Origin of the sequence: Pseudomonas sp. MWU347, assembly GCF_017947305.1 — a bacterium.
Taxonomy (GTDB): domain Bacteria; phylum Pseudomonadota; class Gammaproteobacteria; order Pseudomonadales; family Pseudomonadaceae; genus Aquipseudomonas; species Aquipseudomonas putida_A.
Map to the genome: position 1 here is coordinate 1 of NZ_JAFGZB010000014.1, position 55,944 is coordinate 55,944.

The 55,944-nt window shown below is 58.1% G+C and carries 57 protein-coding genes and 1 pseudogene (1 of these 58 only partly in view); 19 read left to right on the plus strand and 39 right to left on the minus strand.

The window, feature by feature from the left end; all coding sequences use genetic code 11:
- The 4 genes from KCG87_RS24695 to KCG87_RS24710 all read left to right on the plus strand — a co-directional run.
- Positions 1-886, plus strand: an 886-nt coding sequence (locus KCG87_RS24695; RefSeq protein ID WP_210559044.1) for an RHS repeat-associated core domain-containing protein, incomplete at its 5' end; no start/stop codon positions are given.
- 4 nt (positions 887-890) lie between these two features.
- Complete coding sequence (locus tag KCG87_RS24700; RefSeq protein ID WP_096797032.1) at positions 891-1,301, plus strand: hypothetical protein; 411 nt, start codon at positions 891-893, stop codon at positions 1,299-1,301.
- Positions 1,302-1,459: 158 nt separating this feature from the next.
- Positions 1,460-1,630, plus strand: a complete 171-nt coding sequence (locus KCG87_RS24705; RefSeq protein ID WP_238547078.1) for a hypothetical protein — start codon at positions 1,460-1,462, stop codon at positions 1,628-1,630.
- Entirely contained in the window at positions 1,630-2,046 is a 417-nt protein-coding gene (locus KCG87_RS24710) for a hypothetical protein (protein ID WP_027613364.1), read from the plus strand. Before KCG87_RS24705 ends, KCG87_RS24710 begins: the two co-directional genes overlap by 1 nt.
- An 87-nt stretch (positions 2,047-2,133) precedes the next feature.
- Here the strand turns inward: KCG87_RS24710 and KCG87_RS24715 are convergent, their stop codons facing one another.
- Together KCG87_RS24715 and KCG87_RS24720 are read right to left on the minus strand one after the other, a co-directional pair.
- On the minus strand, positions 2,134-3,924 hold the full coding sequence (locus tag KCG87_RS24715; RefSeq protein ID WP_210559045.1) for a bifunctional diguanylate cyclase/phosphodiesterase: 1,791 nt from the start codon (positions 3,922-3,924) through the stop codon (positions 2,134-2,136).
- Between the two features lie 133 nt (positions 3,925-4,057).
- Positions 4,058-6,142: a carboxy terminal-processing peptidase gene (locus tag KCG87_RS24720; RefSeq protein ID WP_167734107.1), complete on the minus strand. Its 2,085-nt coding sequence runs from the start codon at positions 6,140-6,142 to the stop codon at positions 4,058-4,060.
- A 138-nt stretch (positions 6,143-6,280) separates the two neighbouring features.
- Between KCG87_RS24720 and KCG87_RS24725 the strand changes: the two genes are divergently transcribed.
- On the plus strand, positions 6,281-7,243 hold the full coding sequence (locus KCG87_RS24725; protein WP_098967907.1) for a zinc-binding dehydrogenase: 963 nt from the start codon (positions 6,281-6,283) through the stop codon (positions 7,241-7,243).
- A 178-nt stretch (positions 7,244-7,421) separates the two neighbouring features.
- Here KCG87_RS24725 and KCG87_RS24730 read toward each other — a convergent pair whose 3' ends face one another.
- The 6 genes from KCG87_RS24730 to KCG87_RS24755 all read right to left on the minus strand — a co-directional run bounded on the left by KCG87_RS24730 (position 7,422) and on the right by KCG87_RS24755 (position 12,780).
- Positions 7,422-8,075 carry an HAD family hydrolase gene (locus KCG87_RS24730; RefSeq protein WP_134785810.1) on the minus strand — a complete coding sequence of 218 codons (654 nt, stop codon included), beginning with the start codon at positions 8,073-8,075 and terminating at the stop codon, positions 7,422-7,424.
- A 34-nt stretch (positions 8,076-8,109) separates the two neighbouring features.
- Positions 8,110-9,099 carry an ABC transporter ATP-binding protein gene (locus KCG87_RS24735; protein ID WP_096797027.1) on the minus strand — a complete coding sequence of 330 codons (990 nt, stop codon included), beginning with the start codon at positions 9,097-9,099 and terminating at the stop codon, positions 8,110-8,112.
- The gene (locus KCG87_RS24740) at positions 9,096-9,896 is read right to left on the minus strand and encodes an ABC transporter permease (RefSeq protein WP_007965346.1); all 801 of its coding nucleotides are present in this window, start codon (positions 9,894-9,896) and stop codon (positions 9,096-9,098) included. Before KCG87_RS24740 ends, KCG87_RS24735 begins: the two co-directional genes overlap by 4 nt.
- The gene (locus KCG87_RS24745) at positions 9,883-10,719 is read right to left on the minus strand and encodes an ABC transporter permease subunit (RefSeq protein WP_163005303.1); all 837 of its coding nucleotides are present in this window, start codon (positions 10,717-10,719) and stop codon (positions 9,883-9,885) included. Before KCG87_RS24745 ends, KCG87_RS24740 begins: the two co-directional genes overlap by 14 nt.
- 5 nt (positions 10,720-10,724) lie before the next feature.
- Positions 10,725-11,531: an alkaline phosphatase family protein gene (locus KCG87_RS24750; protein ID WP_210559046.1), complete on the minus strand. Its 807-nt coding sequence runs from the start codon at positions 11,529-11,531 to the stop codon at positions 10,725-10,727.
- Between the two features lie 181 nt (positions 11,532-11,712).
- Positions 11,713-12,780: an ABC transporter substrate-binding protein gene (locus KCG87_RS24755; RefSeq protein ID WP_027613356.1), complete on the minus strand. Its 1,068-nt coding sequence runs from the start codon at positions 12,778-12,780 to the stop codon at positions 11,713-11,715.
- A gap of 352 nt (positions 12,781-13,132) precedes the next feature.
- Here KCG87_RS24755 and KCG87_RS24760 point away from each other — a divergent pair, with 352 nt between their 5' ends.
- Positions 13,133-13,846: a UTRA domain-containing protein gene (locus KCG87_RS24760; RefSeq protein ID WP_025113378.1), complete on the plus strand. Its 714-nt coding sequence runs from the start codon at positions 13,133-13,135 to the stop codon at positions 13,844-13,846.
- A gap of 868 nt (positions 13,847-14,714) precedes the next feature.
- Here the strand turns inward: KCG87_RS24760 and KCG87_RS24765 are convergent.
- From KCG87_RS24765 to minC, 9 genes are all read right to left on the minus strand, one after another.
- The gene (locus tag KCG87_RS24765; protein ID WP_210559047.1) at positions 14,715-16,049 is read right to left on the minus strand and encodes an amidohydrolase; all 1,335 of its coding nucleotides are present in this window, start codon (positions 16,047-16,049) and stop codon (positions 14,715-14,717) included.
- A 66-nt stretch (positions 16,050-16,115) separates the two neighbouring features.
- Positions 16,116-18,269, minus strand: a complete 2,154-nt coding sequence (locus KCG87_RS24770; protein WP_098967912.1) for a mechanosensitive ion channel family protein — start codon at positions 18,267-18,269, stop codon at positions 16,116-16,118.
- A gap of 77 nt (positions 18,270-18,346) precedes the next feature.
- Positions 18,347-18,523 (minus strand): hypothetical protein, encoded by a 177-nt coding sequence (locus KCG87_RS24775; protein ID WP_007965354.1) that lies wholly within the window; start codon positions 18,521-18,523, stop codon positions 18,347-18,349.
- Between the two features lie 195 nt (positions 18,524-18,718).
- The gene (locus KCG87_RS24780) at positions 18,719-20,008 is read right to left on the minus strand and encodes a M18 family aminopeptidase (RefSeq protein WP_041068806.1); all 1,290 of its coding nucleotides are present in this window, start codon (positions 20,006-20,008) and stop codon (positions 18,719-18,721) included.
- Positions 20,009-20,180: 172 nt separating this feature from the next.
- Entirely contained in the window at positions 20,181-21,278 is a 1,098-nt protein-coding gene (locus KCG87_RS24785) for a hypothetical protein (protein ID WP_210559048.1), read from the minus strand.
- A gap of 53 nt (positions 21,279-21,331) precedes the next feature.
- Positions 21,332-21,967, minus strand: a complete 636-nt coding sequence (locus KCG87_RS24790; protein ID WP_027613350.1) for an RluA family pseudouridine synthase — start codon at positions 21,965-21,967, stop codon at positions 21,332-21,334.
- A gap of 91 nt (positions 21,968-22,058) precedes the next feature.
- The gene (gene minE, locus KCG87_RS24795) at positions 22,059-22,313 is read right to left on the minus strand and encodes a cell division topological specificity factor MinE (RefSeq protein WP_003223146.1); all 255 of its coding nucleotides are present in this window, start codon (positions 22,311-22,313) and stop codon (positions 22,059-22,061) included.
- Positions 22,313-23,125 (minus strand): septum site-determining protein MinD, encoded by an 813-nt coding sequence (gene minD, locus KCG87_RS24800; protein WP_098967914.1) that lies wholly within the window; start codon positions 23,123-23,125, stop codon positions 22,313-22,315. The genes minE and minD overlap by 1 nt, the downstream gene beginning before the upstream one ends.
- A gap of 199 nt (positions 23,126-23,324) precedes the next feature.
- Positions 23,325-24,062 (minus strand): septum site-determining protein MinC, encoded by a 738-nt coding sequence (minC, locus tag KCG87_RS24805; protein WP_098967915.1) that lies wholly within the window; start codon positions 24,060-24,062, stop codon positions 23,325-23,327.
- 117 nt (positions 24,063-24,179) lie between these two features.
- Here minC and KCG87_RS24810 point away from each other — a divergent pair, with 117 nt between their 5' ends.
- Together KCG87_RS24810 and KCG87_RS24815 are read left to right on the plus strand one after the other, a co-directional pair.
- Positions 24,180-25,115: a lipid A biosynthesis lauroyl acyltransferase gene (locus KCG87_RS24810; RefSeq protein ID WP_210559049.1), complete on the plus strand. Its 936-nt coding sequence runs from the start codon at positions 24,180-24,182 to the stop codon at positions 25,113-25,115.
- Between the two features lie 35 nt (positions 25,116-25,150).
- Positions 25,151-26,323, plus strand: coding sequence for a patatin-like phospholipase family protein (locus KCG87_RS24815; protein ID WP_210559050.1), 1,173 nt, complete (start codon positions 25,151-25,153; stop codon positions 26,321-26,323).
- A gap of 123 nt (positions 26,324-26,446) precedes the next feature.
- On the opposite strand, the gene KCG87_RS24820 is transcribed toward KCG87_RS24815, so the two are convergent.
- The 8 genes from KCG87_RS24820 to puuE form a co-directional block, all read right to left on the minus strand.
- Complete coding sequence (locus tag KCG87_RS24820; RefSeq protein ID WP_027613346.1) at positions 26,447-27,232, minus strand: outer membrane protein OmpK; 786 nt, start codon at positions 27,230-27,232, stop codon at positions 26,447-26,449.
- Positions 27,233-27,606: 374 nt separating this feature from the next.
- A complete protein-coding gene (locus KCG87_RS24825; protein WP_027613345.1) occupies positions 27,607-28,392 on the minus strand; it encodes an outer membrane protein OmpK in 786 nt (261 codons plus the stop codon).
- A 157-nt stretch (positions 28,393-28,549) separates the two neighbouring features.
- Positions 28,550-29,908, minus strand: a complete 1,359-nt coding sequence (locus KCG87_RS24830) for a nucleobase:cation symporter-2 family protein (RefSeq protein ID WP_047292943.1) — start codon at positions 29,906-29,908, stop codon at positions 28,550-28,552.
- 337 nt (positions 29,909-30,245) lie between these two features.
- Positions 30,246-31,559, minus strand: a complete 1,314-nt coding sequence (locus KCG87_RS24835; protein WP_134785817.1) for a urate hydroxylase PuuD — start codon at positions 31,557-31,559, stop codon at positions 30,246-30,248.
- 51 nt (positions 31,560-31,610) lie between these two features.
- A complete protein-coding gene (locus KCG87_RS24840; RefSeq protein ID WP_027613342.1) occupies positions 31,611-32,114 on the minus strand; it encodes an ureidoglycolate lyase in 504 nt (167 codons plus the stop codon).
- Between the two features lie 117 nt (positions 32,115-32,231).
- Positions 32,232-33,227 (minus strand): allantoicase, encoded by a 996-nt coding sequence (gene alc, locus KCG87_RS24845; protein ID WP_003223166.1) that lies wholly within the window; start codon positions 33,225-33,227, stop codon positions 32,232-32,234.
- An 88-nt stretch (positions 33,228-33,315) separates the two neighbouring features.
- Positions 33,316-33,831, minus strand: coding sequence for a 2-oxo-4-hydroxy-4-carboxy-5-ureidoimidazoline decarboxylase (gene uraD, locus KCG87_RS24850; RefSeq protein WP_135295277.1), 516 nt, complete (start codon positions 33,829-33,831; stop codon positions 33,316-33,318).
- Positions 33,828-34,754 (minus strand): allantoinase PuuE, encoded by a 927-nt coding sequence (gene puuE, locus KCG87_RS24855; protein ID WP_096797017.1) that lies wholly within the window; start codon positions 34,752-34,754, stop codon positions 33,828-33,830. Before puuE ends, uraD begins: the two co-directional genes overlap by 4 nt.
- 421 nt (positions 34,755-35,175) lie before the next feature.
- Between puuE and uraH the strand changes: the two genes are divergently transcribed.
- Positions 35,176-35,529, plus strand: coding sequence for a hydroxyisourate hydrolase (uraH, locus tag KCG87_RS24860; RefSeq protein ID WP_003223171.1), 354 nt, complete (start codon positions 35,176-35,178; stop codon positions 35,527-35,529).
- Positions 35,530-35,721: 192 nt separating this feature from the next.
- Here uraH and KCG87_RS24865 read toward each other — a convergent pair whose 3' ends face one another.
- The 3 genes from KCG87_RS24865 to KCG87_RS24875 form a co-directional block, all read right to left on the minus strand.
- Positions 35,722-36,348: a LysE family translocator gene (locus tag KCG87_RS24865; RefSeq protein WP_003223174.1), complete on the minus strand. Its 627-nt coding sequence runs from the start codon at positions 36,346-36,348 to the stop codon at positions 35,722-35,724.
- Positions 36,349-36,438: 90 nt separating this feature from the next.
- Positions 36,439-37,788 (minus strand): NCS2 family permease, encoded by a 1,350-nt coding sequence (locus KCG87_RS24870; RefSeq protein ID WP_027613339.1) that lies wholly within the window; start codon positions 37,786-37,788, stop codon positions 36,439-36,441.
- Between the two features lie 316 nt (positions 37,789-38,104).
- Complete coding sequence (locus tag KCG87_RS24875) at positions 38,105-38,551, minus strand: MarR family transcriptional regulator (protein WP_134785821.1); 447 nt, start codon at positions 38,549-38,551, stop codon at positions 38,105-38,107.
- A gap of 82 nt (positions 38,552-38,633) precedes the next feature.
- Here KCG87_RS24875 and KCG87_RS24880 point away from each other — a divergent pair, with 82 nt between their 5' ends.
- The gene (locus KCG87_RS24880; RefSeq protein ID WP_210559051.1) at positions 38,634-39,800 is read left to right on the plus strand and encodes a PLP-dependent aminotransferase family protein; all 1,167 of its coding nucleotides are present in this window, start codon (positions 38,634-38,636) and stop codon (positions 39,798-39,800) included.
- 167 nt (positions 39,801-39,967) lie between these two features.
- Here KCG87_RS24880 and KCG87_RS24885 read toward each other — a convergent pair whose 3' ends face one another.
- The 3 genes and pseudogenes from KCG87_RS24885 to KCG87_RS27530 all read right to left on the minus strand — a co-directional run.
- On the minus strand, positions 39,968-40,339 hold the full coding sequence (locus KCG87_RS24885) for a glutathione S-transferase N-terminal domain-containing protein (protein WP_007960660.1): 372 nt from the start codon (positions 40,337-40,339) through the stop codon (positions 39,968-39,970).
- A 103-nt stretch (positions 40,340-40,442) separates the two neighbouring features.
- The gene (gene folE / locus KCG87_RS24890) at positions 40,443-40,988 is read right to left on the minus strand and encodes a GTP cyclohydrolase I FolE (protein WP_019826593.1); all 546 of its coding nucleotides are present in this window, start codon (positions 40,986-40,988) and stop codon (positions 40,443-40,445) included.
- 22 nt (positions 40,989-41,010) lie between these two features.
- Positions 41,011-41,241, minus strand: a pseudogene (locus tag KCG87_RS27530) (site-specific integrase); the annotation flags it as partial.
- A gap of 293 nt (positions 41,242-41,534) precedes the next feature.
- On the opposite strand from KCG87_RS27530, the gene KCG87_RS24895 reads away from it, so the two are divergent.
- On the plus strand, positions 41,535-43,355 hold the full coding sequence (locus tag KCG87_RS24895) for an NACHT domain-containing protein (protein WP_210559052.1): 1,821 nt from the start codon (positions 41,535-41,537) through the stop codon (positions 43,353-43,355).
- A gap of 130 nt (positions 43,356-43,485) precedes the next feature.
- Here the strand turns inward: KCG87_RS24895 and KCG87_RS24900 are convergent, their stop codons facing one another.
- From KCG87_RS24900 to KCG87_RS24930, 8 genes are all read right to left on the minus strand, one after another.
- On the minus strand, positions 43,486-44,619 hold the full coding sequence (locus tag KCG87_RS24900) for a tyrosine-type recombinase/integrase (RefSeq protein WP_348983761.1): 1,134 nt from the start codon (positions 44,617-44,619) through the stop codon (positions 43,486-43,488).
- Positions 44,520-45,005: a hypothetical protein gene (locus KCG87_RS27635; protein WP_348983760.1), complete on the minus strand. Its 486-nt coding sequence runs from the start codon at positions 45,003-45,005 to the stop codon at positions 44,520-44,522. Before KCG87_RS27635 ends, KCG87_RS24900 begins: the two co-directional genes overlap by 100 nt.
- On the minus strand, positions 45,002-45,409 hold the full coding sequence (locus KCG87_RS24905; protein WP_210559054.1) for a hypothetical protein: 408 nt from the start codon (positions 45,407-45,409) through the stop codon (positions 45,002-45,004). The genes KCG87_RS27635 and KCG87_RS24905 overlap by 4 nt, the downstream gene beginning before the upstream one ends.
- 82 nt (positions 45,410-45,491) lie before the next feature.
- Positions 45,492-45,734, minus strand: coding sequence for a pyocin activator PrtN family protein (locus KCG87_RS24910; protein ID WP_210559055.1), 243 nt, complete (start codon positions 45,732-45,734; stop codon positions 45,492-45,494).
- Positions 45,731-46,114 carry a hypothetical protein gene (locus tag KCG87_RS24915; RefSeq protein WP_210559056.1) on the minus strand — a complete coding sequence of 128 codons (384 nt, stop codon included), beginning with the start codon at positions 46,112-46,114 and terminating at the stop codon, positions 45,731-45,733. Before KCG87_RS24915 ends, KCG87_RS24910 begins: the two co-directional genes overlap by 4 nt.
- The gene (locus tag KCG87_RS24920) at positions 46,111-46,386 is read right to left on the minus strand and encodes a hypothetical protein (protein WP_210559057.1); all 276 of its coding nucleotides are present in this window, start codon (positions 46,384-46,386) and stop codon (positions 46,111-46,113) included. Before KCG87_RS24920 ends, KCG87_RS24915 begins: the two co-directional genes overlap by 4 nt.
- 10 nt (positions 46,387-46,396) lie before the next feature.
- The gene (locus KCG87_RS24925) at positions 46,397-46,768 is read right to left on the minus strand and encodes a hypothetical protein (protein WP_210559058.1); all 372 of its coding nucleotides are present in this window, start codon (positions 46,766-46,768) and stop codon (positions 46,397-46,399) included.
- 356 nt (positions 46,769-47,124) lie between these two features.
- Positions 47,125-47,922: a helix-turn-helix transcriptional regulator gene (locus KCG87_RS24930; protein ID WP_246881837.1), complete on the minus strand. Its 798-nt coding sequence runs from the start codon at positions 47,920-47,922 to the stop codon at positions 47,125-47,127.
- Between the two features lie 465 nt (positions 47,923-48,387).
- Between KCG87_RS24930 and KCG87_RS24940 the strand changes: the two genes are divergently transcribed.
- The 8 genes from KCG87_RS24940 to KCG87_RS24975 form a co-directional block, all read left to right on the plus strand.
- Positions 48,388-48,876: a phage regulatory CII family protein gene (locus KCG87_RS24940; protein WP_210559060.1), complete on the plus strand. Its 489-nt coding sequence runs from the start codon at positions 48,388-48,390 to the stop codon at positions 48,874-48,876.
- Entirely contained in the window at positions 48,869-49,075 is a 207-nt protein-coding gene (locus KCG87_RS24945) for a TraR/DksA C4-type zinc finger protein (RefSeq protein ID WP_134785633.1), read from the plus strand. Before KCG87_RS24940 ends, KCG87_RS24945 begins: the two co-directional genes overlap by 8 nt.
- The gene (locus tag KCG87_RS24950) at positions 49,072-51,771 is read left to right on the plus strand and encodes a DUF5906 domain-containing protein (RefSeq protein ID WP_210559061.1); all 2,700 of its coding nucleotides are present in this window, start codon (positions 49,072-49,074) and stop codon (positions 51,769-51,771) included. Before KCG87_RS24945 ends, KCG87_RS24950 begins: the two co-directional genes overlap by 4 nt.
- A gap of 328 nt (positions 51,772-52,099) precedes the next feature.
- Positions 52,100-52,582: a hypothetical protein gene (locus KCG87_RS24955; RefSeq protein WP_210559062.1), complete on the plus strand. Its 483-nt coding sequence runs from the start codon at positions 52,100-52,102 to the stop codon at positions 52,580-52,582.
- Between the two features lie 191 nt (positions 52,583-52,773).
- Positions 52,774-53,118 carry a phage holin family protein gene (locus tag KCG87_RS24960; protein WP_210559095.1) on the plus strand — a complete coding sequence of 115 codons (345 nt, stop codon included), beginning with the start codon at positions 52,774-52,776 and terminating at the stop codon, positions 53,116-53,118.
- 168 nt (positions 53,119-53,286) lie between these two features.
- Positions 53,287-53,919, plus strand: coding sequence for a terminase small subunit (locus KCG87_RS24965; RefSeq protein ID WP_095139909.1), 633 nt, complete (start codon positions 53,287-53,289; stop codon positions 53,917-53,919).
- Entirely contained in the window at positions 53,900-55,936 is a 2,037-nt protein-coding gene (locus KCG87_RS24970; protein ID WP_210559063.1) for a phage terminase large subunit family protein, read from the plus strand. Before KCG87_RS24965 ends, KCG87_RS24970 begins: the two co-directional genes overlap by 20 nt.
- Before the next feature lies 1 nt (position 55,937).
- Positions 55,938-55,944: the start of a hypothetical protein gene (locus KCG87_RS24975; RefSeq protein WP_096796982.1), read on the plus strand. 200 nt of this gene lie beyond the right edge of the window; the window shows 7 of its 207 coding nt (coding positions 1-7); the start codon lies at positions 55,938-55,940; its stop codon lies off the right edge, out of view.

A 55,944-nucleotide genomic window follows, 5' to 3' on the forward strand; every position in this document is an offset into this window, starting at 1 on the left:
GCCGAAAAAGGCCTGCCCGTTCTACTACCAACTCGACCACCTCGGCACCCCGCAGGAACTGACCGACTACAGCGGCGAAATCGTCTGGTCGGCGCAATACGACGCCTACGGCAAAGTCGCGGCGATCACCCTGGCCGGCGAGGACTACCTGGACCAGCCGCTGCGCTTTCAGGGGCAGTATTTCGATGCGGAAAGCGGGCTGCATTACAACCGGCATCGGTATTACGACCCGAGGTTGGGACGGTATTTGACGCCGGATCCCATCAAGTTGGCGGGTGGGTTGAATCAGTACCAGTACGTGCCGAATCCGACGGGGTGGGTGGATCCGTTGGGGTTGAACTCTAACTGCCCGCCGCCGAATAGGCCGGGCTGTACGGTACCTGGTGCGAGTGATGGAGCTAAGGTTGATGAAGAAGAGCCTGAACTTCCGAAGCCGAAATTAAGCGCAAGAGAGGCCGCGAAGAAAGAGGTTGAGAGGTTAAATGACAGTCAGGGGATGCACATGGTTGGTAAGCATGGCCCTGAGCTGCCAAATGAAAAATTTAAAAAAAGGGCTATTGATGGGACGGACCCGATTACGGGTCAACCAAGAAGAGGTCGAAATGCTGGTGTAGGTAATCCGAGCTCCAGATTTTACAGTTGGGAAATAATGCTTGAAGCCTATGTTCTCGCGACCACCAGGGTTGAACGCGGACTCCCTCGTTTCACCGGACAGGATAGTCAGGGAGCTAACGTTGTAAAAATGAGGCTTCCTAACGCTGGGGAAGGTTATAAGCCAAATAGAAGGGATAAAGAAAACCCTCGATTAATTACCAATATGGGAGGGTTCGAAATGAAGTTCGACCCCATAACAAACCTACCATTTACTCTTTATCCAACGGAGTGATTTTATGTACATTGATCCTGAAACGTCGAAGCCTTATCTACCGACCCCAGCATATTTTTTGTGTTGTTTTGATGTGTATGATCGCGAAGAAACCTTGGGGGTGGAGCTTGAAAGATATAATCCGAACACAGTCGTAGATAGGGAGGAACTTATTTTAAAGTATTGCATACCTATGAATAGGTCGTATCGTCAAAAATTTTTGCTTGTGGAGTGTCTCAAGTTTGCGTTGCAAGACGAGAGGTACGATTTTAGATCCTTATTCCAGTATGATCCTGAGGCTTATTGTTCATTTCCGGATGGTTGGGATGAAATGGTCGATTCAAGGGTTTTTTTTGAAGATATATATCGGATAGCTATGGTTGAATGGGGTGCCGAGTTGAAGAAGGCTGGTTTGGAAGATCAAGCTACTTGGTAAATGCGTTAGCTGATGATGCTGGTGTGGAGTGGTAATAGAAGATGTTCAGAGGTGTTTACAGTTCGCGGTTTTTAACCCATCGAGCGCAGTTGAATGCTTTAAATGAAGCGATGACAAGAGAGGCACGGAAGATGTCGCGATTCACGGGAGAAGACAGCATGGGTAATTTGGTTGTGAGAATGGCTGCCGAAGATGTGGGGGAAGGGTACGAACCTAACCCATCAGATCCATCAGAACCCCGCTACATTCAAAAAATGAATGGGTTTGAAATGAAATTTGACTTTGAAACATTGCAACCTTTCGCTCTATATCCGGTGGAGCACGTTTGATGTTGATGCATCCCTATCTTGATGTTCCATACAGTCCTAAGTTGAAGCACTTTCTTGGTGGGTTTGATATATACGATCGCGAAGAGACGCTGGGCGCAGAGTTGGCAGAGTACGATCCTGAGTGTCCTTCAGATAGAGCGGAATTAATTTATAAATTTATTGTGAGAAGATTTTCGGGTTTGACTCATCGGCACAAGTTTGTCTTGTTTTTTGTATTGGGTGAGGCTCTGGATGGCGAAGCGAGTAAGCTCTCTGAGGTTTTTAAACATGATCCTTTTTCTCATTCATTGCTTCCACTTGGCTGGAATGAAATAAAAGATCCCAGGAGTTTTTTTGAGCATGTGTACTCTATTCTCTCCGAAGTTTGGATTGATGAGTTGTATCTCGCCAGTCAGGAAGACTGCTCCACGTGGTAGCCGGCATTAGAAGCGGAATCTTGAGTGATGCTACTGACCCCTTCGCGAGCAAGCCCGCTCCCACAGGGATTTGTGTCTACTGGGGAATCAGCGTTGGCCGATCAGTTGCGGTTGATGAAGGTCGGCAGCAGCAAGACTATCAATCACATGCACGCTATATCCCGGAACATTCTTCGCATGATGCTTCGCCTGCGAAGCCATTTCCGCGAGTTGGCTGGCATCCAGTTCTGCGCAGGCCTCGGGGTGCAGGTGGACTACGCCGATCGATAACGATAGAAGTGGAAACTCCTGCCGCACACCCTGGCGATTCGGCGCGATGAAGCATCCCGCTTCAAGATGCTCAGGGCGATAGAAGCGCCGGCATTGGCTCTGGAAGTCGTCGAGCAGTTGGTTGAGGCGTTTGCGCCAGTCTTCCGGGCCGAGTACCAGCAGGAAGTCGTCGCCGCCGATGTGGCCGACGAAGTCGCGGGACGGGTCGACGCGTTCGTTGAGGCATTGCGCCAGGCACAGCAGGACTTCGTCGCCACGGCCGTAGCCGTAGATGTCGTTGAAGGGTTTGAAGCTGTCGATGTCGACATAGCAGATGATCGATTCGCGGCCCTGTTGCAGCAGGCGGGTCAGGCATTGCTGGATCGGCACGTTGCCGGGTAGCAGGGTCAGCGGGTTGGCGTAGCGGGCCTGCTGGATTTTCAGTTCGGTGATCAGTTTGAGCACGTCGATCACCCGGCCAAGGCCCAGATAACTGCCGTTGAGGGTGATGATGAAATCTTCTTCGATGCGCTGCCGGGCGCGGCTGGTGATCAGGCGGCTGACCTGTTGCAGCGACTGGCTCATTTCCACAGCGAGGAAGTCGTCGTTCATCAGGCGGCTGATCGGCTTGCGGGCGAACAGGTCGGTGGCAAACGGCTTGAGCAAGGCGTCGGACAGCGAATGGCGATGGACGATGCCGCACGGCTGGCCCTGTTCGTCGAGCACCGCCAGTGAGTTCAGATTGGCCTGGCGGCGGAAGGCTTCCAGCACCGTGGCGGTCGGTGTGTCACGATGCACCGCCGGTTGCTCGTTGAGCAGGGCGCTGAGGTCGCTGCCTTCGTCGTTCAACGCCACGGTGCTGCTGTCGTGTTTCGGCATCAGGGCCCGGGCATCGCGGGGTGGATGCTCCTGCGGGCGAGCGAGCAGGTAACCCTGCACCAGATCGACGCCCATCTCGGTCAGCACCGCCAGTTCCTCTGGCAACTCGATCCCCTCGGCAATCACCTGTGCCCGTGACGCCTTGGCGATTTGCAGGATCGAGCCGACGAACTCGCGTTTCAACGCATCCTGATGGATGCCGTCGATGAAGTGGCGGTCGATCTTCACGTAATCCGGGCGCAACTCCGACCATAGACGCAAGCTCGAATAGCCGGCACCCAAGTCATCCAGTGCGATGGAAAAGCCCATCGCCCGATAGTGATGCAGGGCAGTTTGCAGCAACTGGAAATCGTCGATTGGCGTCTGTTCGGTGAGTTCGATCACTACTTGGCTGGGTGGAATGCCGAAGTCCTGCAGCAGTTGCAGGGTCCGCCCCGGTTGGTGCGCGGCTTCAAGCAGGGATTCCGGTGAAACGTTGAGGAACAGCTTGCCCGGCAGTTGCTGCTCGTTGAAACGACGGCAGGCAGACTGGCGGCAGGCAATTTCCAGTTCGCTCAAGCGGCCGGCTTGACGCGCCACCGCGAACAGCGCGATAGGCGAATGCAGAGGGCTGTTGGACGGGCCGCGGGTGAGGGCTTCGTAGCCGAGAATGCGACGCTCGGAGAGACAGATGATCGGCTGGAACAGGCTGTGCAAACCGCTTTGAGTCAGGATCGAGCTCAAGGCACTCAGCTGTTCGGTCGTGGTCATGGCAATCTCTGGCGATAAAAAAAGGACTGGGAGCGCTCTTGCTTGAAGAGGCGCTCCCAGTCCTTTATTTCACGACAGAATGATGACTGTTTGATGACGCTCCGGGGAGCGTCACCACTAAATTGCCATCATCTTACTTCTTGGCCACCTGATTGCTCAGCTTCAGGTAATCCAGCAGCACGCGCCCGGTTTCGCTCAGGTAGGCGTCGTCTTCCGGTTTGACCTTGTCCGGCTCAGCTGCAGCCAGCGCGTCTTCATCTTCTTTCTTCAGTTCTTTGAGCGGTTCTTCGCCTTTGGCTTTGCGACGGATGTTTTCCATGGCCAGTTGCTTGGCATCGATGTCCGCGTGCTGGGCACGGCGGTCGGCTTCGTTGAGGCTGACGGTTTTCTCTTCCATCAGCTTCTGCGCCAGGGCCAGCTTGTCACGGATGAACACGAACTCGGCATCTTTGGCGCTGCGTGCGTCATGCTCGGACTTGAGCTGCGCCAGGTACGGCTTGAACGGATCGGAGGCCGGCTTGATCGCTGCCTTGATGGTGTCCCACGGCATGGCTTCCGGCAGGGCACTTTCGCCGATTTCCTTGGTGTCGATGATCGACGGGTAGTCGATGTCCGGCAGTACGCCCTGATGCTGGGTGCTCTGCCCGGAAACCCGGTAAAACTTGGCCAGGGTCAGTTTCAGTTCGCCATGGTTCAGCGGCTGAATGGTCTGCACGGTGCCTTTGCCGAAGGTCTGGCCACCGATGATCAATGCGCGATGGTAGTCCTGCATGGCGCCGGCGAAAATCTCCGAAGCCGAGGCGGACAGGCGGTTGACCAACAGTGCCATCGGGCCTTTGTAGAACGCGCCCGGGTTTTCATCTTCCAGTACATCGACGCGGCCATCGGCGTTACGCACGAGGACGGTCGGGCCCTTGTCGATGAACAGGCTGGTCAGCTCGGTGGCTTCCTGCAGAGAACCGCCGCCGTTGTTGCGCAGGTCGATGACCACGCCGTCGACTTTCTCTTTCTGCAGTTCGGTCAGCAGTTTCTTGACGTCACGGGTGGTGCTCTTGTAGTCCGGATCACCGGCACGGAACGCCTTGAAGTCGAGGTAGAAGGCCGGGATCTCGATGATGCCGAGCTTGTAGTCCTTGCCGTCCTGTTTCAGGTTCAGCACGGATTTTTTCACCGCCTGGTCTTCAAGCTTCACCGCTTCACGAGTGATCGGCACGATCTTGCTGGTCTGGTCGTTCGGCGCATTGCTGGCCGGAATCACTTCCAGGCGTACCACGGTGCCTTTCGGGCCGCGGATCAGCTTGACCACTTCGTCCAGGCGCCAGCCCACCACGTCAACCATCTCTTTGTTGCCCTGGGCAACGCCGATGATCTTGTCGGCCGGTGCAACCTGCTTGGTCTTGTCGGCCGGGCCTGCCGGCACCAGGCGCACGACTTTCACTTGATCGTTGTCGCTCTGCAACACGGCGCCGATGCCCTCGAGGGACAGGCTCATGTTGATGTCGAAGTTCTCCGCGTTATCCGGCGACAGATAGTTGGTGTGCGGGTCGTAGGACATGGCGAAGGTGTTGATGTACGCCTGGAAGATGTCTTCCGCGCGAGTCTGGTCCAGGCGCGCCAACTGGTTCTTGTAGCGCTTGGTCAGGGTTTCCTGGATCTGCTTGGAATCCTTGCCGGCGATCTTCTGCCGCAGCACTTCGTCCTTGACGCGTTTGCGCCACAGGTCGTCGAGTTCAGCGGTGGATTTGAGCCAAGGGGCGTCCTTGCGATCGATCAGCAAGGTTTCCTTGGTGGTGAAGTCCATCTTGTCGACGCCCTTGTTCAGCTCCGCAATGGCGAAGTCCAAGCGCGCCTTGACGCGGTCCAGATAGCGCTTGTAGATGGTGAACCCGGCGTTGAGGTCGCCGCTTTTGAGGAAGTCGTCGAACTGGGTCTTCCACTTGTCGAATTCGGCGATGTCGCTGGCCATGAAGTAGCTGCGCGACGGGTCCAGCAGCTTGATGTAGCTGTCGTAGATGATCACCGAGCGCGCATCGTCGAGCGGCGGCTTGCTGTAGTGGTGACGCTTGAGCAACTCGACGACGTTGAGGCTGGCGATCACTTCGTCGCGATCCGGCTGCAACTTGTCCCAGCTGTTGGCTGCGAATGTAGTGCCCGACACCGGCAACAAGCCGATACCGATGAAAAGAGCGAGGGCGGTGCTGGGGAGCAAATGCTTCATGCTGATTCGACGCGGGGACAATTGATAACGCATATTAGGCCGTCTTTGAAGTCGCCGGTTCTACGAGAGCCGGTCGCATAATGCAAAAAGCCCGGCGCTACAGCTTCGGGCTCAGTCCAGACTCACTATGGAGGCACTGTGAAGGCATTGCAAGGCGTTGAAGGTCAAGTGGCATGGCTTGAAGAGCCGAGTCCGGCATGTGATGTAGGACAAGTGCGCATTCGCGTGGCGGCTGCGGGCCTCAATCGCGCCGATTTATTACAGAAAGCCGGGCTTTATCCACCGCCGCCGGGCGCCAGTCAGGTGCTCGGTCTGGAGTGTTCCGGGGTGATCAGCGAAGTCGGCGCCGGCTCGTCCTGGCAGGTCGGCGACCGGGTCTGCGCCTTGCTGGCCGGGGGCGGAATGGCCGAGGAGGTGGTGGTCGACGGACGGCACGTGCTGCCGGTGCCCGAGGGCGTTTCGTTGATCGAGGCCGCGGCATTACCCGAGGTTTATGCAACGGTCTGGCTCAACGTGTTTCAACTGGCGGCGCTGAAACCCGGGGAGAAGGTTCTCCTGCACGCCGGGGCCAGTGGAATTGGTTCAGCCGCCATTCAGCTATGCAAGGCGTTCGGCAATCCCTGTTGGGTCAGCGTCGGGTCGGCTGAGCGATTGGCCTACTGTGAGGCGCTGGGAGCCCAGGGCGGCGTGGTGCGCACCGATGATCTGGAAAGCCTGCGCGACTTCGGGCCGTTTGACGTGATCCTTGATCCGGTCGGCGGCAACTATGCGGCACTGAACCTCAAGCTGACGGCGCTGGACGGACGCTGGGTACTGATCGGCCTGATGGGCGGACGTGAGGCCAAACTGGACCTGGCACAGGTACTGGCCAAGCGCGTGCAGTTGCTCGGTTCGACGTTGCGCAGTCGCGACGATCAGTTCAAGGCCGACCTGTTCAGCGATTTGAGCCAGCATGTGTGGCCGCTGTTTGCCGAAGGGCGGTTGAGTCCGCAACTGGCAAAAGCCTTCCCGGTGAAAGACGCCGAAGCGGCGTTTGCCGAGCTGGCGAGCAACAAAGTTGCCGGCAAACTGGTGCTGGTGGTCGACGAAAGCCTGACCTGAAAACACCGAAAAACCTGTGGGAGCGGGCTTGTTCGCGAAGGCGGTGAATCAGACAAGAATTTATCGACTGACACTCCGCCTTCGCGAGCAAGCCCGCTCCCACATTTGGATCTATGTTTAGCCGGATTTTTCGGCAAGCTCCCTTGCCACAGTTAAGCGTCCATATTTGGATCTTTGGTTATTTCCAGAGATGGATCGGCCAGCCTGCTTTTTCGGCGTGCTCCAGCAGGACCGGATCCGGATTCACCACATGCGGGAAATCCACCTTCAGCAGCAACGGCAAATCGTTGCGTGAGTCGGAGTAGAAACTCGCGCCTTCCAGATTCTCTTCCTCGGCGTCCAGCCATTCCAGCAGGCGGGTGATCTTGCCTTCGCGGTAGGTCAGCGTGCCGACGGTCTGGCCAGTGTAAACGCCGTGCGCAACGTCCAGTTCGATGCCGAGAATTTCGTCGATGCCCAGGCGCTCGGCGATCGGTTTGACCAGGTGCGTGCCGGAAGCCGAGATCACCAGAATCCGGTCGCCGGCCTTGCGGTGGGCGGCGATGGTTTTGGTCGCGTCGCTGAAGATGATCGGTTCGATGAAGTCTTCCACCCATGGGCCGACCAGGTGTTCGACCTCTTCCGGGGTGCGCCCGATCATCGGTTCGAGGCTGAATTCCATGTACTCTTCCATGCGCAATTTGCCATGGCTGTAGGCGTCCATCAGCTCGTTGTTCTTGCGCATGAACGACTCGGGATCGACCCAGCCCAGGCGCCCCATCTGCTCGCTCCAGAGGGTGGCGCAGTCGCCGTGGATCAGGGTTTCGTCCAGATCAAAAATTGCCAGGGCCATCAGTGCAGTTCTCTCTTCAACGTCAGCAAAGTCATCAGGCTACCTCACACAGGGCCGTCGGATCGATGGAAAGCGCCAGACGCTGACCGTCGGGATGCAGATCCGCCGCCGAGCGGTTGAGCACGTCCACCACCAGTTCCACGCCACGCGCCTCGACTCGATAGCGGATCACGTTACCGAGCAGGCTGTGGCTGCGGATCTGTGCATCGAGTTCGCCATTGAGGCTCAGCTCGATGGCTTCCGGGCGAATCGCGATGCGGTGGTTGATCGGCCGTTGCAGCAGTTTCGAGGCGCTCTCGGCGTCGAGCAGGTTGTAGTTGCCGATGAAGCCTGCGGCGAATATGTCCACTGGTGCGGTGTAGAGGGTTTCGGCATCGCCGCTCTGCACGATCTTCCCTTGGTTCATCAGGAAAATCCGGTCGGACATGGTCAGCGCTTCTTCCTGATCGTGGGTGACGAAAATCGTGGTCAGGCCGAGTTCGCGCTGGATCTGCCGGATCTGCTCGCGCAGGTGTTTGCGGATACGCGCATCCAGCGCCGACAGCGGTTCATCCAGCAGTAACAGGCGTGGACGGGTCACCAGCGAGCGGGCGAGGGCCACGCGTTGACACTGGCCGCCGGAGAGCTGATGCGGATAGCGGCTGGCGAAGTCGTTGAGCTCAACCAGTTTCAGCACCTCGGCGACACGCTTGTGGCTGTCGTCCGAGTTGACTTTTTGCATGCGCAGGCCGAAGGCGACGTTCTGTTCGACGGTCATGTTGGGGAACAGCGCGTAGCTCTGGAAGACCATGCCGATCCCGCGTTTCTGCGGACTCAGCGGCACGATGTCGACGCCATCAAGCAGGATCTTGCCGCCATCCACCGGCGTCAGCCCGGCTATGCAGCGCAGCAGCGTGGACTTGCCGCAACCGGAAGGGCCGAGCAGGGTGACGAATTCACCCTTGTTGATCTCGCAGTTGATGTCGCTGAACACGGTCGTGCCCGCGTAGTTTTTCTGCAGGTGTTGGACGCTGACATAGCTCATTCGCTTTTGTCCTTGTTCAAGATGTTGGCGATCCAGGTCAGGACCAGCACGAAAAAGAAGTACGAGATCACCAGCGCACTGGTGAAGTGGCCGCTGCTGTTGCGCATGTTGTTCAGGTACACCTGCAGGGTTTCGTAGCGCGTGCCAACGAGGATGTTGGCGAACACGAACTCACCGAACAGGAACGAGAACGACAGCAGCAACGCGACCATCAGGCCCTTGCGCAGGTTCGGCAGCACCACCAGAAATGCCGCCTGAAAGGTGCTGGCGCCGAGCAGTTGCGCGGCGTCCATCAGGTCGCGCAGGTTGATCGCCTGCAGGTTGTTGGTGATCGCCCGGTACATGAACGGCAGCGCCACGGTGAAGTAGCAACCGATCAGAATCCACGGTGTGCCTACCATCGCCAGCGGCCCGGAACCGTACAGTTGCAACAGACCCACCGACGACACCACCGGCGGCACCGCGAAGGGCAGCAGGATCAGGATGTTCATCAGCGCATCGAGTTTCGGGAAGTGGTAATGCACCACGAACAGCAGCGGCAGGATCAGCACCACCGACAGCACCAGCGCGCCGACGCACACCAGCAGCGACTGGCCGAAGGCATGCAGGAAGCGCGGGTCGCTCCACAACTGGAGGTACCACTTGAAGGTGAAACCGCTGGGCAGGATGGTCGCCGACCAACTGCTGGCAATCGAGTAGATCAGCGTGCCCACCAGCGGCAGCAGCAGAATCGCGAACAGCAGATAAACCACGACGCGGTGGTAGACGCCGGCCGGGCCGGATTCAGCGCGAGACATGGTAGCTCCTCTTCAACAGCAGTTGATGCACGACGGTGACGATGGTCATCAACGCCACCAGCACCACAGCCAGGGCGCTGGCCAGATTCGGATCGAGGGAAATATCCCCGGAAACCATTGCCGCGATGCGGATCGGCAGCACGTTGAAGTTGCCGGTGGTCAAGGCGTACACCGTGGCGTAGGCGCCGAGGGCGTTGGCCAGCAGGATCACGAACGTGCCGAGCAGTGCCGGGGTCAGCACCGGCAGACCGATGTGGCGCCAGAACTGCCAGCCGTTGGCGCCGAGCAGCGCGGCGGATTCGCGCCAGTCTTCACGCAAGGCGTCGAACGCCGGGTACAGCAGCAGCACGCCGAGGGGAATCTGGAAGTAGGTGTAGAGGATGATCAGACCAGTTTTCGAGTACAGGTTGAAGTCCTGAATGATCCCGGCCTGCTTGAGCATGATCGTGATGCTGCCGTTGAAACCGAGCAGGATGATGAACGCGAACGCCAGCGGCACCCCCGCGAAGTTGCTGGTCATGTTGGCGAAGGCATTCACGAAGTTGCGCAGTTTCGAGTCGACCCGGCGCAACGAATACGCACCGAGCACGGCGATGATGATGCCGAATACGCTCGACCAGAAACTGATCTCGAGGCTGTACTGAATCGCCTGCAGATAGAACTTCGAACTGAAGATCTTGCTGAAATTGGCGAAGCCCCAGCCGAACTCCTCCGATTGCAGGCTGTTGATCATCACCCAGACCAGCGGGGCGATTTCGAACACGATAAAAAACAGCGCGAACGGCACCAGACACAGGGCCGCGAGCCATTTGCCGCGAGTCATGGCATTCACTTGAGCAACTCCCGGCACACAGGCTTGTCGTGGGGTACGCCGAGCAGTTCGCAGACGGTGCCGCAGATCTCGGTCTGCTTCGGCGCGGCGTCAGCATTCAGGCTGAAGGCGTTGCCGAGGACGAACAGCGGCACCTGGCGTTCTTCCGGCAGCAGGCCGTTGTGCGAGCGGTCGTTGTTCATGCCGTGATCGGCAGTCACCAGCACCTGATAACCCGCGTCGAGCCAGCCTTGCAGGTAGTCGGCGAGGATGATGTCTGCCGAGCGTGCGCTGTTGCGGTATTGCGCGGAATCGAGGCCGTGCTTGTGCCCGGCGTCGTCGATGTTCATCGGGTGGATCAGCAGGAAGTTCGGCGCATGGCGCAGGCGCAGGTGTTCCGCGTCGGCGAACAGGTGCGAATCCGGGTAGTGATCGTTCCAGTAGAAATGCCCGTGCTGGATCGGTAACGCTGGATCGTCGGTATGACGGTCGCGGGCCGCTACGAACGGTGAGCGGTTGTACAGCTCGCTGACCCAGTGATAGGCCGCTGCGGCGGTTTTCAGGCCGGCGTCGCGGGCGTAGTGATAGATGCTGCGCTGGTTGGACAGGCGCGCAACGTTGTTGTGGACGATGCCGCTGTCGATCGGCGGCACGCCGGTAAGGATGCATTCGTAAAGCGGTCGGGACAGGGCTGGCAACTCGCACTCCAACTGATAGAGCGCGGCGCGTCCTGCGCCAACGTAAGCCTGCAGATGCCCCATGGCGTGCCGCGCGACCTCGTAATTGAGACCGTCGAGCACGACAAGGATGACGTTGTGCTTCATAGGGGCAAAAACTCCGCGAAAACAGGAAATTTCAGATTCAACCTGGATCCCCTGTGGGAGCGGGCTTGCTCGCGAAGGCGGAGTGTCAGTCAATAGATGCTTGACTGATCCACCGCATTCGCGAGCAAGCCCGCTCCCACATTTGGATCTCCAATGGATCCAGCAGTGGGGATTTACAGGATTACTTCATCTCTACGATGACTTCTTCGTTCCACTTCTGCGGCAGGGCCTTGGAGGTTTTTTCCCAGGCGTCGGCGTCCTTGATCGGCGTGACCTTCTTGTACTGCTCGTTCGGCAGCAGCTTGGCCTTCACGTCTTCCGGCAGTTGCAGGTGCTCGGCACGGATCGGACGAGCATTGCCGCGAGCGAGGTTGGTCTGGCCGGCGTCGCTGAAGATGTATTCGCGGGTCAGCTTGGCGGCGTTCGGGTTTTTCGCGTACTTGTTGATGATGGTGGTGTAGCCGGAAATCACCGAGCCATCCGACGGGATCAGCACCACGTAGTCATCCGGGTTGGCCATCTTGGCCTTGTAGCTCAGGCCGTTGAAGTCCCAGACCACGCCGACTTCGATCTCGCCTTTTTCCATGGTGGCGATGGTCGGGTTGGCCATCGACAGGCGACCTTGCTTGGCGATGTCTGCAAACAGCAGCAGGGCCGGCTGGATGTTCTTCTCGTCGCCACCGTTGGCCAGGGCAGCGGCCAGTACGCCGTTGGCGGCTTGCGCGGCGGTGCTCACGTCACCAATGGAAACCTTGTATTTGCCGCCCTTGAGGTCAGCCCATTTGGTCGGGACTTCGGAACCGTGCAGCAGCTTCTTGTTGACGATGAAGGCGATGGTGCCGGTGTAGGCCAGTGCCCAGTTGCCGTCCTTGTCCTTGGCCCAGTCCGGGACTTGATCCCAGGTGCTTGGTTTGTACGGTTGCACCACGCCCTGCTTGACCGCGATCGGGCCGAAGGCGGCACCGACGTCGCCGATGTCGGCAGTGGCATTGTCTTTTTCGGCGGCGAACTTGGCGATTTCCTGGGCCGAGCTCATGTCGGTGTCGATGTGTTTCAGGCCATAGGTCTTGGCCAGGTCTTCCCAGGTGCCTTTCCAGTTGGCCCAATCATCGGGCATGCCGACGCTGTTGACGGCGCCTTCCGCTTTCGCAGCGGCTTCGAGGGTTTTCAGGTCGGTACCCGCCGCCATGGCGGAGGTGCACATTGCAATGGTCGAGCCTAACAGTGTTGCCAGGAAAAGCTGTTTCATTCCGAAGCTCCTTGGTCGTGTTCAACGCTGCGATTGCGGTTTGTGTTGGTCTAGGTCAGCAATACCTGAGCCAATTTAAGGGGGCTGGATGACACTTTGATGTCGGCGGTCGCCCGGCAGGCCCTTTATTGGCCCGGTTTCGGCGCTTGCCCGGTAAGCGTAGACCAAGGTCAAAGCCCCGGCGGACAAGGCACTTGGCCGATGTATTGCAAGTCATGAGGGCGACCGTCGGGCGGGTTTGTCATCTCTCGGTCATCTGCACTGCCTAGGCTTGCAATACAAGGAAACGGCTTGCAGGCCGTACGGTTTTTGCCCCGAAACAGTGCTGGTCTAGTCCAGATAGGTAACGTTGATGCGCGATGAGGCAACAAAAGCGGTGACAGCGATTGGTCAGGTGCTGCAGGAGCAACTTGATCACGGCCTGCTCGCGCCCGGGAGCAAGTTGCCGGCCGAGCGCAAGCTCAGTGAGTTGTTCGGCACCACGCGCATTACGGTGCGTGAGGCGCTGTTGCAACTGGAGGCGCAGGGGCAGATCTATCGCGAGGAGCGCCGTGGCTGGTTCGTTTCGCCGCCACGTCTGGCGTACAACCTGATGCAGCGCAGTCACTTTCACGCGATGGTCAGTGCGCAGGGGCGGGTGCCGTCGACCGAGGTGATTTCGGCGCGGTTGCAGCCGGCGTCGGTGGCGGTTTGTGCGTTGTTGCAGTTGCCTGCTTTGTCGAGCGTGATTCAGATTTGCCGGTCGCGGCGGATTGACGGGCGGCTGGTTTTGTATGTGGAGCACTATCTGAATCCGCAGTATTTTCCGGGGATTCTGGGATTTGATTTGAATCAGTCGATGACCGAGTTGTATGCGCGGCATTACGATTTGCACTATGGGCGGGTGCGGTTCGAGATTGTGCCGACGTCGTTGTCGGTGGATGCGGCGGCGGCTTTGCGGGTTTCTGTCGGGAGTCCGGGGTTACGGATTGCTCGGGTCAATTATGATCAGCATGAGCGGTTGATTGATTGTGATCTGGAGTTTTGGCGGCATGATGCGATTCACGTTGGTGTAGATGTTGTTTGACCTTGGCGGCCTTTGGGCCGACCAGGTTCTTGGGGTTTTGGGTGTATATCCGTTGCTTCGGGTGTTGCCACTGGCGGTTTCGCTTTTACAGCGAGTCCCTTTGGCAAACGCCCCAAAGGAACCAAAGGTCTGTGCCCTGACGTTCGGCCCGCTCGCTAAAGCTCGGGGTTCCTTCGCTCCGGGATCGATCCGGGCGCATCGCCTCCGGTTTGCTTCGCTGCACCTCCTCTCGATGTGTTCGACTTCGTCGAACGGTCGCTTCGCTCCCACCCCCGGATCAATCCCTCCGCTCAGCCTGCCGACGGGCCGGTGAGTCAAGATCAAGAGCTTTCGGCGAGCTGACACTCGGCCATTGAGTGGTGAAGAGCCTGCGGTCGGCTTTTGCTTTTCTGTAGGAGTGAGCCTGCTCGCGATGGCGGCCTGAAAGCCGACCAATCACCAACTGCCTGCACTCAATCCAACTGTGGGAGCTGGCCTGCCAGTGGTGGTGACCTCCCAGCCGACCAACTCCAACAGCCCCCACCCAATCCCACTGTGGGAGCTGGCTTGCCAGCGATGGCGGCCTGACAGCCGACCAATCTCCAACTGCCTGCACCCAATCCCACTGTGGGAGTGAGCCTGCTCGCGAAGGCGGCCTGACAGCCGACCAATCTCTAACTGCCTGCACCCAATCTCTCTGTGGGAGCTGGCCTGCCAGTGATGGTGACCTCCCAGCCGATCAATCTCCAACTGCCTGCACCCAATCCCACTGTGGGAGCTGGCTTGCCAGCGAAGGCGGCCTGACAGCCGACCAATCTCCAACAGCCCACACCCAATCCACTGTGGGAGCGGGCTTGCTCGCGAAGTCGCCCGCACAATCACCCCATCTCTATCTGGCCAGCTGAGCATTCCCATACAAATAATCCGTCGCCAACGACGCCATCGTCCTCACCCCAACCACCAGCGCCGACTCATCCACAAAGAATCCCGGATTGTGATTCGGCGCCGCCTTACTCATGTCCTGATCCCGTGGCGTCACCCCGAGAAACACAAATAACCCGGGCACTTCCTTGGCAAAGAACGAGAAGTCTTCCGCGCCGCCCACCAGCGGCGCATTGACCACGTCATCCTTGGCTGCCCACTTCAACGTCGGCAGCATTTTTTCCGTCAGTGCCGGGTTGTTGATCGTGGGGTCGTATTTTTCGATGATGGTCACGTCGGCTTTCGCGCCGCCGCTTTCGGCGATTTTTTCGATGGTCTGGCGTACGTCGGCGTGGAGTTTCTGGCGGATGCCGTAGTCGTAGGAGCGGATGGTGCCGCTCATGTCCACGGACTCGGGAATGATGTTGTAGCGGGTGCCGCCGTTGATGGTGCCGATGCTGACCACGGACGGGTAGGACGAAATGTCGGTGCGGCGGCTGACCACGGTTTGCAGGCCGACGATGGTTTGTGCGCCGACGGTGATCGGGTCGATGCCGTCCCACGGGCGGCCGGCGTGGGTCTGTTTGCCGAGGATTTTGATGCGCAGGTCGTCGGAGCTGGCCAGAGTGGCGCCGGGGCGGTAGGCGATCTGGCCGGCGGGGACGCCGGCCCAGACGTGGAGGCCGAAGACTGCGTCGGGTTTGGGGGATTTCATCACGCCTTCCTCGACCATCATTTTCGCGCCCCAGGTGTTTTTGCCGTCGGGGATGAAGTCGCTCGGGCCTTCTTCGGCGGGCTGGAAATAGAACACCACGGTGCCGGGCAGGGTGTCGCGCATGCCCGTAAGAATTTTCGCCGTGCTCAGCAGGATCGCGGTGTGGGCGTCGTGGCCGCAGGCATGCATCACGTCGACTTCTTTGTCCAGATAAGTGCCTTTGGCTTTCGAGGCGAAGGGCAGGTCGGCGACTTCCTTGACCGGCAGCGCGTCCATGTCGGCGCGCAGGGCCACGGTCGGGCCGGGCAGGGCGCCCTTGAGGATGGCAACCACGCCGGTGCGGGCGACGTTGGTTTTGACTTCCAGACCCATGGCCTTCAGTTGTCTGGCGACCAGTTCCGCGGTGCGTTTCTCGGTGTTGCCCAGTTCCGGGTGCGCGTGGATGTCGCGGCGGGTTTCCAGCAGTTGCGGTTCAAGTGCCTTGGCTTGCGTGGCGATCTGTTCGCGGGTGCTGTCCAGGGTGGCGGCGCTGGCGGTGCCGGCCAGCAGGGTGAGCAGAACGGACTGGGCGATACGTGTCAGCTGCATCGGGTGTCTCCATGGTTATTGTTTTTCTGGCTTCCCTGCCTGTGACCCGAGTGTCTGCGCGAAGTGCTATTCCTTCGGCTGGCCACCGCCGGCAGTGATGACCTGCACGCTCATGCGTGGCGTCGCCAGATCGAGTCCGGCTTCGTCCAGATGGCGTTTGAGCGACAGGTTGAACGCTCGGGAAACTTCCCATTGTTTGATCGGTGCAGTCTTGAACCGCGCGCGCAGGATCGCGCTGCCGGATTCGAAACTTTCCACGCCCTGAATCTCCAGCGGCGACCAGATGTTCCGCCGTTGCAGTGGGTCGGTACGCATTTTCTGGCCGACTTCGCGCATCAGTTTGATCGCGTCGTCGATTTCCATGTTGTACGGCACCGCCACGCGGAAGATCGCGTAGCCGAATTCCCGCGAGTAGTTCTTGATGCTTTTGATTTCGCTGAACGGGATGGTGTGGACGATGCCGTCGATGTCACGCAGGCGCACGGTGCGGATGGTCAGGCCTTCGACGGTGCCGAGGTGGCCGCCGACGTCGACGTAGTCATCAATGGCCAGCGAGTCTTCGATGATGATGAACAGACCGGTGATCAGGTCCGCCACCAGCGACTGCGCACCGAAACCGATGGCCAGACCGATCACACCGGCACCGGCCAGCAGTGGCGTGACGTTCATGCCCATGTTCGCCAGGGCGACGATCAGCGCGATGATGAAAATCGCCACGAACAGCACGTTGCGGATCAGCGGCATCATCGTCTGCGCGCGGGCATTCGCCAGGCCTTTGCGCGAGCGGGTGAGGGCGTGGTGCACGGCGGTGTCGGCGAGGATCCAGATCAGCCAGGAGAAAATCAGCGTGCCGATCAGGCTGAACAGTTTGACGCTGACGTCATGCCCTTCGCCCTCGGCAAAGCCGATCAGCGACTTGCCCCACACGCGCAGGCCGAGCTCGATGAAGATCAGCCACACCAGCAGGTGGGCGAGGGTGTAGAAGAAGCTTTTCAGGCGCTCCGAGTACAATGCATGGCGCTTCGGCCCGCGTTGCGGTTTGAGTGAATGACGGCGCACGAGGCCGTTGATCACCATGCACATCACCAGCAGCACCGTGCAGATCAGCGACTGACGCAGGGCGGTGCTGGTGTCGCCGGCGGAGACGAAGGTGGCGAACAGCGAGATCCCGACCAGCACCAGCGCCGGCACGTACCAGAAGGTGCCGAGGATATCGATGGTGTCGCTGAGGGCGCGGCGGGTCAGGCGGCGGGACAACGGCTGGTTGCGGATCAGGTGCGCGATCGGCCGGCGGAAACGCAGGATGAACAGCCCGGTGAACAGCGCCGCGAGCACGTTGGTGATGGTCGCGGTGGTGTGCGCCAGGTGCACGCCGAGGCCTTCGACCAGGCGCGGGTCACTCAGCGCTTCACCGAATGCGGCGAAGCTGCCGATCAGCCACAACGGACGGAAGGCCTGATGCCGCAGGATGTAAAGCGCCCGGTGCCGGTGCGGGCCGTCGAGCAGCGAGAAGGCGATCACGCAGATCGCCGAGAAACAGGTGCCGACCACCAGCGCATAAGCCAGCACCATCGCCAGGCTTTTACCCAATGACGACGGCAGCGCGTAGCTCATGTAAACGGTGATGACCAACGCAATCAACCACGGTCCGAGCTTGCGCAGGGCGAAGCGCAGCATGTCGAGGGCCTTGGGGTGTTGCGGCAGTTCTTCGGTCAGGCCGAAGCGCATGCGCACCCGGTGACCGAGCCAGATCAGCGCGGCGGCGAGCAGGCTCCAGACCATCAGGATCACCGCGAAGCCGAAGATGATCGGCAGCCATTCGCTGGCCGGCAACATCAGGTTGTCGAGTTCGTCCCTGGCCAGATCGAACTCGTCGGACCAGCGGGTCAGCGGGCTGTCGTCACCGGAGAACTGTTTCTCGAAGCTGGCCAGGGTGCCGCCGATCAGGCCCAGCACGCCTTCTTCCGGTGAAGCCTGGGCTTTCTTGGTGGCGTCGCGCAGCTTTTTCAGATCGCTCAGCAATTGTGCGCGTTGCTTGTCGTTTTCCAGCGACTTGATGACTTCATCCAGCGACTGGCCCAGCGGCTCTTGCGCCTCCGGCTGCGTCTTGGTGGTGTTGAGCAGGCCCGGCAACCCGACCGCCTGGGCAGGGGCCAGCGGCAGCAGCGTCATCAGGCAGACAAGGAACAGGCAGGGCAGAGCAAACAGACGAGCGAACACTAGGCGGTCAACCTCGCAAAGGGGCGAATTGAGCGAGTGTACGAGGCAGCCAGAATCAATGCGAGCCGGGCGCGGATTTATTCGTTGAGTTTGGCGAGGATCTTGTAGACCACGGTCGCCAGGATCATCAGCATGCCGACCCACATGGCAAACACACCGGCGTTCTTGTCGCGGAAGTTGAAACCGATCGCCAGCAGGATCATCCCGGACAGTATCGGAATGAGCATGGCGTGGAAGGAGGACATCGAAATCATGGTGACTGCCTTGTCGAAGGGAATGATTTAAGTCTAGGTCGCTTTCTGCAGCGAGGAGTGATGTGTATCAGGAATGATTCGGTTCTACGATGAATCTTTGTTGTCTGCACGAGCGCTTTCGCGAGCAAGCCCGCTCCCACAGGTTGAAATGCATTCCAATGTGGGAGCGGGCTTGCTCGCGAAGCTTTTCAGCTTTTAAGGCAACTCGCGGCTGGCGTAGAACGCGCTCAGCACTTTGACCAGGTGCGCCAGATCGTGGCTGCCGCACAGTTCGCGGATCGAGTGCATGGCGAAGGTCGGCAGGCCGATGTCGACGGTGCGCACGCCCAGGTGGCTGGCGGTGATCGGGCCGATGGTCGAGCCGCAGCCCATGTCGCTGCGCACCACGAAGCTCTGCACCGGTACTTCTTCGGCCATGCACAGGTGGCGGAAGAACCCGGCGGTTTCGCTGTTGGTGGCGTAGCGCTGGTTGCTGTTGACCTTGATCACCGGGCCGGCGTTGAGTTTCGGACCGTGGTTGGCGTCGTGCTTCTCGGCGTAATTGGGGTGCACGCCGTGGGCGTTGTCGGCCGAGACCAGCAGCGATTTCTGGATGGTGCGGACGAACTCGTCACCTTCCGGCAGCAGGCGGCGCAGGGTCTGTTCGAGCATCGGGCCATCGGCACCGCAGGCAGAGCAGGAGCCGACTTCTTCGTGGTCGTTGCACACCAGCACGCAGGTTTCTTCGGTGTCGGCGCTGAGCAGGGCTTGCAGGCCGGCGTAGCATGACAGCAGGTTGTCCAGGCGCGCACCGGCGATGAAGTCGCCATGCAGGCCGATGACCGCCGCGCTCTGGGTGTCGTAGAAACTCAGCTCGTAATCCAGCACCACATCGGCGTTCAGGCCATGTTCACGGGCCAGTTGATCAGTCAGTACGGCGCGGAAGTCGACGCGTTCGTCACCGGCGAACTGCGCGAGGATCGGCGGCAGCTCCGTCTGTGCGTTGATCGCCCAGCCCTGATTGGCTTCACGGTTCAGGTGAATCGCCAGGTTGGGAATGATCGCGATCGGCGCCTTGAAGTCGATCAACTGGCTTTCGACCTTGCCGTCGCGACGGAAGGTGACGCGCCCGGCCAGCGACAGGTCGCGGTCGAACCACGGCGCCAGCAGCGCGCCGCCGTAGACTTCAACGCCCAGTTGCCAGAAGCCCTGACGTTGCAGTTCCGGTTGCGGCTTGACCCGCAGACACGGGCTGTCGGTGTGGGCGCCGACCAGACGAATCCCGTCGTGCAGTGGCGAGTTGCGGCCCATTTTGATCGCGACGATCGAGGAGTCGTTACGGGTGACGTAGTAGCGGCCGTTGGCCTCGGTGGTCCACGGCTCGCGCTCGTCGAGGCGCACGTAACCGGCGGCCTCCAGACGCTGAACAAGGCTGGCGGTGGCGTGGAACGGGGTAGGGGAGGCCTTGAGGAAGTCGATCAGGCCTTGGTTCAACTCTTCGCGCATAAGAAGCTCCAGACAGCAATGGGCGCGAGTTTAACGCATCGGCCCGGGAATTGAATCCGGGCAGGATCGGGGTGGGAGCGGGCTTGCTCGCGAAAGCGGTGGGTCAGATGCAGATTTTTGGATGACACACCGCTTTCGCGAGCAAGCCCGCTCCCACAGGGAGTAATGTGGATCAGCGGGCGGCTACGCGTTTTTTCAAATAGTTCATGATGACTTTTTCATCTTCCGGTTTATCCGGACGCGGCAGCTGTTGCGGCCAGGACTTCTGGCTCAGCAGTTTTTTCTGCTGGCTCTCGTCCCAACGCAGAATTTCCCGCGAGGCGCATTCCCACCATTCGTGTCGGCAAACGCTGTAGTACGGATCTTCCGGCGCAGCGCTGCCGTACAGCAGATCACGACCGACCTTGCGCAGGGCACCTTTCTGGTGGCGCAGCTTCCATTTGATTTTCAATCGGCGCCAGGCCGAGGGGAACGGCTTGACCCGTGGCACATCGCTGCACAGATCCACCAGGCGCTGGCTGAACTGCTCGCCGTGCTGGGAGAAGAAGTACGTCTGCATCGCGTGGAAGAAACGTTTTTCCGCGAAGTAGTGGTAGACGTGTTTGCGCGCTTCCACCACCTGACGCTCGCGCATGGCATACGACAGGGCGATCTGTTCGATGGTGTGGATTTCGAAGCCGCCGAGTGTCCACTCATCAATCAGGCGGATTGACTCTTCGAACAGCGCCGAGTCGCTGTCGGTCACGCCGCACAAGCCGCTGTTGTAGAGCTTGAAACCGTTATCCGGCGTCACGCCGTGGCTGCGCAGGTCGCGACCGAGTTTTTGATAGTCGGGACGCTGGTGCACATCTTTCCAGTCGTACTCGAAGCGATCCATCACCGAGCGATTCGGCTCGATGAATTTGAACAGTTGGCTCGGGTGGCGGGTGAACAGGGTGTCGGTGTCGACGAACAGGGTTTTTTCCGCCCACTGCATGCCCGCGGCGATGGCGCAGGCCTTGCGGCGGTGGTGATAGCCGTGGGTGCCTTGCCAGCGGGTCAGGGTCGCTTCGTCCAGCAACACCGTGTCGACCGGCCAGCCCGCATAGTCGTCGGGGCGATCAGTGAGAATGCGGATCGCCGGTCGCTCGCCGTTTTTAGCCTGGGACAGCGCGGTCAGGATGCTGAACTTGGCTTCGCGCCGGTACACATCCTGATTGCCGTAAATCAGGTAAAGCAGTTGATGACGAACTTTCGTGAGGGGGGTTACCAGGGAATCAATACAACTCATCCGAAAACAAAATCCTTGTCCAAAAGAAAACAGCGCCGCCACTCAGGCAGCGCTTAAAACGGTGCCGGGCATTCGAAGCGCAACCGCTCGCCGGTTTGCGGGTGGGTGAAGCTCAGCATGCTGGCGTGCAGGCACAGACGCGGCCAGGCCGCCAAGGCCTGCTCATGGGCGTACAGCCCGTCGCCCAGCAGCGGGTGACCGATGGACAGCATGTGCACACGCAACTGGTGCGAGCGACCGGTGATCGGCGTCAGTTCGACGCGGCACCAGTCGCCGCAACGTTCCAGTACGCGCCAGAAGGTCAGCGCATGCTTGCCGAATTCGTGGTCGACCACGTGCCGCGGTTTGGTCGGCGGATCGTAGCGCAACGGCAGGTCGATGCTGCCGCTGTCCAGTTCCGGCTGACCCCAGCAGAGCGCAGTGTAGGCTTTCTCTGTTTCACGATCGTGAAACTGCCGCGACAGTTCGCGGTGAGTATCCGCGTCACGAGCGAGCAGAATGATGCCGGAGGTTTCCCAGTCCAGGCGATGGACGATGCGCGCTTCCGGGTAGCCGTTTTCCTGCAGGCGGGTGATCAGGCAGTCCTTGTTGTCGTCGGCGCGACCGGGCACCGAGAGCAGCAACGTCGGTTTGTCGACCACCAGTACGGCGGCGTCCTGATGGATGATGCGGATGTTGGACAACGGCATTAAAACAGCCTCGTAACAAATGCCAACGGCGGCTCAGGGCCATTCCGCGATGGGAATGGCCCTGAGCCGCCGTCGTTCCTGCCGGATCGACTCAGCGATCGGGCAGGGTGATGTTGAGTTCCAGAATCGAGCAACTGCCCTGGCTTTCCAGTGCAACATGTACGTCGTCGTTGCCGATGTTGACGTACTTGCGGATCACGTCGACCAGTTCCTTCTGCAAGGCTGGCAGGTAATCCGGCGTGCTGCGCTGGCCGCGCTCATGCGCCACGATGATCTGTAGACGCTCTTTCGCTACCGAGGCGGTACTTGGCTTTTTGTTGGCACGAAAGAAGTCAAAAAGGTTCATTACCTACCTCCAAACAGGCGCTCGAAGAATCCCTTCTTCGTAACATCGAGGAAACGATGTTCTTTTTCTTTGCCCAGCAGACGATCAACGGCATCGCTGTACGCCTGACCGGCATCGCTCTGGTCGTCGAGAATCACTGGAACGCCCGAGTTGGAAGCCTTCAGGACCGCCTGCGACTCAGGGATGACGCCCAGCAGGGTCACGGCCAGGATTTCCTTCACGTCTTCGACGCCCAGCATCTCGCCATCGCTGACGCGCTGCGGGTTGTAACGGGTCAGCAGGAGGTGTTCCTTGATCGGGTCTTCGCCTTTTTCGGCGCGACGCGATTTGCTGGCCAGCAGGCCGAGCATGCGGTCGGAGTCACGTACCGAGGACACTTCCGGGTTGGTCACGATGATCGCTTCGTCGGCGAAATACATGGCCAGGTGCGCACCTTTCTCGATGCCCGCCGGGGAGTCGCAGACCACGAAGTCGAAGTCTTCCTTCAACTGCATCAGGACTTTTTCCACGCCTTCCTGGGTCAGCGCGTCTTTGTCGCGGGTCTGGCTGGCGGCCAGCACGTAGAGATTTTCCAGGCGCTTGTCTTTGATCAGGGCCTGCTGCAGGTTGGCTTCGCCGTTGACCACGTTGACGAAGTCGTACACCACGCGACGCTCGCAACCCATGATCAGGTCGAGGTTACGCAGGCCCACGTCGAAGTCGACGATCACTGTTTTATGGCCGCGCAGAGCGAGGCCGGTACCGATAGCGGCGCTGGTGGTGGTCTTACCCACACCACCCTTGCCGGATGTAACCACGAGAATCTTGGCCAAGGTGTTTCACCCCTAAGGAAGAAGGACTTTTTAGCCCCTGAAAAACATCTCTTGAAAACTACTGCAGTCGGACAGCCTTGGCTGGAATTCGGCGCAAGTCGCAATTGCCGGGGGCAAACGCTGCTTGTTCCTTTTTCCTACTTCGTTTGAGCCGTTTTCGCTACGTTTTAGAGATGCTTGGAAAATGCGGCAGTATCCGTTAAAGCCGAATGATGTTCAACACGTCGGCCGACAGGCTGACCTGGACGCCGGAGCCCCACAGTGGATCGCGGCGCAAATCTTCGGAAACCTTGTAATGCCCGGCGATGGAGATCAGTTCAGCGCTCAATTGCTGACAGAAAATCCGCGCCTTGGTGTCGCCTTTGACGCCGGCCAGTGCGCGACCGCGCATCGGGCCGTATACATGGATGTTGCCATCGGCCAGAAGTTCCGCCCCCGGACTGACCGAGGACACCACCACCAGATCGCCACCCTGGGCATATATCTGTTGGCCACCACGTACTGGCGTGGTGATGACGCGGGTCGGTTTGACCGTTGGCTCCGGCGGCTTTTCCGGCTTCTTTTTGACTTCCGGTTCCGGCGCTTCCAGCGGTCGCTCGCGGGCGCCGGACGGCGGCAGCACCGGGATGTCGATGGCGATGGCGGCAGCGATGTCTTCGATACGGCTGGCGCGGATCGCCAGGGTGCGCAGGCCATGTTGACGGCATACGCGCATCAGGCCGGGCAGATCGACCGCGCCTTCGCCGGGCGGCAGTTTGTCCAGCGCCAGGACCAGCGGTGCATTGCTGAAGAAATTCGGCGCCTGGGCGACTTTGGCGGCCAGTTGCCGATCAAGGCTGTCGAGGTCGTTGCGGGACAGTTCCAGCACCGTGATGGCCAGCATGCTGCCCTTCAACTGGAACACGGGATCTCGGTCTGGCGTTTCGTTTTGGCTCATATCGGCATACAACGGCTTGTCACTAAAAGTGCCGAGACTTATAACGAGAACGCCCGCGAGCCGCAAGCCGGGTCGAACGATGTAGAATGCGCGGCCACTGAATTTACGGAAGCTTTAATGGATCGCCCGCGTTTTCGAAGAGCCTTTCTTTCTCCCCGCTTCTGGCCGCTCTGGTGCGGTCTGGGGCTGTTGTGGCTGGTCGTGCAGTTGCCATATGCGGTTTTACTGACGATCGGTCGTGTTTTGGGCGCATTGATGTATCGCGTGGCCGGCGACCGGCGGCGCATCGCCAAGCGCAATCTCGAACTGTGCTTCCCGGAAAAATCCGCCGCCGAGCGTAAACGTCTGCTCAAGGAAAACTTCGCCTCCACCGGCATCGCGTTTTTTGAAATGGCGATGAGCTGGTGGTGGTCCCGTGAGCGTCTGGCCAAACTGGCCCACGTCGAAGGCCTGGAGCATCTGCAAAACGCCCAGCGCGAAGGCAAGGGGGTGATCCTCATGGCCGCGCACTTCACCACCCTGGAAATCGGCGCCGCGTTGCTCGGTCAGCAGCACACCATCGATGGCATGTACCGCGAGCACAAGAACCCGTTGTTCGACTTCGTCCAGCGTCGGGGCCGTGAGCGGCACAATCTCGATTCGCTGGCGGTGGAGCGTGACGACGTGCGTGGCATGCTCAAGTTGCTGCGTTCGGGCCGAGCGATCTGGTACGCACCGGATCAGGACTACGGCGCCAAGCAAAGCATCTTCGTGCCGCTGTTCGGCATTCAGGCGGCGACGGTGACTGCGACCACCAAGTTTGCCCGTCTGGGCAAGGCGCTGGTGGTGCCGTTCACTCAGGAGCGTCTGGCCGACGGCAGCGGTTACCGGTTGGTGATCCATCCTCCGCTGGAAGACTTCCCGGGCGAGACCGAAGAAGCCGACTGCATCCGCATCAACCAGTGGGTGGAAAGTGCGCTGCGCGCCTGTCCTGAGCAATACTTGTGGGCGCACCGCCGCTTCAAGAGCCGTCCACCGGGCGAGCCGAAGCTTTACCCGAAACGGCGCGGCTGATTCACTCACCCTTTCAAGCACCATGGAGCGTTGCGATGAGCCCAGCGGAACCGGTCACAGGTTTGATTCTTTCCGGCGGCGGGGCTCGGGCGGCGTATCAGGTGGGGGTGCTGGCGGCGATTGCCGAATTGCTGCCGCTGGGCGCGGACAATCCGTTTCCGGTGATCGTCGGCACTTCGGCCGGGGCGATCAATGCGGTCAGCCTCGCCAGCGGCGCCAGCGATTTTCGCGCGGCCATCGAACGCCTTACGCTGTTCTGGCAGGGCTTTCGCAGTCATCGGGTGTTGCGCAGTGACTGGCCGGGGGTGATCCGTCAGGCCAGCCGCTTTGTCAGTCACAGCCTGCTCGGCATCGGTCGCCAACTGCCGGTGGCGCTGCTCAACAGTTCGCCGCTGCGCGAGCTGCTCAATGAAAAACTGCACATGCCCGGTATCGCCGAATCCATCGCGCGCAAGCAATTGCATGCGGTGGCGGTGACCGCGTTCGGCTACGAATCGGGGCAGGCGGTGACCTTCTATCAGGGCGGCGGCACGATCGATGCGTGGTTGCGCCATCGGCGGATCGGCGTGCCGGCGCAATTGTCGGTGGACCATCTGCTCGCCAGTTCGGCGATCCCGTTGCTGTTTGCCCCGGTGAAAATCGGTGAGGAATATTTCGGCGACGGCGCGGTACGCCAGTCGGCACCGATCAGCCCGGCGCTGCACCTGGGCGCGAGTCGGGTGCTGGTGGTGGGCGTCAGCGGCAACCCGCGCGGGTTTGATCCGCAGCAGCCGCTGGAGCGCGCCTACACCGGTCAGCAGCCAACGCTGGCGCAGATCGGCGGGCACATGCTCAACAGCACGTTCATTGACAGTCTGGAGAGCGACATCGAGTTGCTGCAGCGTCTGAACCAGTTCAGCCACCTGATGCCCGAGGGCGTGCCGACTCGTGAGTTGGGCGTGGCGCCAGTGGAAGTGCTGGTGATTGCGCCGAGTCAGCCGATCGATGAAATCGCAGCGCGACATCGACAGGAATTGCCGGCGGCATTGCGTCTGTTCTTGCGCGGCCCGGGGGCGACCAAGACCAGTGGGGCAGGGGTGCTGAGTTATCTGTTGTTCGAGGCGGGGTATTGCAGCGAACTGATCGACCTGGGACGGCGCGATGCGTTGGCCAAGCGTGAGGAGTTGTGCCGGTTTCTCGGGATCACCGAGGCGGTCGCGCCCACCTGATATTTGTGCTGAAGCCATTCGCGAGCAAGCTCGCTCCCACATTGGTTCTGTGTTGGTCACAAAACCAGTGTGGGAGCGGGCTTGCCAGCGATGGCGTCCTTGCAGACGCCAGCGATACCAGGATCAGAAGTGGAACTTCACCAGGAAGCTGGTCACGTTCTGATTGGTGGTGAACGCACGGGTGTCGTCGATCCCGTACTTGTCTTTCCAGTAGTCGTATTCAACACCGACATACAGCTGCTTCTCGCCGAAATTCAGCGCCTTGCCCAGGTCGTATTTGACCTGTGGGTTGAAGTGCAGGTTGGCGTGGTATTCGCCTTTGCTGTTGACGTCGTTGTCGACCACCCAGTCCATGAAACCGTCGATCAGGATGTTCGAGTCGCCAACCGGAATGGTGTAGGACCAGACCGGGGTGATCTGCCAGACGTTGTCACCGGCGCGCGAGCCTTCGGTGTGGCGCTGGTAGAAGTTCAGCTGGAAGTAGTCGAAGCCTGGAATCGCCAGGTCAAAACCCGGGCCGATCAGGTACGACTCGACGTCGCCTTCACCGAACTCGTAAGTCATCGCCAGCAGCACATCCTTGACCGGACCGAATTCGATCTTCTGGTCGAGGATCTTGCCCAGCGACAGGCGTGGGCTGAATTCGCCATAGTAAGTGTTGTTGCCGACGCCGCCATCCGGCTTGCCGTTGTAGAAGATCTTGTCGACGAACAGGAAGTTGTCCCCGTACTTCCAGGCATCGGCGTGCTCGAAGGTGACGGTCTGCTGGATCGCCGGGTTGACCTTGAAGTCTTTGCCGTAGAGGTAGGTCAGGCTGTTGTTCTGCCATTGCAGCAGGCCGTCGGCCATGGCCTCGCCGCCGGCCAGCATCGATCCCGCGAGCATCAGGCTGGTGCACATACGTTTCATTCGGTTGCTCCCAAAGTAGGTGTTCCACGTTTATTTTTTTTAAGATCGGCGCTCTGGTGTGGCGCCTTTTTTCGTCGCTGCAAAAGTCATCCGATCGGTCAGCTTCGCTGGTGATAGCAAGAGCTGGGCCAACGCTTTCGAAAAGCAAAAAAACGCCCGTTCGGCTGCTGAAAAACAGTCGATTGCGCGTGTTTTCGGGATGCCTCGGTACTGACCGGGGCCGGGATAAGTTGGCTTGTCGGTCAGGAATTAAATCCGGGCTTTTTTTTAGACCGAATTCAAGAGGCCGCGGAGAATACTGACTCCTCGGCCAGCTCTCAAGTGCCCCGCAACAGAGCACCGACGACAGGTATGGGGCACGGTTGCGGGCCATCTCAGAAGTGCACCTTCACCAGCAGGCTGGCGGTGTTCTGGTTGGTGTCGAGGTTGTGGCTGCTTTCGACGCCGTATTTGTTCTTCCAGTAGCTGTATTCGGTGCCGACATACAGCTGCTTGTGGCTCCAGCCGAGGGCTTTGCCGAGGTCGTATTTGATCTGCGGATTGATGTGCAGGTTGGCGTGGTAGGTGCCGCGCGAGTTCTGGTCGTTGTCGACCACCCAGTCCAGATAGCCGTCGATCAACAGGTCGGAATTGCCCAGCGGCACGCTGTACGACCAGCCCGGGGTGATCTGCCAGACGCCGTCGCCGGGGCGCGGGCCTTCGGTCTGGCGACGGAAGATGTTCAGGGTCACGTAGTTGAAGCCGGGCACCTTGAGGTCGAAGCCGGGGCCGATCAGGTAGGCCTCGCTGTCGCCTTCGCCGTACTCGTAGGTCATCGCCAGCAGCACGTCCTTGATCGGGCCGAACTCGATTTTCTGGTCGAAGATCTTGCCGAACGAGAAGCGCGGGGTGAATTCGCCGTAGAAGGTGTGCGGGCCTTTGTTGCGGTCTTCCTGACCGTTGTAGAAGATCTTGTCGACGAACAGGAAGTTGTCGCCGTACTTCCACTTGTCGGCGTGCTCGAACGTCACCGTCTGCTGGATCGACGGGTTGATCGCGAAGTTCTTGCCGTACAGGTAGCTCAGGCTGTTGGTCTGCCACAGCAGTAAATCGCCGGCCATGGCCTGACTCGCGGCCAGCAGGCCGCCACTCAACAGAACGCTGGTTTGCGTGCGAATCATCGGTTGCTCCCTCTTGTTTTTATTTTTAAGGCGCAGAGCTGTTTCCCTTTGTAGGAGTGAGCCTGCTCGCGATGGCGTTCTTTCAGTCAACTCAAGTGTTGAATGTCATACCGCTATCGCGAGCAGGCTCACTCCTACAGGGTTAAATCGGTTGCTGTTAATGCTGATGTGCGTGGCAGTCGTTGATCGCTGCGCGTTCGGCGCCGCCGAGGATGTTGAACAGCAGATTCAACGTCAGCGCGCTGAGCGTGGCCATGGCGATGCCACTGTGGGTGATCGGGCTCATCCACAGCGGCAGATGCGCAAAGAACTCCGGACGCACCACCGGGATCAGGCCCATGCCGATGCTCACCGCCACCAGCAGTTGATTACGCCGGTCGCCGATGTCGGCTTCTTGCAGGATCTTGATGCCGGTGGCAGCAACCATGCCGAACATCGCGATCGCCGCACCGCCCAACACCGCCGGCGGAATCGACGCCACCAGGAATGCGGCTTTCGGCAGCAGGCTCAGCACGATCAGCAGGCCACCGGCAACGATGGTCACCGAACGGCAACGCACGCCGGTCATCTGCACCAGGCCGATGTTCTGCGCGAACGAGGAGTGGGTGAAGGTGTTGAAGAAACCGGCGACGAACGAGGCCCCGGCATCGCACAGCAGGCCGCGCCGCAGCATCCGTGGGCAGACTTCCTGACCGGTGATTTTGCCCAGCGCGAGGAACATCCCGGTGGACTCGACGAAGATGATCACCACCACCAGACACATCGACAGGATCGGCGCCAGTTCGAATTTCGGCATGCCGAAGTGCAGCGGGGTGACGAACTGAACCCATGGCGCGTTGGCCATGCCGCTCAGGTCGACCATGCCGATGGCGCCGCACAGCACGTAGCCCAGGCACATGCCGATCAGCACGGAAATATTGACCCAGAAGCCGCGCATGAAGCGGTGGATCAGCAAAATGGTCGCCAGTACCAGAGCGGCGATGGCCAGATAAATCGGTGAGCCGAATTGCGCCGCGGCGGCACCGCCACCGGCCCAGTTCACGGCCACGGGGAACAGCGACAAACCGATCGAGGTGATGACTGTGCCGGTCACCAAAGGCGGGAAGAAGCGCACGACCTTGGACATGAACGGCGCGATGAGCATGCCGAAGAACCCGGCGGCGATGGTCGCGCCGAAGATCCCTTGCAGACCGATACCGGGCATGCCGGCCATGGCGACCATGCTGCCGACGGCGGCGAAACTGGCGCCCATCATCACCGGCATGCGGATGCCCATCGGGCCGATGCCGAGCGACTGGACGATGGTGGCGATACCGGCGACCAGCAGGTCGGCGTTGATCAGGAAGGCAATTTCTTCACGACTCAGGCCAGCGGCCTGTCCGATGATCAACGGCACCGCGATGGCACCGCCGTACATCAGCAGAACATGTTGCAAACCGACCAGGATCAGTTGCAAAAGGGGCAAACGCTGAATGGCGGGTGCGTCGGGGATGCGCGCTTTGGACAGCTCGGACATGCAACACCTCGGATCTTTTTTATTCTTGTGATTGAACAGCTGCCGGGTGGCTCACAGCTGTCCTTTTGCATCATTCATATATGTGGCAAAAAGCTTGTTGTGGTGAGGAAACCATTTGTTATGAGGAGATTTATTGTGGCGAGGGGATTTATCCCCGATGGGCTACGAAGTAGCCCCAAAAACCTGCAATCGCAATACATCAGGCAGATGGTAATTACAGGTATTGCGACGGCTGCGCCGCCGATCGGGGATAAATCCCCTCACCACAGGTAGATCCTCAAGCACAGGTAAATCCCTTCACCCCAAAAGCCTGCTTTTACACAGGCTTTTGTCTGGCTCAGTTGGTCTGGGCTCCCTGGGCGATCCATGCACCGATCAGGTCACGTTCCTGCTGGGTCATCTGCGTGATGTTGCCCAGTGGCATGATCTGCGTGGTGATGGCTTGCGCCTGGATCCGCGCCGCGTTCTGGCGGATCTGCTCGGGGGTGTCGAACATCACACCGGCGGGCGCCGCGCTGAACAACGGGCTGGTCGGTTTGGCCGAATGGCAGACCGCGCAGCGTTCCTGGATCACGTTGTGCACCTTGTCGAACGCAGGGCCTGCGTTGGACGCTTGCGCCGGTGCTGCTGCAGGGGCTGCTGGCGCTGCAGGTGCCGCCGTTTCAGCCGGTTTCGCGCCACCGCCCAGTGCCGTTTCCGGCAGCGGTTGGTACTCGATTTTCGCGGGTGCCTTGGCCACGTCCGGTGCGGTCGGCATCGGCGCAGGGCCGGTGACGTACGCCAGGGTGATCATGCCCACCGCTGCCACGGGCAGGGTCCAGGCAAACTTGTGGCTGTCGTGACGGGTGTTGAAGTAGTGACGCACCAACACCGCCAACACCGCGATCCCGGCCAGAATCAACCAGTTGTACTGGCTGCCGTAAGTGCTCGGGAAGTGGTTGCTGATCATGATGAACAGCACCGGCAGGGTGAAGTAGTTGTTGTGACGCGAACGCAGCAGGCCTTTGGCGGGCAGCGCCGGATCCGGTGTGCGGTTCTCGGCAATCGCGGCGACCAGTGCACGCTGCGCGGGCATGATGATGCGGAACACGTTGCCGACCATGATGGTGCCGATGATCGCGCCGACGTGCAGATACGCGCCACGACCGCTGAACACCTTGCTGAAGCCATACGCCGCGCCGATGATCAGCACGAACAGGATGAAGCCGAGCAGGGCGGGTTTCTTGCCCAGAGCCGAATCGCAGAGGAAGTCGTAGATGAACCAGCCGGCGATCAGCGAACCGATGCCGATGGCCACGCCTTCAGGGCCGGTCAGGCCGCTGCCGGGTGCCACGAGGTAGAGCACGGGATTGGAGTAGAACACCACGCACAGCAGCGCGATCCCCGACATCCAAGTGAAGTAGGCTTCCCATTTGAACCAGTGCAGGTTCTCCGGCATCGACGGTGGGGCCAGTTTGTATTTTTCCAGGTGATAGATACCGCCGCCGTGGATTGCCCACAGATCACCGGCAAGACCGGTTTTCGGGTTGACGCGGTTGAGGTTGTTCTCCAGCCAGACGAAGTAGAACGACGCGCCGATCCAGGCCACGCCAGTGATCATGTGAACCCAGCGCACGCTCAGGTTCAGCCATTCCAACAGATGTGCTTCCACAGTCTTTACCTCTCGCCTGTCACTCTTGTTGTCGAGTGATCAGACCTTCTCTTATTGGTGGGGGGCGAGGATCAAACGCTCATCCTCTTTGAAAAAATGCTCATCGCAGTTATTGCCTGTGCCACTGCGATCAACCACCAGGAAGTCATCCCGCTTTTCGATCGTCAGCACCGGGTGGTGCCAGACGCCGCGATGGTAATTGATGCCCTGCCTGCCGTTGGTGACGAAGGCGCGGACCAAGCCTGATACAGGTACATCGCCAAGTGGCGCGACCACGATCAGAAAGGGGTTGCCGAGCAGCGGAATGAAAGCCTGGCTGCCCAGCGGATGGCGTTCCAGCATGCTCACGGTCAGCGGCATGTCCTGCGCGTCGGCGCGGAAGATGCTGATGATCGCGTTGTCCTCAGGCGTAGCGGTTTCGACCGTCGCCAGTTTGTGGAAGCGCATGGTCGAACCGTTGTTGATCATGAAGTGGTCGCTGCCGTCGGTTTCGATCACGTCACCGAAGGGGGCGAAGGCTTCTTTGGTCAGCGGTTCAATCGTTAGTGTGCGCATGCTGTTCTTCTTATCCGAATTCTGTGTTGTTTGATCTGACGCTTTCGCGAGCAAGCTCGCTCCCACAGGAATTGCGATCAATGCGGGAGCGAGCTTGCTCGCGAATGGTCGCGCCGCTTACTTCGCTACCTTGCCGAGAACGCGCAGGCGACTCACACCACCGTCCGGGAACACGTTCAGACGGATGTGGGTGATCGGGCCCAGTGCCTTGATCTGCTCGACGAAGGTGTGTTCGGCGTGCATTTCCAGCTTCTGGCTCGGCAGCAGTTCACGCCAGAACAGCGACTGGGTTTCGATCTGGCTGTCGGTGCCGCCCTTGACGAACGCGCCCTGGATCGAGCAGGTGTCCGGGTAGTTGCCCTTGAAGTGCAGGGTGTCGACGATGATTTTTTCGATCTCGCCCGGGTGGCCCAGCGCGACGATCACCCAGTCATTGCCCGGGGTGCGACGACGTGCGGTTTCCCAGCCGTCGCCCATGTTGATGCCACGGCCCGGGTTGAGGATATTGCTCATGCGACCGAAGTGTTCGTCGGAGCAGGCGAGGGCGCGGCCACCGTTGAGGGCTGCTGCCAGGTCAACCTGTTCGTTGTCGCCAACAGCGGACCAGTCGCGGAACGGAATGCCGTACACGCGCAGACGGGCGACACCGCCGTCCGGGTAGATGTTGAAGCGCAAGTGGCTGAACGCTTGGTCATTGCTGATTTCGTGGTAGTGGTGGCTGTTGCCTTGCAGCTCGACGGCCGACAGCACTTCAGTCCACTGGGTGTTTTCGTCCGGCTCGCCCGAGGCCAGGAAGCACGCTTCCAGCGAGGCCGATGGCGGGAAGTTGCCGGTGAAGAATGAGGTGTCGATGTCCACGCCTTTGATCGAACCCGGTACGCCCAGGCGGATCACCGCGCTGTCGTAGCCTTCAAAGCGCTTGCGACGCGATTCCCAGCCGTCCATCCACTTGCCGTTGTCGTCGAACACCCCCTCCTTCCACACGGCCGGGGTCGGCTGAAACAGACGATTGGCGTCTGCGAACCAGTCATCGGTGACCGAGATGATTTTGGTGCCCAGACGGGCATCGGCCAGGTTGACGAACTTCTCGAAAGGTACGGCGTAAGCTTTCATTCTTCTTGTCTGCCTTTAATAAGTTGGCTGGGGATGCTTGCAAGGCCCTGGGTGCTCTCCGCGTTTGATGCACTCGGGCCAGGCTTCGCTAGAGAGTCAGTAAACGGAACAGGGCGATCTTGTTGATCTCCGCCAGCGCGCATTTGAATTCGGTGTCGACCGAGTTGTGAATGCGCGTTTCGAACGCCGCGAGGATCTGATGCCGGTTGCTGCCTTTTACCGCCATGATGAAGGGAAACTTGAACTTGGCTTTGTAGGCGTCGTTCAGCTCGGTGAAGCGCTGGAACTCTTCGGCCGTGCATTGGTGAATACCGGCGCCAGCCTGTTCATTGGTGCTGGCTTCGGTCAGTTGGCCCTGGACGGCAGCTTTGCCGGCCAGGTCCGGGTGAGCATTGATCAGTGCCAGTTGACTGGTGTGATCGGCGCTCAACAGGATGTCGCTCATGCGCTGGTGCAGGGTTTCGATCTCGTCGATCGAGGCGTCCGCTCCCAGGTCGTAGGCCTTCTCGGCTACCCATGGCGAATGTTCGTAGATGTCGGCGAAGGCTTTGACGAAAGCGTCGCGGCTCAGGCTCGACGGTTGCAGGGTTTGAAAGCGGCTCATTGGGCGGCCCCTTGGTACGGGTGGGTTTCGTGCCAGTGACGCGCGATGTCGACGCGACGGCTGAACCACACCTGTTCATGACTTTTGGCGTATTCGATGAAGCGCTTGAGCGAGGCCAGACGCGCCGGACGGCCGATCAACCGGCAGTGCAGACCGATCGAAAGCATCTTCGGCGCTTCGGCGCCCTCGGCGTACAGTACGTCGAACGCGTCTTTGAGGTATTCGAAGAAATCGTCGCCCTTGTTGAAGCCCTGCACCTGGGTAAAGCGCATGTCGTTGGTGTCGAGGGTGTACGGGATCACCAGGTGCGGTTTGCCGGTCGGGTTGTTCGGTTCCCAGTAGGGCAGGTCGTCGTCGTAGGTGTCGCAGTCGTAGAGGAAACCGCCTTCTTCCATCACCAGGCGCCGGGTATTCGGGCCGGTGCGGCCGGTGTACCAGCCCAGTGGGCGTTCGCCGGTGAGTTCGGTGAGGATGCGGATCGCTTCGAGCATGTGCTCGCGCTCCTGCGCCTCGTCCATGTACTGGTAGTCGATCCAGCGGTAGCCGTGGCTGCAGATCTCGTGACCGGCTTCAACCATCGCGCGGATCACATCCGGGTGGCGCTGGGCAGCCATGGCCACGGCGAAGATGGTCAGGGGAATGTCGAATTCCTTGAACAGCTTGAGGATCCGCCAGACGCCGGCGCGGCTGCCATACTCGTAAAGCGATTCCATGCTCATATTGCGCGCGCCTTGTAGCGGCTGGGCAGCAACCATCTCGGAGAGGAAGGCTTCGGATTCTTTGTCGCCGTGCAGAATGTTGCGCTCGCCGCCTTCTTCGTAATTGAGCACGAAGGACAGGGCGATGCGCGCGTTGCCCGGCCAGTGTGGGTGAGGAGGGTTACTGCCGTAACCGATCAGGTCGCGTGGGTAGTCAGCGCTCACTGCAGTCTTCCTTCTTATTCGTTGACAGGTTTGTGTAACGGCCTGCACAGGCTGGCGTCACAGCGATGGGCTGATTGTATACAACTTTATTCGCAATTTGTAAGCCTGAATTTTCGCATTTTTCACCGACTGTCATCTTTTGCTGTTAATGGCGTGAGCCTGCAAGAAACCTGCCTGATCAGTCAGCTAATGGTTGTGAGGTTCAATAGCCAAGCGCTTGAGGGGCAGATCAGGGGCAAACGCCCGAATGGCGGGGATGAGGTGAAAAATGTCGTTTTTATTGTGTACAATTTCTTTGAAAAGTGTCTTAATCAGTCGCTCGCCGCAACTTTTCGTGCTCCGAATCGGTGCGGTCTCCTTTTTACCTGACTTCGGGAGGCGCGAAGTCTGACTGCTCTTTGCGGCCAGGCGCGCAGAATCAATGGGACGTTTGACAACACACGTTTTGGACGCTGCACACGGTTGCCCGGGCAGCTCGATCAAGGTCGAGCTGTACCGCGTTGAAGGTTCGCACCTGGAATTGGTCGCCAGTGCGATTACCAACAGCGATGGCCGGGTCGATGCGCCGCTGCTGCAAGGCGATGACTACCGCACCGGGGTCTATCAGGTGCAGTTTCACGCCGGCGATTACTACCGCGCCCGTGGCGTGCAACTGCCGGAGCCGGCGTTCCTCGACGTGGTGGTGCTGCGTTTCGGCATCTCCGCCGAGCAGGATCATTACCACGTACCCCTGCTGATCTCGCCTTACAGCTATTCCACCTATCGGGGCAGCTGACCCCCAAGCAGCTGCCCCCACCGGGAAGCGACTGCGCATATAGCTTCTTTGGTCTTTCGCCCGCTCACACTGCGGGCTTTTTTTCGCCTGGAGGAAAGTGTTGTCTGATCTGACGCCTTCGCGAGCAAGCCCGCTCCCACAAGGGGATGCATTCCAAATGTGGGAGCGGGCTTGCTCGCGAAGCTTTTGCTGTCAGCGGCTCAACAGCGACGCAGCACCGGCACCACTGAACAATCCGGCACTCACCCGGTTGAACCAGCTCTGCCCCTTGCCGCTGCGCAGATAGCGCGCCGCGCCATGTGCACCCAGCCCGTAAGCCAGTTTGCAGCACAGGTCGAGCACCACCCAGGTCGCGATCATGATCAGCAACTGCGGCAGAAACGGTTGTTGCGCGCTAAGGAACTGCGGCAGAAACGCGGCGAAAAACAGAATGTCCTTCGGATTGCTCGCGCCCAAGACAAACGCGCGGCCGAACAGCGTGCGGAAACGTGGCACCGGAGCGGCCTGCGGCACTTCGGCGCCGACCGCTGGCTGGCGCGATTGCTGCCAGCTCTGCCAGGCGAGGTAGAACAGGTACAGCGCGCCGACGATTTTCAGGGCGCTGAACAGTTGTTCCGACGCCAGCAGCAGGGCGCCAAGCCCCAGCGCCGACGCACTGAGCAGGCAGATCGAAGCGATCACGCCGCCGAGAAATGCCGGGTAAGAGCGGCGCAAGCCGTAGTTCAGACTGTTGCTGATCATCAGCAATGACAGCGGCCCCGGAATCAGGATCACCACCAGTGCAGCGCCGCTGAACAGCAGCCAGGTTTCCAGACTCATCACTTTGCTCCTTTTTTTGTTGTACTCAAGAATGTGCAAAAGCCCCACCCGCGAGGGTGAGGCTGGTTTGACGCTTGAACCGCGTGACGCTTACAAGAAGATGAACTTCGCGATGAAGATCGCGCAGAGCACCCACAGGCTGACGGAAATTTCCTTGTACTTGCCGGTACCGGCCTTCAACGCCACGTAGGTGATGAAGCCCAGCGCAATGCCGTCGGCGACCGAGAAGGTCAGCGGCATCATGATCGCTGTGACAATCGCCGGGATGGCGTCAGTGGCCTCATCCCATTCGATGTGCGCCATGCCGCCCATCATCAGCATCGCGACATAAATCAGCGCACCAGCAGTGGCGTAAGCCGGAATCATCCCGGCCAGCGGTGCGAAAAACATCGCGGCTATAAATAGCACACCCACGGTGACTGCGGTAAGACCAGTCCGACCACCAGCCGCTACACCTGCGGCACTTTCCACATAGCTGGTGACGGGCGGAACGCCGACCACCGCACCGAAGACGCTGGAGGCGCTGTCGGCTTTCATCGCTCGGGAAAGGTTTTCGATACGTCCGTCTGCGTTGACCAGATTGGCGCGCTGGGCCACACCCATCAGGGTGCCGGCGGTGTCGAACATGTGCACGAAGAGGAAAGCCAGGACCACGCTGATCATGCTGACGTTGAACACGCCCGCGACGTTCATTGCCATGAAGGTCGGTGCCAGGCTTGGCGGGGTCGACATGATCCCTTCGTAGTGCACGATGCCCAGGCCCCAACCGGCGAGGGTCACGGTGATGATGCTGATGAGGATCGCGCCGAAGACTTTGTGGTAGCTGAGGATCGCGATCATCAGGAAGCAGATCGCCGCCAGCAGCGGGCCGGGTTCACGCAGGGAGCCGAGTTTGATCAGGGTGGCCGGGCTGTCGACGACGATACCGGCGGTTTTCAGACCAATCAGCCCGAGGAACAGGCCGACGCCAGCGCCCATCGCAAAGCGCAGGCTGACCGGAATGCTGTTGAGCAGCCATTCGCGAATGCGCGAGAAGGTCAGGATCATGAACAGCACACCGGAAACAAACACCGCACCGAGCGCGGTTTCCCAGTTGTAGCCCATGGTGCCGACTACGGTGTAAGTGAAGAAGGCGTTGAGGCCCATGCCCGGTGCCAGGCCCACTGGCCAGTTGGCGTACAGGCCCATCAGCAGGCAGCCGAGCGCGGCGGCGATGCAGGTGGCGACGAAGGCTGCACCGTGATCGATCCCGGCATCGGCCATGATGTTCGGGTTGACGAAGATGATGTAAGCCATGGTGATGAAGGTTGTCAGACCGGCAATCAGCTCGGTCTTCACCGTGGTGCCATGCAAGCTGAGTTTGAAGATGCGCTCCAGCACGCCTGTGCGTAAGGGCGGCGAGAGTTCCAGCGTCGATGCTTCGGATTTGCGGCTTTCCACAGCGAGTACTCCTCAAGAGTTTTATTGTTATTTCCAGGGCCGGACCCATGAGGGGTGGCAGCAGCCCTTTGAGGCATACGCGAATTTGTTGACCATGCGGTCAGGAACTCGCACGCAGTGGATTATGCTTTTGTGTACAAATAAAGCAAATATTGTTTTTGGTTTTGTTTACGAAAGGTCAGGCGATAGGGATATATCGCTTGTTCTGGCCCCTTCGGGAGCAAGCCCCCTCCCACAGGGTTCTGCTGGTTACCCATGATTAGGGTCCACTGGATCCACTGTGGGAGGGGGCTTGCTCCCGAAGAGGCCAGTCCAGTCAATCAAGATGTGACTGAGTGCTCCCAAGCGCCATATTCACCGACAACCACCCATTCACCGCCGCCTCCCCAGCCTCAGCAAACACCCGCTCGAGCAATTTCACCTGCTCGCGCCGCAACGCCTGCTCAAACTTCTCACCTTCAGTAGTCAGCTCCAGCAGGCGCTTACGCTTGTCTGCCTCCGACGCCACGCTTTCCACAAGGTGCATTTCCTGCAACTGGCGCAGCGGCATGTTCAGCGCCTGTTTGCTGACGCCGAGCAATCCCAGCAATTCCTTCACACTCAAATTCGGATAACGCGCGATGAAGAACACAATCCGCTGATGCACCCGGGACAGGCCGCGGCGCTCGAGCATTTCATCAGCCTTGGCGGTGAACGCCTGATAGCCGAAGAAAAACGCTTCCATCGCCTGTTGCTGGCTGGCGGGGTTTTTAAGGTCAAGCATGTTGACGTACTCGCTCAAGCTGTCGTAGTTTCAGTCAACCAGTTTGACTCATTTTTCCCAGGCCTCGCTACCGGTGACTCCCATGGCTTTTTCCGAACGTGTTTCGCGCCTTAAAAGTTCTCTGATCCGTGAAATCCTCGCCGCCGCCCAGCGCCCGGAGGTGATGTCGTTCGCCGGTGGCCTTCCCGCCGAAGCCATGCTGCCGAAAGTCGAATGGTCCGAGATGCCGCTGGCGCTTGGTCAGTACGGCATGAGCGAGGGCGAGCCGGCGCTGCGTGAAGCGCTGGCGGCGCAGGCGCGAGCGTTGGGGCTGGAGTGCACGGCGAGTCAGGTGCTGGTGGTCAGCGGTTCCCAGCAGACCCTGGATCTGGCCGCCAAGTTATACATCGACAAAGGCACCGAAATCCTGCTGGAGGCGCCAACCTACCTTGCCGCGTTGCAGATCTTCCAGCTGTTCGGCGCCGATTGCCTGACCGTGCCGCAAGAATCCGACGGCCCCAATCTCGCGCAACTGCGCAGTCGGTTGGAACAGCATCGCCCGGCGTTCATCTACCTGATCCCGACGTTCCAGAACCCCTCCGCCGTGCGCTACAGCGAAGCCAAGCGCGCCGCCGTCGCCGCATTGCTCGATGAATTCGGCGTGACCCTGATCGAAGACGAGCCGTACCGCGAATTGACGTTCGATGGCGGCAGCGCCAAACCGATTGCCGGGCGTTTGCAGAAAGCCAGCTGGATCTACACCGGCACCGTGTCGAAAACCTTGCTGCCGGGTTTGCGCGTCGGCTACCTGATCGCCAGCCCGGACCTGTTCCCGCATTTGCTCAAACTCAAGCAATCGGCAGATCTGCACACTAACCGCATCGGCCAGTGGCAGGCACTGCAATGGATCGGCACGGAAAAATATCAGCAGCACCTGAGCGAACTGCGCGGTTTCTACCGGCAGCGCCGCGATGCTTTCCAGTCAGCGCTGGAAACGCACTTTTCCGATCTGGCGAACTGGAACATGCCGCAGGGCGGGCTGTTCTTCTGGCTGACGCTGAAGCAACCGCTGGATACACGGACGTTGCTCAACGAGGCGTTGGCCAATGACGTGGCGTTCATGCCGGGCGAGCCGTTCTTTCCCGAACCGGATAAAAACCTCGGGCATCTGCGTTTGAATTTCAGTCACATCGATCCGGCGCGACTGGATGAAGGGCTTAAACGATTGGCGACGGTATTGAGGCAGGCGCAGATAGATCAAGCGGCCTGAAAAACGAATAAACCGGCTCTAGGGCCGGTTTATTTTTGTCTGGGATTTGCGTTGGCTGGGAGGGCCTCTTCGCGAGCAAGCCCGCTCCCACAATGGGCTGTGGCGTTCACAAAACCTGTGGGAGCGGGCTTGCTCGCGAAGGCGTCAATCAACCCACCACATAATCATCAGACCGCCGCAAACCGCTTATCCAGATAATCAATGATCACCTTGGACTCATACATCCAGGTCGTCTGCCCATTCTCTTCAATGCGCAGGCACGGCACCTTGATCTTGCCGCCCTGGTCCAGCAGGGTCTGGCGATCCTGTTCATTGTTCTTCGCGTCCTTCAGTGCGACCGGCACATTCAGGCGACGCAGCGTACGGCGGGTTTTCACGCAGAACGGGCAGGCGTGGAACTGATACAGGGTCAGGCCTTTGGCGGCGGCGTTGACTTGCGCCTGTACCTCGGCCGGGCGCTGTTTCTTGCCTGGGCGGGTGATGAAGTCAATGAAGATGATCAGTTGGCCAAGGCCGACACGAAGCGCTTTTACGAACACGTTGAAAGCCTCACGGTGCAAAGAGAGAAGGGCGCGCAGCTTACCCGATTTTTCACAGGCGAAAAAAAACCGGCGATCAACGCCGGTTTTTTTCTGCAGCCGATTACTTGATCAGGCTGAGGAACTCGCTGCGAGTCGCCGCGTTTTCGCGGAACTCACCGAGCATCACCGAAGTGATCATCGACGAATTCTGTTTCTCGACACCGCGCATCATCATGCACATGTGCTTGGCCTCGATCACCACGGCCACGCCCAGTGCTCCGGTGACTTGCATCACCGCATCGGCGATCTGGCGGCTGAGGTTTTCCTGGATCTGCAGGCGGCGGGCGTACATGTCGACGATCCGCGCGACCTTCGACAGGCCCAGCACCTTGCCGCTCGGGATGTACGCAACGTGCGCCTTACCGATGAACGGCAGCAGGTGGTGTTCGCACAACGAGTACAGCTCGATGTCCTTGACCAGCACCATTTCGCTGTTGTCGGAGCTGAACAGGGCACCGTTGGTGACCTCTTCGAGCGTCTGTTCATAACCGCGGCAGAGGTACTGCATGGCTTTGGCGGCACGCTTTGGCGTGTCGAGCAGGCCCTCGCGGGACACGTCCTCGCCCAGTTGGCCGAGAATCGCGGTGTAGTTCTGTTCCAGTGTCACAGGGGCTGATTCCATAAGGGTTTCAGAGGGGTACTGTTTCTGTCTGTACCAATTTTGTACCAATCAAGCTGTTTTCGAGCTTACCGAGTTCACCCCAGTCAGTGCTGGAATTGATCCATCGGGCGTAAGTCGATAGCAACATCTGAACGCTATGACCGAGCTGAGTGGCAATAAACGCAGGGTTCATACCCGCCATGAGGCACATGGTAGCGTATGTGTGTCGGCAGTTGTATTGCCTGCGGCCTCGAATACCTGATTGGGCTGAATTGTAGCTTCAGGCTGTTGAAAGAAAGGAAGTCTTTTGGCTCCTGACTCGGCTGACCCGTAGGAACTGCTGCCGTCTCACAGACTGCGGGAGGTGACAATCAAAACCCCAACACCAGCTGGTTCGATAGCTACGCGTCGCCTACCTTTCGCGAGAGGTTGCTCATCCAGTCCCACCACTTGAGGAGATACCCTATTTCTGATTGGATGATGGCAATATAGCTGCATTGAGTTTCGTAAACACCATACATTACAGAGCAAATTTTGCCAAAAAGGAGCGTCATGAAAGAAGTGGACCTGAATGGTGTTGCGGTAGAACTGGTCAAGCAATTCGCGCAGCCATTGTTCACAGCAGCGAAAACATTGTCAAAAAATCTAACTGATAAGTTTAAAGTTAGACTGGATATGTGTTTGACTGAGTATATAAAGACCAACTATTTTCGCTATTCTCGAACTAAAACTTTGCTGTATAGGGGAGCTCCCGTAAATTTGCGCGATTTTTATGTTCGTACTGACTTGTCTACGGATGCAGGGATCGTTTCAGAAGATCAATTTATAGGGCATGTTGAAAAAAATCAGCGTATCGTGATTACAGGTACGGCGGGATCTGGGAAGTCCACTTTTTGTAGAAGTGTGTTTGTGGAGTTGGTGGAGAAACCACAGGGCATTTTTCCTGTGTTTGTAGAACTTCGAAATTTAAATACCGAAGTTGATTGTAGTCTTTTGGCTTATGTTTTGAAAATGCTTCAAGAGTTTGAGGTTGAATTCACTAAAGGTCAGCTGGATGATCTTTTGAGGCTTGGTAAGGTTCTATTGATTTTTGATGGTTTTGATGAAATAAACAATGAAAAGCGTGATGTGTACGAAGCTGAGCTTACAGCGCTGTCTAACAAATATCGAAAGATCATGATGTTGGTTTCCAGTCGGCCCGATCACAGGTTTGGATCATGGGAGAATTTTTATCAGTATGATGTTTTGCCGCTAGATAAAGAAAAGGCCTTAAGTCTTGTTGAGAAATTGAATTACGATGCACAGGTGAAAGCTAAGTTTTTACAGGCTCTAGATAAAGATCTTTATGATAGGCATGAGAGTTTTGCTGAAAATCCTTTGTTGTTGACTATGATGTTGCTAACGTATGAGCAAATAGCCGAAATTCCGAACAAGGTTCATTTGTTTTATGAGCAGGCATTTCTTACTTTGTTCAATAAGCATGACTCCCTGAAAAGTTTATATAAAAGAAAATCTTGGTCTGGATTGCCTTTGGATGATTTTAAGAAGGTTCTCTCAGCATTCTCTGTTCTAGGTTATGCAGATAGAAAATATTCTTTCAGTGAGTCGGAGCTTCTCGAGTACGTTAGGAAAGCGGGTGGGGTATATAGTATCGCTTTTCAACCAGATGAATTCATTAGGGACTTGTTAGATAGTGTATGTATTTTGCAACGTGATGGACTGAATTTTACGTTTACTCATCGCTCTTTTCAGGAATATTTCACGGCGCTATTTTTGGTTGGTTATGTAGCAACTAATAAGTTTGATTTGTTTGGCAGGGTGTCGCTCTCTAACTCGAGGGATGATGTCATTCCTATGGTTTTTGATATGAATAAGGATTTGATTGAGCAAGAGTGGATTATTCCGCGACTCGAGAAATTAAAAAAATTTATCACGGTTGAAACACCTATAGAACGTGTTGCTGTGGTTGCGAAAATATATGATGCGATTAGATGCCATAAAACTAGCGAAGAGACGCTTTACGGTTTTACTCTCAATGCTCGCAACGAGTGGGCCACATTTTTAAACGTGGTTTATCAATTGTACAGGAGCGAGCTTGTCGTAAGTGTGAATCCGAAGTATTTATCTTTAACATCTAATGATGATGCTTTAGGCGAACTTTTTGACTGGTCTAATTTAAGTTATGGGGCCATTACAACCTTGTCATTCAAGAAGCTGCGCGGTCAAGCGAATGGGTTTGACGTAATCAGCCAGTCTTATACGCTGCAGAAGTGCTATGTTCGTTTCGAGTTTTTGATGGAAAAATTAGAGTCATTGAAGGCCCAGTATGCGCAAAAACAAAAGGATTTTGCCTCGATGCTGATGGGCGGGTGAAAGGGGCTTAGGTGAGGGGGGCGTTGGACTACTAATCCTTCGTACCCCCTGTATACATAATTCGTAATTGCTATGCTGCTGGGATTCTCATAAGTTATTAAGGGTATTTGTAATTAAATTTATGGCTGGACTATGGTGATCCTACGGCTTCAGTTTTTAGACTTTTTTCCAATTTCATGAACTCAATCCAGTCTGTGCTTGAGCTTATCCAGCGTGCATAAGTAGAGAGTAACATCTGAACGCTATGGCCTAGCTGAGTGGCAATAAACGCAGGGTTCATACCCGCCATGAGGCACACGGTAGCGTATGTGTGTCGGCAGTTGTATTGCCGGCGGGCGCGAATCCCCAATTCGGTAAGTGCCGCTTGGAAGTGTTTGTCGGTCACACTCGATTGTTGAATGAACTCGAAGTTCTTGGTTGGCGGGAACACGTAGGGCGATTTGGCGCGTTTGCGGCGGCTCTGCACGGCGCGTTGCTCTGCTTCCAGCTCGGCTTGCTCAAGGGCGTGCATCGCTCGGCTATTTAGCATGACCTGGCGTACGTTCCGGGTTTTGGTGCGCTCCTCGATCTTGTAGTCCGCGACGATCCGACACACGTTGACCAGTCGCTTTGCCTTGTCGACCTCTTCCCAGCGCAGCGCCGCGATCTCGCTGGGGCGCATGCCAGTGTAGAAGGCGAACTCGAAGTACGCCGCGTAGATCCGCATCGAATGGGTCAGCGTCTTATATAGGTGATCAATAATCTGGTTGGCCTCGCCAACCGAGAACGGATCGATGGGCTTTTTGGCCTTTACCGGCAGTTCGATGGACTCCACAGGGTTACGGTTGATCAGGCCATCTTTTACCGCGGTACCGAACACTGTGGTCAGGCGTTGGATCGCCGCGCGCTTTACGCCTGGCGTAGGCCATTCGGTGTTGGCTACTACCTTGCGCAGCATCACCGACGTGATGCTGTCGATGGGCAGCATCGCCAAATAAGGCATCCAGTACAGATTGAGTGAGCCGAGATAGTTCTTGCGTGTCCCGGCCACGATCTCGCGACTGTTGAGCCACTCTTGGGCGTACTCCCCGAAACGGAGAGTCGCCGAGTAGTTGGCATAGGTGGAGTTGGGGAACAGTTCAGCGTAGCGCTGATCATCCAGCACGCCGTGCTTGATCAGGCTGGTTACGTTAGCGCGTAGGTCGGTGGCAGCCTTAATCCCCTTCGGCGTTTGGGGATAGGGGAGGGTTTCGCAACGGCGTTGCCCGTTCCAAGTGAAGCGAATGCGGACGGACTGTCCAGCAAATTCAACTCCGGTGGGCAATCCCATTGGCTCTCGAGCCATGCTTCGTATCTCCTCAGGCTGTAATAAATGCGGCTATCGATGGTGTTCCAGATACCTTTGGGAATGACGCCTCTTGCGCGCTTGCCTTGCAGTGCTCTGCGGGTCGTGCCGACCAACTCGGCCATCTTGTCTTCTGGAATTTTGTCGAGGTGGTAGGTCGGTAGCGACAGTTCCGCAGTGGCATCGCAACGCTTGTCTTCCACAGCAGGTAGCGCGGGTAAACGGTTGTTGCCAGTCGGAATTTGGTCGATCACATGTAAGCGCATGCTGCTTTCAATTGACATGCGATAGTGAGTTGGTCCGAAGCAGGAGAATGAGTTGTTCATAAGTCTTCTCCTTGTACTACCACCTGCAGCAGTCCGGCCATGATCAGAGCCTGCTCGCGAAGGAACCGAGTGTCTCGTTCGAGTTTTTTGCCTGTGCGAAATGCACTGAATGTTTCAGCAGCCACCCGTAGGTGCTCTGCAATATCGAGCAGAACTCGCTGTTCTTTTGATCCGAATGCTTGGCTTTCTCTAAGTCGTCTGCACTGCCTCGCCAGATTTTTGTGATCAGTGCGAATGAACTGGGCGGAAGCCTCCAGCTGACGGATAGTCTTGGCGAACTCAGCGCGCTGGCTATCGTCCGCTTCTAGCTTTCCATCGCTACGTCCCATTTTGTAGCCGGCCCATACGAGGAGGCCGGTGAAAGCGATTAGGATGATTAGCGCGCAAATTTGGATTGTGGTCATGTGCTGTGAGCCTCTGTGAAACCCCCGCCGGGATGCTTGGTGAGAGGCCGGTGGGGGTGTAAGTGGTTAACCCAAGTTGAAATCAAGCTGCTTGCGTTGCCGCTTGGCCGTCGAGGAACTCGGCCAGGTCGTGCAGGTACACCACTCTTTGTGCGCGAGCCGACCCGTGCAGACGCTTCACAACCAGCGCGATACGACCTGCCTTGATCTCGGCAAGTAGGTAGCGGTCAGTGCGAATGTGAGCGAAGTACTGTTCCCGAACTGCCGCCAGGGTCGGACATGGAGTAGCGAACTGACGTCGCAATAGTTCTAGTGTGTTGTTCACGCTGCCTTCTCCCCGCACCCCTCCGATGGGGGCAGCAACTTGAGGCGAATCATCTCGGCGAGGCCTTCTTTACTTTTGCCCATTGCAGCCGCACAAATGTTGCCCTTGGCGTCAGCCACTACCGCGCCGAATGGGTACTCAGGCGAGTTGGTAGGAGTAACGTAGGCGACTTGCCCATCAAGGATCACGTTGTTGACGCAGCGGAATACCTCGGCCAGCTCGGTGCTTAGTACTGGCATGCTTTCCAGTAATTGGATGGCTTCCGTCGAGGCGCCAACGAGCGTTGCGCGGCTGATTACCCCCGGGCAGTTCAAGTAGATCGGGATCAGCTTCAGGGCACCGAGAGCTTGCGTGTAGGCATTGAGGTTGTTGGTTTTCATGCAGCGGCGTCCTTTCGGGTAATGATGATTCCTAGCTTCTTGGCCAGCCATTCGATCCCTTCTTCCTTCACCATCACCACGGAGTAATGACGGCATTTGTTGAGGGACGGAATCACGGTGCTGCGCGGATCCGAATACAAATAGCCGCGATCACGGTGTTGGCTGGCTAGATCGCCACTGCTGTTGAGAATGCTCAGCTCGCGCAACCTGGTGCGGAAGGCGCGGGGCTTGAGTCCGAGCAATGCGGCTGTTTCGTCCAGGGTGCGATTCATGGCGCAGTCCTCAGGCAGCGATCATTTTACGAACGCGGGCAAGCAGTGCTTCCGAGTCCGCAAGTGCTCGATCAATTTTCGCCAGTCGGCTGGACGGCTCGGGTGGCGCGGGTTGAGCTGATTCAATCCGGCCGTTCGCAATGTCCTGGATGAAATCCCGCAGGTGCAGGTGATTGGCTCGGTCCGATCGCTTGAGGGTCAGTTCGCCGGTGTGACCTCCCAATTCAACGCTGACTACTGCGCTGTTTTGAGTGAGCTCCACATCAAAGCTTGCATAGATGGTTTGCTCTGGTCGTTGAAGAGGGCACACGGCACCTCCGCCAACCTGGAGCATGTGATGCAACAGGTCTTGTTTAGTTAGGGGGATGAGGTAGTTATTCATGCCGCATCGTCTCCGAGCGGCCCGGCATTGGCATTGGCTTCGGATGCGTTAGCGATAATGACTGGCCTGATAGCGGCGGTACGACCCTTGGGGTTGCTGACGACGAGAAGTCCCGTGCGAAGCTGTAGGTCTTCAACTGCGGCTCGACTGCTGCATGCGGAGGGGTGCAGGTAAACAGGGCAGCGGGTGTCGCTTTGCTGTGTGATTTGCATGGGTTGATCTCTTTGGTGAGAGGTAGATTCCTATGCAAAATTAGTGTTACTGATTTAATATGTCAACAGTATTACTTATAAAAACGATAAATAAAATTAGTAGACGAAAAAAAAGACCCTTTCGGGCCTTTTGGGAGAGATCTCTTAAAGCATCACCGAATACCAGAAAACCTTCCCGATGATACGAATGTGCTGTTGGACGTAGTCGCCATCGTAGCGTTCGTCCGGGTGTTCCTCAGTGTTGTAGCTCCGTAGGCGTAAACCCGAGCCAGGCAATCGATAGAGGAGCTTCACGCGCAACTGTCCGTCATGATCGATGGCGTACATCTTGCCGTCCTGAACGACTGTATTCGCGGTGTCTACACCCACAGTACTGCCATCCGGAAGCACTGGCTCCATGCTGTTCCCAGTTACTGGAGCGCAACCTGCAGAAGCAGGATCGATGCTCTTTCTTTTGAGAGTACGTTTCCCGAAGCGAAGCTTGCGTCCATTTGTTTCAAGCCTAACCTGAGATCCATTACCCGCAGACAATTCCACTTCCTTAAAGAATGGCAGCTCTACCTCATCGGGGCCGAGCGGGGTCTCGTCATCCCACACTTCAATCTGATGCATTTCCCAGTCGGGGGTTCTTGAGCGTTCATTGCCGCCCTGCGAATGCCGCAGGCGGGGCATCTCGGCGAGAGCAGCGAGACGTGGACTGACCTCTTCAAGCGAAAAGCCCAAGACATTCGAAAATTTGATCAGCGCTCCGATGTTGAGAGGGATTCGGCCATTTAAGTATTGGCTGACAACGCTTTGCCCAGCCCATTCGCACAGATCGGCGATTTTTTCCTGGGTAAGGGAGGGATCATGCCGTTTGCGGTCCTGATAAATAGCCTTCAAGCGCATGGCTTCGGCTTTTCGGGTCTCGTCGTCGGCAGAGAAGGATATCGAGGTAATCATGCATCCCAATTTATAAGGAAGACTTATTTTATCAAAACAGTGAACGTCTTTTTTCTTGCTGTTTAAAAGAAGTAACACTAATATCCGTGCCGCAACGCCCATTCGAGGAAACGTGGATGGCAAACGAAATAGGAATTCCCTTGGGAGATTTCGCCGAGGGCAAGACTCAACCAGAGCTCGCTTTACTGATTGGGGTATCGCAAAGCGCTGTCTCTCAAATGCTCAACTCAGCTCGAGATATTCGAGTTCGGGTTGATGAGAAGGGGGCCTGTACAGCGGTAGAGATTCGTCCAATCGGATCGCGCCGCAAGATCAGGGCCGCTTAAAAGGCGTCGAGCTGGGGCCTCTCACCAAAGAATCCCCCAGCCCGACTACGACGATACACAGCACATGCACATCGGTCGTGGTCATAGGATAGGGTTTGCCCTGGGCTATGGCTACACCGTAAATAGGGGATTTACGGTTATGAGTCGCACAGATCTTTTGCCGGACGCTGGTCCGGTCCTGCCTCTACGCCAAGCGATTTATCGCGCTGGTCGTGACTACAAGGGCGGAATCACCGCCCTTGCCTTTGAAATGGTGTTGGACAACGACACCCTCCAGAAGAAACTCAAGCTCGATGAAGAACGCCGCTGGCTGAATCCAGATGAGCTTGAGGAAGTGATCAGGCTGACCGCTGATCCACGTCTGCTGGACGCATTGATGCGACCAGCAGGTGCGGTTTGGTACCGGCCCGTGCCCGTACCAGCAACCCGTGACGCCTTGAAAGCGGTCGGTAAGCTACTCGGGGAAACCGGTGAATTCGTGGCCAAGATGCATGACGGCGCGGCGGACAACATCTGGGAGCTTCATGAAGTCGTGGATCTCGAAAAGTACGGAATGGATGTGATTCGCGAAGTCCTGGGCATCATGTCGGGTGCTCGTCAGGCGATGGAGGATCGCATCAATGGCTGATGATATCGACCGCGCAAACGAGCAGGCGCAATACCTGCTTGATGTTGCTATTCATCGTAATCGCCGCGTGCCATCGAGCCGCGTCAGCGCGCAGTTCTGTGACGACTGCGACGAACCAATCCCGTTGCTACGACAGCAGAAGGTTGAAGGTTGCGAGACCTGCGTCTCTTGTCAGGAGCTGCGGGAGGCCCGGCGATGAGTGAGTCGGGCAAAGGAACAGCCATCGCTACATGGGCAAAGCGTTACATCAGTACTTTTGACTTGGCACTGGTATCGATTGATCCAGGTGAAAAGGCCCCGAAAGGCCCAGGTTGGAATAAGCCCGGAGGCTATATCACCGACGCTGACGCGGCCGAGGCGTTCTGGCAACGAAACCCAAATCACAACCTTGGCGTCGTGCTGGGGCCGAGCCGCGTTTGTTCATTGGATGTTGATGACGTTCAGTGGACGCGACATGTTCTGTATGAACTGTTGGGCCTGGACCTTGATGCAATGGCAGTGGTGTTCCCGACTATCGTTGGTAATCCGCTTCGATTCCGGGTGGTGTTCAAGGTCCCCGAAGGCATCGAACTCACGCGTCACTCGCTTTCATGGCCGAATGAAAAAGACCCGGATGGGTCGATTTTCAAAGGGTTGATGGACAAGGCCAAGGCTGCGAAAGAGCAGGGTGATCTTGCCGCAGAAGCTGCTGCACGAACCGAAGCCGAGCCGTTCAAACGCTTCACGGTCTTTGAGCTACGTGCGGGACTGGTGCAAGACGTATTTCCACCATCAATTCATCCCGGTACCGGCAAACCTTACATCTGGAAAACCGCTCCAAGTGCTACTGACGGGCTGCCCACGCTGACCAAAGAGTTGCTTACCATTTGGCAGAATTGGGAGTTTTTTAAGCGAGATGCTGAAGCTGCGTGTCCATGGGCGATTGCGGCACCGAAGCCACCGGTCAAAGCCCCAAAGCGTCCTGCGCTCGGTGGCGGCAAACGGCCCTCGGTAATTGATGAATTCAACCGTTGTCACGATGTTGCGGAGCTTCTTCGCTCCCATGGGTACATCAAGCGAGGCAATAAGTGGCTATACCCTCAAAGCAGCACCGGTCTGCCAGGGGTGACGATCAGTGAGGGCAAGGTTTATTCGCATCACGGTGCTGACCCTCTCGCGAACGGGCATCAGAACGACGCCTTTGAAGTGTTCTGCTTACTCGAGCACGGCGGCGACCAGTCGAAGGCTGTGAAGGATGCTGCGCGAATGTTGGGCATGCAACACGCCGCCCGTCCAGATCCTAATGATCTTCCCCCCACCCCATCCGGTGAGTTGAGCGGGCCGACCTCCGACGAAACACGCCCGTCCAGCGAGGCCGCTCCAGCTCCTGACGGGGGGGCGGGGGAGGTCATAACGCTGGACCACATTCTGCGTCGTTTTGCGCTGGTAGAAGGGACCACGCACGTGTGGGATTGCGACCAATCGAAGGTAATGAAGAAGTCCGCCTTCGAAGCTCGTGTGGGCAAGCCACTGGCCAAAGCCTGGTTGGACGACACCGGAAAGAGACTAATTTCTGACGACCATGTTCGCGAGATCGAGCAGGCGCGCCGCATGGCTGGGAAGAAGGGCGGTGTATTCGGGATGTCTCCAACCGATCGCTACGTTTACATCGATGGCACCAAAGACGTTTGGGATCGCGAAAAGAAGCGGCGCATAGCCGAGGGCGCGGTGAAGATGGCGCTGGGTGATACTTACCCGTTGTGGCTGAACAGCAGCGAGCGCCGCACCGTCGATGTTGAACACATCGTGTTTGATCCGACTATGACGAAGGATCCTGCGGTGTACATCAATACCTTTGACGGGTTGCCGCTTGAGCCAGTCAGGGATGATGCAGCGTGTGCCAACCTGCGTTGGCTGATCTCATTTCTTTGTAATCATGATGAAGCCGCGACCGATTGGTTAACTCGCTGGCTGGCGTATCCGCTGCAGCACTTGGGCGCCAAGATGGACACCGCTGTATTGATGCATTCGATCATGGAAGGTTCGGGCAAAAGCCTTTTGTTCGCTGACGCACTCGGCATGCTTTACGGCCAATACGCGGCGACTGTTGGTCAGACGCAGTTGGAAAGCAGTTTCAACGCGTGGCAAAGCCGCAAATTGTGGTCCGTCTTTGAAGAGGTGGTCAGTCGCGATCAACGTTACAACCAGGTGGGCAAGATCAAGCACTTGATCACTGGTAAAACGGTGCGGATGGAGTCGAAATTCATTAATGGCTGGGAAGAAGCCAACCATATGAATGCGGTATTTCTCAGCAACGAGATTCTTCCGTGGCCAATCAGCGACAGTGATCGAAGAATGCTGGTCATGTGGCCTATGGAGACCCTACCAGTCGCTCGGCAAAAGGCGATTGGTCGTGAACTGGAGCAGGGTGGGGTAGCGGCGCTCTACGGTTGGTTACTGTCGGTCGACCTAGGGGACTTCAACCAGCGCACGCGGCCGCCATCGACCGAGGCGCGTGAGCGTTTGGTGGCCTTGAGTCGGGCCGGCTGGCAAACATTCTTGCATTTGTGGAAGTACAGCGAGCTGGGCCATGGGCTTTGGGGGCCATGTCTATCGACCGACCTCTATTCGTTGTTTCTCGAATGGTGTCAGCGCAACAAAGAGCATGTGATGAGTCAGACGAAGTTCTCTCTGTTCATCAGTTCCGAGGTGGATAAATCGCGAGCAATACCTTGGACTGACGGCAATAACCGTCGTTTCGGCGCGTTTTTCTTTCCCGCGGACCTGGATGCTTCCCCGCCCCCATCACTCAAGGCGGCCGAGTTGGGCAAGCAGGTGGAAAACTGGCGGGCCAAGGCCAAGCTGGCGGGCTGGCACGTGGACAGCTGGGATCACATCAAGGCGCTTGCAGCATGACTATTTTCAAAAGTGTGTTGGGTGTGTTGAGTGTGTGTCGGGTTGATTTTGAATACTCCACACAATTTGAGTGCCCGAATCACATGCCTTTGCGGGGGTTGTGTGGGGTGTGTTGGGTTTTGTGTCGCGCACGCGCATACATGACGTTCTTTGCAACGAATTCAACGGAACGAATTTTTTCTTATGCGAAGACTGATAAACCCAACAAACCCAACACACTTAACTCATGTTCGATTGAAGCATTGAATTTAAAGAGATTTATCTGTGTTGGGTTTGTGTCGGGTTGCGGTTTTTCTGTGTTGGGTTGGGTTTTACGGGGGGCAGGGCAATGATTGAGGCGATGGAGTTGTTGCTGAAACATTGGGGCGAGCAATGCCGACACACCGGTGAAGCGGGAGGCATGGGTAGCCCGATGGCGACGATCATGGAGTGGGGCGGTTGTGCGCCGCGGGGCACACCCGGTTCTCGGATCCTTCTCGGAGGTGGTGCGGGTCCAGATGCAATTGCGCAGGAAATTGGTGCCGCCCTTTCCGAGATTGCACGGCAAGATGGTCGGGGTGAAAGGCTGCAACAGTTGGCAGTTATGCGTTACGGCTTTGACCCTGCACCGACATGGGCAGCGCAGATGCACGAACTGGGCTACGTCTCAAAGGCGAAACAAACCTACTACGATCTTGTGCATCGTCTTCATGTCCGACTCTTTGAGGTGCTGGCCGAGCGCAAGGACGCACGTAAGTGGCTTACCGTTGGTCGGGGCGCTTTACCTCAAAGTCTCCTCAAAGTTGCGTCAAAGTTGCGTCAAGTTGGATAACCGAAAATGCCCCCTTTTCGGTTCCGTACTCAGGGGGTAAAAAGTCCCCACGATATGGATTCTGCGCCTTTGCGCTCCCCCGAGCACGTGCTGTGCACTACGTCCTGGCGTATGCCGTGACATTGAAAACCCTGCCCACCGGCGGGGTTTTCTTTTTTGTGTTCGGCATGCTCCTTCACTTGAGGCACAACATGACAAATGAGCAGCAAGCGCTGGCAGAAATGCCGATCTGGTTGGTGATCGTCCTGGCTCTGGTCGGCGGCGTATCCGGTGAGATGTGGCGAGCAGACAAGGATGGTGCTCGTGGCTGGGCGCTGATGCGTCGGCTTGCGCTTCGATCCGGTGCCTGCATTGTCTGCGGAGTCTCGGCAATGATGCTGATGATCGCGGCGGGCATGACGATCTGGACGGCAGGCGCCTTGGGTTGCCTGACGGCGATGGCTGGTGCTGATGTGGCCATCGGGTTGTACGAACGCTGGGCCGCCAAGCGGCTGGGCGTCAGCGAAGTCCCACCAGTCGGGGGCGAGCAGGGGTGATGCACCGATCTGGGGCGCCGAAACTCGCCGGGGACCCTGAGGGTCTCTGAGGGGCACGGGGTCGGAAACCCGCGGGAAACTGTTAGCCGCAGACTTCCCAGCTTACTGAAATTTCAATCATTGAAATCTTGAAAGGATTCATTGAAATACGTTGAAAAAGGAGGGCTCATGACAGAACCAACCTACCTGTCGAAGAGCGCCTTCGCGGCCCGGCTCGGCAGGTCGCCGAGTTACATCACCTGGCTGAAAGACAACAACCGTTTGGTGCTTTCGCCCAATGGCAAACAGGTTGATGTACATGCCACCGAAGCGCTGATTCGCGACACCGCCGACCCGAGCAAGGCCGCCGTTGCTGAACGCCATCAACAAGATCGGATTCAGCGCAATGTTTACAGCCAACTGTCGACCCAAACCGAGCCGACTTCCATGGCTGCGCCGCCGCTGGCGGCTCCGACGACAGACAAGCATCCGGATTTTCAAAAGGCACGCGCGCACCGTGAGTTCTACTTGGCGCAGATGGCCGAGATGGAGTTTCACAAAGCACAGGGCTCAACAGTCGAGGTTACGGCAGTTCAGTCCGGGGCATACAACGCCGGTCGCATGCTTCGCGACACGTTGCTGGGTATGCCTCCGCAACTGGCTCCGGAACTGGCGGCCATGTCGGATCCATGGGAGATCGAACGACACCTGACTGCAGCATTGAGACAACGGCTTGAGGACGCCGGCCGTATGTCCTCCGAGGAATTCGGCCACACACTGGATACTAACTGGGAGGTGATAGATGAACCTGACCAGATCTGATGGAGCGACGGTGTACTGCGAGGCTTATTTCCGGGGGCTTCAACCTGACCCGGATGTGTGGGTGGACGAGTGGGCCGACGAATACATGCGTATTCCGCGTGATTCAGGTGCCGCTGAGCCCGGCCAATACCGCACCTCTCGCACCCCTTACGCACGTGAGCCGATGCGCTGTTTATCGCCAGCTCACCCCTGCAAGCGCGTCGTTACGATGGTGGCTTCGCAGTTGATGAAAACCCAAATCGCCCTAAATTGGATTGGTGGCCTGATCCATATGGCACCGTCCAATATCCTGACACTGCTGCCGAGCCTTAGCCTGGCTAAGCGGGTGTCATCGAGGATCAGCAAGACCATCAAGGCCACGCCCGTTCTGCGTAAGCGAGTGGCGTCCAGTCGGTCTCGTGACTCCCGCAACACGATGGACACCAAAGAGTTTGAAGGTGGTTCGCTGTACGTGACCACTGCGGGTTCCGCGGCCAACTTGGCCGAACTCTCAGCGCGCTATGTGTACGGCGATGAGGTGGATCGTTGGGAAGTCGACGTCGGAGAGGAGGGTGATCCCATCGAGCTGGCAGAGACTCGGGGCAGTACCTTTGGCCGGAATGCCAAGTTCTACTTCTCCAGCTCACCAACGATCAAAGGTGCTTCGCGTATCAGTGATCTGTTCGAGTCCAGCGATCAACGTTACTTCTACGTGCCGTGTCCAACTTGCGGGCACAAGCAGGTACTGGAGTGGGAACGTTTGCTCTACTCCAAGGATTACCAGCTCATTCACTACCAGTGTGCTGGGCCTGAGTGCGACGTGTTGATCGAGGAGCACCATAAGGGCTGGATGCTTGCCAATGGCGAGTGGATAGCCCATGCCGAAGGTGATGGCGAAACGGTTGGCTTTCATCTCAACGCGTTGTACTCGCCACCAGGCTGGATGGACTGGCGTACGCTGGCCAGGCAGTACGAGAAGGCCAAGCGGGCACAGGCGAAAGGCGATCTTGAACCGATGCAGGTGTTCTACAACACCCGCCTGGCCAAGGTCTGGGACAGCGCTCAAGAGCAAACCAAAGCCGATGTTCTTATTGACCGGGCGCGTCTGGAAAGCTACGGCCTCGGCTCAATGCCGTCCGGTTCGCTGATGCTTACCGCCGCCGTCGACGTTCAGGCTAACCGTCTGGAGTTGATGGTCATGGGCTGGGGCGTTGGTATGGAACGTTGGGTGATTGATCACAAGGTGATCTCAGGCGATCCCGCTGATGAGCGAACTTGGGCGGTACTTGATGACTTGCTCAAAGCTCGCTACCGGCACCCTTGCGGTGTCGGCTTGGCGATTCTTGCCACGGCTGTCGACTCCGGGGGCCATCACACCGATGAGGTCTACCAGTTCTGCCGCATGCGGCGCTGGCGCAACATCTTCGCCATCAAAGGTGCGAGCAAGCCCGGCAGACCGGTGATTGCCCAGCGGCCCTCGATGGTCGACGTGACCTGGAAGGGTCAGACCGAGCGCCACGGCGCCGAGCTGTGGTTCGTCGGTACCGACACCGCCAAGGACTGGATCTACAACCGTTACCCGTTCCCGGATGGACCCGGCTCGCTGCATTTTGCCAACGATTTGCCGGACGACTTCTTCGCCCAATGTGTGGCAGAACGAAAGGTCGCTCGCTACGTCCGCGGCCATAAACGTGTCGAGTGGATCAAGGGCAAAGCCGAGCGCAACGAAGCACTAGACCTGATGGTGTATTGCCTGGCCATGGCGCATTACTTGGGCATCAATCGGTACCAGGAGCACGACTGGGATCGGGTGCGGCAAGCCTTGGCACAATCCGGACTGTTCGACGATGCACCGGTCCAGCCTGTCCAGGCCCCGCGTGTTGAACAAGCCCAAACTGCCGAAACAGCGCTGCCGGCTGTTTTCCGGCAAGCCCAGCTGGCACCGCCTACACCGGCAGCACCTGTCGCACCCCCGCGACCTGCTGCATCGCCGTCACAACGCCGCAGCTCTACCAGCGGTTATTTGAAGAGACGCTGATATGTCCT

What these genes read in the sequence shown, in the direction of transcription:
- KCG87_RS24820 (WP_027613346.1), bottom strand. Translation starts at nt 27,232, where the DNA reads ATGAAACGTATGTGCACCAGCCTGATGCTCGCGGGATCGATGCTGGCC.
- KCG87_RS24780 (WP_041068806.1), bottom strand. Translation starts at nt 20,008, where the DNA reads ATGCGCGAAGAGTTGAACCAAGGCCTGATCGACTTCCTCAAGGCCTCC.
- KCG87_RS24955 (WP_210559062.1), top strand. Translation starts at nt 52,100, where the DNA reads ATGATTGAGGCGATGGAGTTGTTGCTGAAACATTGGGGCGAGCAATGC.
- minE (WP_003223146.1), bottom strand. Translation starts at nt 22,313, where the DNA reads ATGAACCTTTTTGACTTCTTTCGTGCCAACAAAAAGCCAAGTACCGCC.
- KCG87_RS24840 (WP_027613342.1), bottom strand. Translation starts at nt 32,114, where the DNA reads ATGCGCACACTAACGATTGAACCGCTGACCAAAGAAGCCTTCGCCCCC.
- KCG87_RS24810 (WP_210559049.1), top strand. Translation starts at nt 24,180, where the DNA reads ATGGATCGCCCGCGTTTTCGAAGAGCCTTTCTTTCTCCCCGCTTCTGG.
- KCG87_RS24875 (WP_134785821.1), bottom strand. Translation starts at nt 38,551, where the DNA reads ATGCTTGACCTTAAAAACCCCGCCAGCCAGCAACAGGCGATGGAAGCG.
- KCG87_RS24915 (WP_210559056.1), bottom strand. Translation starts at nt 46,114, where the DNA reads ATGAAAACCAACAACCTCAATGCCTACACGCAAGCTCTCGGTGCCCTG.
- KCG87_RS24735 (WP_096797027.1), bottom strand. Translation starts at nt 9,099, where the DNA reads ATGAGCTATGTCAGCGTCCAACACCTGCAGAAAAACTACGCGGGCACG.
- KCG87_RS27635 (WP_348983760.1), bottom strand. Translation starts at nt 45,005, where the DNA reads ATGAACAACTCATTCTCCTGCTTCGGACCAACTCACTATCGCATGTCA.
- KCG87_RS24940 (WP_210559060.1), top strand. Translation starts at nt 48,388, where the DNA reads ATGAGTCGCACAGATCTTTTGCCGGACGCTGGTCCGGTCCTGCCTCTA.
- KCG87_RS24730 (WP_134785810.1), bottom strand. Translation starts at nt 8,075, where the DNA reads ATGGCCCTGGCAATTTTTGATCTGGACGAAACCCTGATCCACGGCGAC.
- KCG87_RS24825 (WP_027613345.1), bottom strand. Translation starts at nt 28,392, where the DNA reads ATGATTCGCACGCAAACCAGCGTTCTGTTGAGTGGCGGCCTGCTGGCC.
- KCG87_RS24920 (WP_210559057.1), bottom strand. Translation starts at nt 46,386, where the DNA reads ATGAATCGCACCCTGGACGAAACAGCCGCATTGCTCGGACTCAAGCCC.
- KCG87_RS24705 (WP_238547078.1), top strand. Translation starts at nt 1,460, where the DNA reads ATGGGTAATTTGGTTGTGAGAATGGCTGCCGAAGATGTGGGGGAAGGG.
- KCG87_RS24745 (WP_163005303.1), bottom strand. Translation starts at nt 10,719, where the DNA reads ATGACTCGCGGCAAATGGCTCGCGGCCCTGTGTCTGGTGCCGTTCGCG.
- alc (WP_003223166.1), bottom strand. Translation starts at nt 33,227, where the DNA reads ATGAAAGCTTACGCCGTACCTTTCGAGAAGTTCGTCAACCTGGCCGAT.
- uraD (WP_135295277.1), bottom strand. Translation starts at nt 33,831, where the DNA reads ATGAGCCGCTTTCAAACCCTGCAACCGTCGAGCCTGAGCCGCGACGCT.
- KCG87_RS24785 (WP_210559048.1), bottom strand. Translation starts at nt 21,278, where the DNA reads ATGAGTTGTATTGATTCCCTGGTAACCCCCCTCACGAAAGTTCGTCAT.
- minC (WP_098967915.1), bottom strand. Translation starts at nt 24,062, where the DNA reads ATGAGCCAAAACGAAACGCCAGACCGAGATCCCGTGTTCCAGTTGAAG.
- KCG87_RS24905 (WP_210559054.1), bottom strand. Translation starts at nt 45,409, where the DNA reads ATGACCACAATCCAAATTTGCGCGCTAATCATCCTAATCGCTTTCACC.
- KCG87_RS24925 (WP_210559058.1), bottom strand. Translation starts at nt 46,768, where the DNA reads ATGAATAACTACCTCATCCCCCTAACTAAACAAGACCTGTTGCATCAC.
- KCG87_RS24700 (WP_096797032.1), top strand. Translation starts at nt 891, where the DNA reads ATGTACATTGATCCTGAAACGTCGAAGCCTTATCTACCGACCCCAGCA.
- KCG87_RS24750 (WP_210559046.1), bottom strand. Translation starts at nt 11,531, where the DNA reads ATGAAGCACAACGTCATCCTTGTCGTGCTCGACGGTCTCAATTACGAG.
- KCG87_RS24945 (WP_134785633.1), top strand. Translation starts at nt 48,869, where the DNA reads ATGGCTGATGATATCGACCGCGCAAACGAGCAGGCGCAATACCTGCTT.
- KCG87_RS24970 (WP_210559063.1), top strand. Translation starts at nt 53,900, where the DNA reads ATGAACCTGACCAGATCTGATGGAGCGACGGTGTACTGCGAGGCTTAT.
- KCG87_RS24930 (WP_246881837.1), bottom strand. Translation starts at nt 47,922, where the DNA reads ATGATTACCTCGATATCCTTCTCTGCCGACGACGAGACCCGAAAAGCC.
- KCG87_RS24775 (WP_007965354.1), bottom strand. Translation starts at nt 18,523, where the DNA reads ATGATTTCGATGTCCTCCTTCCACGCCATGCTCATTCCGATACTGTCC.
- KCG87_RS24830 (WP_047292943.1), bottom strand. Translation starts at nt 29,908, where the DNA reads ATGTCCGAGCTGTCCAAAGCGCGCATCCCCGACGCACCCGCCATTCAG.
- KCG87_RS24960 (WP_210559095.1), top strand. Translation starts at nt 52,774, where the DNA reads ATGACAAATGAGCAGCAAGCGCTGGCAGAAATGCCGATCTGGTTGGTG.
- KCG87_RS24815 (WP_210559050.1), top strand. Translation starts at nt 25,151, where the DNA reads ATGAGCCCAGCGGAACCGGTCACAGGTTTGATTCTTTCCGGCGGCGGG.
- KCG87_RS24865 (WP_003223174.1), bottom strand. Translation starts at nt 36,348, where the DNA reads ATGAGTCTGGAAACCTGGCTGCTGTTCAGCGGCGCTGCACTGGTGGTG.
- KCG87_RS24720 (WP_167734107.1), bottom strand. Translation starts at nt 6,142, where the DNA reads ATGAAGCATTTGCTCCCCAGCACCGCCCTCGCTCTTTTCATCGGTATC.
- KCG87_RS24755 (WP_027613356.1), bottom strand. Translation starts at nt 12,780, where the DNA reads ATGAAACAGCTTTTCCTGGCAACACTGTTAGGCTCGACCATTGCAATG.
- KCG87_RS24765 (WP_210559047.1), bottom strand. Translation starts at nt 16,049, where the DNA reads ATGCAGCTGACACGTATCGCCCAGTCCGTTCTGCTCACCCTGCTGGCC.
- KCG87_RS24895 (WP_210559052.1), top strand. Translation starts at nt 41,535, where the DNA reads ATGAAAGAAGTGGACCTGAATGGTGTTGCGGTAGAACTGGTCAAGCAA.
- KCG87_RS24790 (WP_027613350.1), bottom strand. Translation starts at nt 21,967, where the DNA reads ATGCCGTTGTCCAACATCCGCATCATCCATCAGGACGCCGCCGTACTG.
- KCG87_RS24965 (WP_095139909.1), top strand. Translation starts at nt 53,287, where the DNA reads ATGACAGAACCAACCTACCTGTCGAAGAGCGCCTTCGCGGCCCGGCTC.
- KCG87_RS24715 (WP_210559045.1), bottom strand. Translation starts at nt 3,924, where the DNA reads ATGACCACGACCGAACAGCTGAGTGCCTTGAGCTCGATCCTGACTCAA.
- KCG87_RS24760 (WP_025113378.1), top strand. Translation starts at nt 13,133, where the DNA reads ATGCGCGATGAGGCAACAAAAGCGGTGACAGCGATTGGTCAGGTGCTG.
- KCG87_RS24880 (WP_210559051.1), top strand. Translation starts at nt 38,634, where the DNA reads ATGGCTTTTTCCGAACGTGTTTCGCGCCTTAAAAGTTCTCTGATCCGT.
- KCG87_RS24950 (WP_210559061.1), top strand. Translation starts at nt 49,072, where the DNA reads ATGAGTGAGTCGGGCAAAGGAACAGCCATCGCTACATGGGCAAAGCGT.
- KCG87_RS24740 (WP_007965346.1), bottom strand. Translation starts at nt 9,896, where the DNA reads ATGTCTCGCGCTGAATCCGGCCCGGCCGGCGTCTACCACCGCGTCGTG.
- KCG87_RS24710 (WP_027613364.1), top strand. Translation starts at nt 1,630, where the DNA reads ATGTTGATGCATCCCTATCTTGATGTTCCATACAGTCCTAAGTTGAAG.
- uraH (WP_003223171.1), top strand. Translation starts at nt 35,176, where the DNA reads ATGGGACGTTTGACAACACACGTTTTGGACGCTGCACACGGTTGCCCG.